The organism is Bacillus thermotolerans (assembly GCF_000812025.2).
Classification (GTDB): domain Bacteria; phylum Bacillota; class Bacilli; order Bacillales; family Domibacillaceae; genus Quasibacillus; species Quasibacillus thermotolerans.
On the sequence record NZ_JWJE02000008.1, the window covers coordinates 1 to 57,436 of the forward strand.

The window sequence follows — 57,436 nt, forward strand, 5'->3', positions numbered from 1 at the left end:
ATGACTGCCATCATACAAAACTTGAAAAAGTGGGCCAAACTCCGCTCTTTACAGAAAATTGGTCTCCACCTCACTTCTCATATTATAGAAGGTTCCGTTTAACAATTCAAAAAAAGTGAAAACCCCGGTGAGAATTCACCAGGGTTTTCTTGACTAAGTTGTTTTTCAACAACGTGAAGCGACCTTTTTTATAAGGTCGCTTCAGCTGTTTTATGGTCTAGATCTTTTCCGATCATTCTATTGATTTATTCTAAACCGACTTTTCACTTTGCCTTATTAACGACAGCTTCAAACGTGATGGTTTGATCTGATTTAGTTGGATATTGGCCATATTGGTAATCGGCAGAGATAACGATCTCTTCAAACCCAACCTGCTCGAGAAGAAGTTTAAACTCCTCCACTCCATACCAGCGAAGCGGAAAACGTTCCAATTCCGCCTGCAGAAGCAGGCCATTTCGCCACTTTTCATAGCGGTTGTGGGAAATGGTGTGCTGGCTGATATAGTCCACTTCGACGATCTTCGTTTCTAACGTGATCATATCCCCATCTTCCGTTTCCCATGTTCTTATAGACCCTTCGCCTATGGTTACATCTGTCTGCAGAAAAATATCTATAATCAGCCTTCCCCCGTTTGATAGATGATTATAGAAATTCTTTAACACCTGGATCGAGCGCTCTCTTTCATGGAGTAATAGGAATGTTCCAGTCGGCACAATAATCGCTTCATACTTTCTATCTGACGAAAAGGACTCCATGCTCTCTTCAAACAATGTCGGGATTACCCCTCTTTTTTCACAGTTACGACGACAGATCTTCAACATTTCTGCCGAAACATCGAACCCTTCCACCTTCAAGCCTTTTTCCAAAAGCGGAATGAGAATGCGGCCTGTCCCTACTCCTGGTTCAAGAATGTGGCCCTCACAAGCTGCCAGTCTATGACTATAAAATTCTATATCTCCGAATGAAAGACCAATATACTTGTCCAAATCATAGACTTCTGAAGAAAGCTTACTGTAATAACCTAACATGCACGCATCCCCTTCTTATTCAGTATGTCTGCCCATTCGTGAAATACCCCTTACTCATCAAGCTCTTCATCCTGGCGTTTTGCCCGCAAATAGTAAATATACATGGCTGGAACGAGAAAACAAATAAATAGAATGCCGCCGATCACAAGTCCATTGACCATCGTATATCCATCCGTCATGGATACAAATATTCCAACAGCCGCAGAAATAAGTAAATTCACACCGAATGATATAGATAAGCTCTTCTTCGGTGAGTTTCTATTGCTTTCATGATCGACACTAATACTCATAGATAAATAAGCAGAAATAACAGTCGTTATAATAAAAACGATCCATAATGGATTCGCCCTCATTCCCTCTAAACCCTTTGTCACAAGGTCATAACCTAATATTCCAAGAATCCCAAAGGTTTGAACGATATAGGCGATACGAATGTTTTGTAAGTTTTGTAATTTTAGACGTTCATCTTCAATTTTCTTCATGATGATCCCTCTCCACCCAAAATAGTTCATCTAATGTTTTATTAACGGCATAGCAAATATCCAGACACAATTTTAAGGTTGGGTTATACTTTCCTTTTTCGATCAAGCTGATTGTTTGCCGGGTAACCCCGATTTTTTCAGCTAATTGCTGCTGGGTTAAATCAGCTTGAATACGGGCTATTTTCACGTTGTTTTTCAACTAATCTACTCCCTCCTCGATAATAAATGTAACATATACATTACATAATGCAAAATATATATTACCCCCATGTTATGAGCCCTCTCGGACATGTGGGAATTTATGTTAAAATGATCTTATAGCAGATTAGCGGAGCAACGCGGAAGCTTTAAAGGAAGGCTGTTCAATATGAAAAGATATTTAAAAGAGCGGTATAAAAATTACGTGTTTGTTAGTTTAGGGGTTCTAATTGGACTTTTCATTAGCGAAGCTTTATTCGATCAGCCAGATTATACAACGGCCATGGTTGCTGTATGATTAGGTTTGACCATAGGAGAATTATTTGTTTTTATGAAATGGCTAAAAGAAACTAAAACTAATGAATAAGCTTCAGCAAAAAAAACGCTCAGAAATCTAAGCGCTTTTGCTTGTCTTTTAGATGGCCTGTTATATTTGCGTCGTATGTTTAACTCTCTTAACTGGCACTCTTGGCCCCACAGAAAAAACACCTCCAAGTTGTGATTGAGGTATTCTATACCCGTTTTTCAACTTAAAGGTGTTTTTTATTTGTCCCACTCCATGGGGGCAGCTCCTCACCAATTAAGGGGCGTTTATTTAATCATTTAAATATCTGCTCTTGGCCGCGCTGATACTTGGCTTTTGGAAGCTTTTTTTAAGTGGTTAAAACCAACAAATTTCTTCCCTTCTTCATCCCACAGACGGAACTTTAACGACTTAAGGCTTGTTGCCAGGGTAATGGTTGGAACGTTTTGCAATGGTTCAGTGTTGTTATGCACTTCTTCAAGCTTATAGTTTGGCACTCTCGGGCTTAGATGATGAACATGATGGAAACCGATATTGCCCGTTAGCCATTGCATGACTTTTGGAAGCTTATAGAAAGAGCTTCCTTCAACTGCTGCTTTTACATATTCCCAGTGTTCATCTTCTTCAAAATAAGAATCCTCAAACGTGTGCTGAATATAAAACAGCCAAATTCCGAGAGTTCCTGATATCATAAAAATTGGCACCTGAACCAGCAAGAAGTTTTGCCAGCCAATCGCCCAACATAGAAGTGCTGCCAAAACGACGATTCCCAGGTTCGTTACATACGTATTCATCCGCTCTTTGCGTTTTGCCCCTTTACGATTAAAACGGTTGGCAATCCCAAAGACGTATATCGGTCCAATAATAAACATAACGAACGGATGTCTATACAAACGGTACATTATTTTTGTCTTAGTTGAGGCTTCCTCATATTCCTTAACGGTCAGTACCCAAATATCACCCGTGCCGCGTTTGTCCAGGTTGCTGCTTGTCGCATGATGGACAGAATGGTCGTGTGCCCACTGGTCAAAAGGATGCAGAGTCAGAATCCCTGTGATCGTTCCAAGGATACGATTCGCCTTTCTGTTCTTAAAAAAAGAATAGTGGCAGCAATCATGAAAGATGATGAAGGTTCTTACTAAAAAACCTGCCGCAACGACAGAAATCGCTAATGTAAGGAAATAGGAAACCGACAAGCTCTTATATGCCACATACCATAACAGGAAAAATGGTACCAATGTGTTAATAATTTGCCAAATACTTTTTTGTAAATCAGACTTCTCATAAGGTGTAACCAGTTTTCTCAAAGCCCTTGGGTTCTGTTCATTCATTTCTTCAAGCTTCTCCTCCCGTGATGTTGCTAACCTAAGTACAGAAAACGTTTTATTGCCTTTGAATCCCCAGCTGCCATACAACCTATATGATCCCATTGTCCATAATTTCTCAATATGTGTTAGAATCTGGTTCGACGCCTTGCCGGCTCAATTGAACCTTTATTAGCAGAGCCAGCCGGGATCCGAAAAGCGTATGAAGATTATACCCGGCTCTTTGCCGAACCAAACTCCCTCCCTGCTCTCCTATGAGGGACCGGCTTATTTAAGCCATAAATGAAGACCATGTTACTGTTGAGCTTGTGTTTCTCAGCTTCTTAATTCAAAAGGCGTTGGAAAGTAGGAATGAAGAAAAGGAAGGTTCTTTGTCATCAAGTATCATTTTTTAACGAATATCTATGAGTGACCGTTTGGAAACACCTGTAGAAACAAAGCTTTACCACTACCCATACGTTTAACAAATAATGCCACAACTAAAACGATCATATTAATTTGCAATTTTTTCCGTTTCCTGTTATGATAAAGAAGAATTATTTTTGTTCGGTGTAAAGGATAGTATGAATATTGACTTTTCGTCTTGATAATACTTTGGGCAGAGATAGTAATACAATGTGCGGTAGCGCACTAGGAGGCAACAAATATGGAACAAGGTACAGTTAAATGGTTTAATGCAGAAAAAGGTTTTGGCTTTATCGAACGTGAAAATGGAGACGACGTATTCGTACACTTCTCTGCAATCCAAAGTGATGGCTTCAAAACTTTAGACGAAGGTCAAAAAGTAACGTTTGACATTGAGCAAGGCAACCGCGGAGCTCAAGCTGTTAACGTTCAAAAAGCTGCTTAATCTTAAATTACTTATACAAACAGGCTCATATAAAGAGCCTGTTTTTTTATATTTTCTTCATAATAATTAATAAAAAACCCTGCTCCACGTTTGGGCAGGAAGATGGTACAAGTAATAGAAAAAGGTTTAAAGCTCCAATAAGTACAAGACTTCACAACCTCAAGCCCTGCAAACCATTTTCGGCCCGCCTCTCAAATAATCACCTAGCTATACCTGAAACGATGAAAGCCCTACCTCTCTTCCATCCTTACGGCTCCTTGTCCGTGCCAGTGTGAATCAGGATGACAAAAACCAAGTGACTGCTTTATCGAGCTTTTTAGTGAAACTTGAAATGTTCGCAGAAGAAATTTAAATAAAAAAGGATTAGATTGTAGAAACAACAAAAGAGGTTAAGGTTCTAAAAATAAGTTGAAGAAGTTGAATGTCTTTGAAATGATTTACTTTTGATCATAATACATCAAAAATCAAGGATCTGTTCCGGAGTGCAATCTATTATCTATAATTAACCTTGAGAGAAACTTTTTATTTCATGTTCAGTGATCCCTTCCATTACTTCCAGTTCACTAATCAAAAATTCATGTGCATGCTCCAGCATTCGTTTTTCACTTGTATTCAGTGCTTTTTCTTTCTTCATACGCATTAAATCACGTACAACTTCAGCACCTTTTTGTATTTCACCCGTTTTCATTTTGTCTGTGTTTATTTTATACCTTTGCTTCCATGGCAGTAACTGATCGGATTCTCCATGATGAAAAATGTGCATAAGGTGCTTTAATGCAAGGATATCGCTAACCGGCCGTATATTTGAACTCAATATTTTGTGCGCCGGAATCATCACTTGCATATTGCTGATGGACATTTTTATAACATAATACTGTTGTTTTTTCCCTGAGAACTCTTTTTCCTCTATGGCTTCAATGATACCTGCTCCGTGCATTGGATAAACGATGTTATCGCCAATTTGAAACATATAATCCACCTCCATATATGGTAACCTTCTTAAGACTACCATGTATGAACTTTTTTATCAAATTTTTAATAATACCATACGTTTATTTTTGTTGTCAATAATTTTTTCTTCAAAAAATCAGATCAGCAGGGAGCATGCACGCTTCCAATAAATGGAACACCCACTCGTTGAAGAAGAAAGATGTTTTTCGTCTTGAATATGGACATCGTTAGCTTACGATTAGTCCGTATTCAAATGATAAATTAATTGAACAACACCGGAAGAAAACCTCTTTGTATCAACCAATTTCAGATTCAGCCTCTCCTTAATGTCAGTAAACAAAGGGGTTCCTTCTCCCAATACAACCGGGTGAACCGATAGCCTGAATTCGTCCACAAGCCCTAACTGAATAAAAGTGGCAATCAGACCTGCCCCGCCATATAGCCAGATGTCTTTGCCCGGCTGATTCTTTAATGTATGTACTTCCTCTACAATATGATCATTGATGAACGTTGCTTGATGATCCGTTCCTTTTTGCGTTCGTGAAAACACGTATTTCTCTTTGCTGTGAACGGCCTTCCACATGTCTTTTTCGGTATCGGAGTCTTCCGCTTTCGGTGTGTATTGCCCCCACAGCTCATAGCTTTTTCTGCCGTACAAGATCGTATCGATCTGATGTAAAAAGTCAATGAACTTCATATCCGGATCCATCACACACCAGTCCACCTCCCCTTTAGGCCCCTCGATTAATCCATCTAACGTCACGGCCAAATCTAAAATGACTTTTCTTAGTTCTGCCTTATTGGACATGGTGCTTCCTCCCTTTTCAACTTCACCATTCTATATAATGCGGTGAGCGGATAACCACTCCTCAAACTTTTTCGACCCAAGCTGGTAATCAAGATCTTTGATGGGGATGGAAAAAATTCTTGTCCCGAACTCTTCGAACGACACTTCGTTCTCTTGCGCAGCCGGCTTTAATCCATATTGCTCAAACGGAAAGAAAATGTCCCACTGATCCTCTGATTGCCTTTTCAAAGCTACAGCCTCTAGGTCATATCCATTTTCATAATAACCTACGTGCAAATGGCGTGTATCATCATATAACATGTTTCATTCACCTCGTTTGCAGCCTTAAAGCACTTTGGTCATGATCAGGTCGGTTTGTTCTTCATCCCCCATATAAAAAGAATGGGCACCCGTTTGTACAAACCCCATTTTCTTATAAAAAGCGATAGCCTTCTCATTTTCTTCCCATACGCCGAGCCAGACTTTCTTTTTGTTGCGTTCCATTGCCACCTCTATCGCTTTATTCAGCAAATACTTGCCAAGCCCGTGTCCTTGAAATGAGCTTTTTATGTAAATCCGCTCGATTTCAAGCGATTCCTCCCCCATTTCTTCCGACTGAGCCTCATCAGTATTGACCTTTAAATATCCGGCCGTTTCATCGTGAACATAAACAAAAAAGAAGCGTGAAAAAGGATGGGATAGTTCTTGTGCTAATTGCTCCAGGTTAAATGCCTTTGTCAAATAGGCATCCATGTTTTCGGGTGAATTCTGATCCTTAAATGTCTCACGAAATGTTTCATAACTAACTTCTTGAAGCTCATGCAAATCTTCAAGAGTGCACTCTTTTATATGTATCGTCATGTATATATGCCGCTCCTTTCTATCATTAATACCTTCTCTTGTTCCCCTTTTTGACAAATTCCCAGTCTTTTTCTACATTTTTTCTTACTCTTTGGAGAAGCTCAAACATAATTTCCACTTCGCTTTCGGAAAAGCCCTCTAACGCAACAGCATTGGAATGATCATTCTCTCTTCTTATGAACGGATAAACATTGTTCCCTTTCTCTGTTGGAAAGAGCTTTTTAATTTTTTTGTTATGTTCGTCATCTCTCTTTTCAATAAAGCCGTTCACTTCCAGTTTTTTTACAGCACGAGCGGCGGTGGTCCGGTCTACTTTAATCATTTCCGCCAGCTTTTCTTGGATGATTCCCGGATTTTCGCATATTCGCACCAGGTACAAATACTGCCCTTTGGTCAGGTCATATTCTTTGAATTCGATATTGCTTATAGAATCTAGCGCCCTTGCGATCATGCCAATTTCACGCAGAATTTCCTTCATTATGAACTCCTTCATATATATTTTTGATGTAATTACAACAAAATCGGTATATGTTAAATTTATCTTATTTTTGTTGCATTTGCAACAAAAACATTGAAGAGGCCATCCAGCAGAAGTATCGATATGTTACCTTTTAGACACATGAGATAGCTACTTTCAAGTCGAACATACCTAAAAACGGGAATTGCAGATATTCGGATTATCCAATTGATGATGCCTAGTAAAAAGCTGAATTGTCAATTTTCATCTAGGTATTGGGCGGATTGCCTATGAAAAAATATCCATTATTTCATTGAAATTACATAAACGTATCATTAGAATGGTAATGTAAACATTTTGTAAAGAGGAGATATGTACAGTGAGAAAGCCACAGGTTATTTTCACTTCAATTTTGCTCGCATTGTCTATGTTTTCTCTAGCAGACAAAACTGAAGCAACGGGAAAATTGAGGATCTTAATGAGTTACAAGTGAAAATCGAAAACAATAAGTTAATTGAGGGAGAAAAATTAAAAGCAGAGAAGGTTGACAAGAAAAAAGTAACCCTAGATGCCATGCTGGAAGAACAAAACCTTAATGAAGAAACACTTCGTGAAGAGGGCGATTTTTATTATGATTCAACAAAAGATCAATTTGTGCTCCAAATTAAGAAAGATATCAAAGATGCATCTAAAAAAGAGAAATTTAACAACCTTAAAAATCACTCCAAGGCTAGAACTATCACAAATGCAATAGCAAACGATGTTGTTATTGAAGAAGTTAAGTATTCAAATGAAGAACTAATCGAAATTCAAGATCAATTTTTTAAAGTAAATAATCCAGAACTGTTCACTCAAAACACAAACTTAAATTTAGATACTATAAATAATAGACTTGAGTTAGTAACAGATTCGATTAGTGATGGTCTGAAAAAATCTTTAGAAGATACATATGGTGATAAATTGTATGTTAAAGTTGATCCAAGCTTTGTAGATAAACACGAACCACTAAAAGCTAGAAAAGATAATTGGAACCAACTTGGTGCTGGTATTGGAATGAAAAGTATAATTGAGAATAAATTAAATTTTTGTACAACAGCTGGTGTCGCCAGAAAGGGAACTCAATATTTTATTGTGACAGCTGGACATTGTGTTGGTGAAGGTGGAACCCCAGCATATCAATGGAGCGTACCAGTTGGAACTCCACATTTAAACGCTATGTCGAGTGGATTTGATTTTGGTTTAGTTAGAATTGATAGAGCTAATGAATTAACTGGTGGAAGGTACGCTACAAATGGTTATTATATTAGTGGAGAATCCTCAAGTGGTTATGATGCAAAAGTTTCTGGTGCCGCTAAACCTTATACTGGAATGCCAGTTTGTAAAAGTGGTATTACCACAGGGTATACTTGTGGAGAAGTTAAGCATGTAAGAGCACTTCATCCAGTAACTCGTTTGGTTGGAATTAAAGTTGAATCATCTAATGCATATTTTGCAAGTAATGGAGACAGTGGGGCTCCACTTACTTATTACAGCAATGGGATCTATAGAACTGTAGGAGTGTTATCAGCTAGCGCAACAACTATCCAATACAGTAGGATTGTTTACTTTACACCTTTAGAAGAGATGTTGGATAAATATGGATTGACATATTATTCAAGTAATACAAAAATAAAACTCTAACTTAAAGGAGTTAATAAAGTGTATAAAAAAATACTTACTATTACTTCATGCATTTTACTCTTTGTCCTTTCAGCCTGTTCATCTGAAGACTCAACTCCAAAAGAATCTACTCCTATTCATAAAAATGGGACTGAAATAAAGGAAAACAAGGATTCTAGCAAATATTATGTTACAACAGGTTATATTGTTAGAAAAGATGAAATTCATATAAGAGTAATGCCAGAAATTACAAAAGAAGAATTAAAAGGTAAAAATGAAAAAGAGTTAGAATCTCTCTTAAGAAAGAAATACGAGGGAAAAGGTGTCAATTTTGATATAGACAAAATCGATCAACAAACTATGTCTTCTCTTCACGTTGGACAAAGGGTAGTTATCAAACACGATATGTTTGGTCTTTCAGCACCAGCTAATGGAGGGAATGCTTTAAAAATAAAGGTAATAGAAGAGTAACATTGATTTCCATATTGAAGGAACCTTTGGAGAGGAGGTTCCTTTTTTGTTTGGGATTAAGAGTGCATAAAGAAAAATGAATTGGTGTCTAGCTTTGTCCAACTGTTTAGAATAAACATCATAACTTATAAAAATGAATAGGCCGTCCCCTTCTCGCACGGCTATTCTCTCTTCATTAATTTGAAAGACGGCCTCCCCTTTCACCACGAGAACAAATTGAATTTCATCGTGCCAATGAAGCGGAATATACCCGTTTATGTGCTCGCTAATCGTTGTGTTGTAACAGGCAAGAGGCAGCACCACTGTCCGGTGCGGAGTCAGTTCTTTTAAGTTTTGATCCACCGCGATATTTTTTACTTGCACATCCTCACCTCAATATCTTTATATTTTTTCATTCAATTTCAGTATAATTAGGTCACTTTTTCACTTATTATAATACTATCATTCTATTTAAAATGGAGAATCATTCATGAATCAATCTGCTAGAAGAAGAGGATTATTACTTGTTATGACGGGAGCCACATTGTGGGGGGTTGGCGGGACAGTTGCCCAGAAGCTCTTCCAGCAATACGCCGTTGATATCGATTGGCTCGTAACGACACGGTTGCTGATCGCCGGCTTTTTACTGTTAACCGTTCAATTTTTCGCAAAGGACCGCTCTCAAGTGTTTGGTGTCTGGAAAACTAGAAGGACCGCTGTTCAGCTGATTACCTTTGGGCTGCTCGGCATGCTGGCGGTTCAGTATACATACATGGCATCCATTAACTATGGCAACGCGGCGGTTGCGACACTGTTACAATACTTGGCCCCGGTGATGATTATCATTTATTTACTTTTACGCAAACAAACGGTGATCACACGACAGGATATGTTATCTGTTCTGCTTGCGCTAAGCGGCTGTTTTTTCCTGCTGACAAACGGCTCCGTTTCTGAGCTGTCTGTACCGGCACCTGCCATCATCTGGGGGGTGTTATCTGGCTTAGCATTAGCCTTCTACACGTTATATGCCGTTCCGCTCCTTGCCCAATACGATTCCCTTGTCATTGTGGGCTGGGCGATGGTGATCGGCGGCCTGGCATTAAGCGTGGTCCACCCGCCCTGGCAAATAGACCTGACAAGCTTGCCAGCAGGAGCGTACCTCAACTTAGTATTCGTCATCCTATTCGGTACGATGATTGCCTTTTGGTTCTATATAGAAAGCTTGCAAAGCCTTTCGCCTCAAGAAACAAGCCTTTTAGGCAGCCTGGAGCCGCTGTCCGCTGTTTTAACGACGGTCTTTTGGCTGAAGGAACCGTTTGGACTTTTCCAATGGGTGGGCACAGCTTGTATTATTGGCATGATTTTATTACTGGCATTGAGTAAAAAGCCTTCCCCAAAACATTAACTGGCCCTATTCGTTTCGGCACAATTAAAGCACTCAGCGGACAACCGAGCCGCTGAATGCTTCACTTTTTATAGGATGTATTTAACGATAAAGTCGGCAATCATATCCGCATATTTATCTGGCACGCCCGCTTTCGTTAAGGCGTTGGCAATGCCCCACCATGAATAAGTTTCAAGCGTGTCCATCGCATTATTGATTTTAGTGCCATATTTCTTCACCGCATCGCGAACAGATTTAATAGGAATCGTGTCTGCATGATCAACCATGAACTTAACAGCTTTTTTCACAGCTGCGAGCTTCCATTCAGGCGTCACTTCTCCTGTTTCTTTTACTTGAGTTTTTACGTAAAGGCTATATTGAGCCAGCTCTTTTTTCGACACTTTTTCTTCTTTAATGGCTTTCGCTAACTCATTATTGGACACGATTAATGTGTTTTGTGCTTGATCCTGTTGAGTAGTTTCAGAAGCAGGAACAGGAGCTGAAGCAGCCGTTTGGGATGCGGCGGCAGGTGAAGCTAAAGCGCCAAGTAAAAGTGATGAGCTTAATGCAACTGTTAGAGCTTTTTTCGCATTCATAAATGAATCGTACCCCTTTTCTCATGTTTTTATTTGTGTGAATGTTTTTCACAAGTCATAATATAGCACACTATTTTTCCTATATGTGCAAAATATTCCAATATTTTCATACATTTTACATTCCTATAACAATATTAACCAATTTAACAAAAGGTCTGTAAAATGGAGGGGTATGTATAAGCGCTAAACCTCATATACACTCTAGTTTCGCTTTAGCCAAGCTTGAGACCATACAGCAGTTATCCAACTGTAAATGCTGAATACTTATTTTTACAATTCCTCCACAAATTTTACATATTTGTATGATACACTAATACATGTTTGGAAAATTTATGTAAAGTGAGGTAGAAAAATGACGTTCAGCAAAAATTATTTGTTTGTTCTTCTAAGTATGGCTTTCCTACTCGTCTCCTTTCCGGTTTATGGCTCCGCCGAATCAAGCAGTACGATGAAGAAAGATGAGTCTCAGGAAAACTATACATATCTATTAAAAAGCTCGGAACAGACGAAAGAAGTAGTAGAAATCATAAAAAGCCAATACCCCTCTCTAAAGGTCACGGCTATCGAAGAAATTGGATTAATATATGTGGAGAATCCTAAAAACGTAGATGTAGCGAAGATGGAAAACGAACTGACAGAATATACGGCTGCACAAGGGGAACTGCCAGATCTTCTTCCTCCTGACGAAGATACGGTTACACCAAACCAAGCTTTAAACGAAGTGAAGCAGTCCATGCTTGAAGAGGCGAAGGAATTGAATCCATTCAACACAAACATCCCCTTTCCATCACTAAGCTCTGAAGCTTTTACGCCTTTTAATTGGTATTTAAAGGATGTAACAAGCGATCATAAGAGCCTATCGATCGATGAAGGAGAACGGTCCACCATTGCGTTAATAGATAGCGGTGTCGATCTAGGCCACCCATTGATCAAGGAAAACATTGATGTCACCCTAGCTAAAAATTACATCACCAATGATGGGGATGTGACGGATGAATTAGGCCATGGCACGACCATCGCCGGGATCCTATCCAATATGGCGCCAGAGACAACGATTGTTCCTTACAAGGTGGTTGGACATGCCGGAGGAGAATCCGTATGGGTCATTGACGCGATGATTGATGCGGCGAATCATGATAGTGATGTGATCAGCGTAAGCGTCGGCACTTATTTAATCAAATCGGAAACAGAAGATAAGCTGCTGATTAAGGCCTATGAAAGAGCTTTAAAATATGCGAAAAAGAAAGGGTCTGTCGTCGTCGCCTCTGCGGGAAATGACGGGTTTGATTTAGATGAATTGAAAAAAATGAAATTTAAACACCTGCCTGGCGGGCTCCATCATGTTATCACCGTTTCAAGTAATACAAAATTTAATACCTTAGCCTACTATTCAAACTTTGGTAAAGAGGTGGATTTCTCTGCACCTGGCGGCTCCCTTTTTGATGAGGAGGGGTTCACGGATACAAACGGGATGATCATCACGACTTTCCCGACTGATCAGCCGAACACCCCGTTAGATCGATTCCTTGGAATTCCTCAAGGATACACGCTAGCTGAAGGAACGAGCTATGCCGTGCCGCAAGTCAGTGCTGCAGCCGCTCTTATTATTTCAGAGTATACAGAGCGGACAGGAAGTAAGCCTTCCGTTCATAAAGTGGTTAAATACTTAGACAGAGGAAGCTTTGATATCGGCAAGCGCGGCAAGGACAGTTACTTCGGAAAAGGAAAAGTAAACGCATACCACTCGTTAATGATGATCAATAAATAAGAAAGGAACCTTTTTAAGTTCCTTGGAAAATAATATAAAGGAGGCATTCCTATCAATAAATTTAAAACTATAGGTATCCCTGTATCGATCGTACTGATTCTATTGCTTTTTATTGCTTTTTTCGAATATATCTTTTTAAAAATCATAGGACTCCAATACAACTCTTTATTAGACTTAGTATTGTTCTTTATTTTGTATCTATTTCTTGAAATCCCTCTGGCGGTCATTGTAAATGCCCTGCCAAAAGCTTTAAAATCCGTTGGCATACTTCGAACAAGCAAAGGATGGCTGCCACTTATTTTAAATGTAGCCCTTACCTTTTTATTAATCGAGGGAATTGATGCCTTTATGGACAATGTCGCTATTAAATGGCAAGGCACACTCATCTTTGCATTGGTTATTGGGCTGATTAGCTGGGCATTAAACAAAGACGAGGAAGAACCGCCAGATATGGATAGTGAGGAATTTAGAGAAATAGAAAAGAGATTTAACTCTAAAAGATAAGCTTGCGCAAAAGAAAGCCGATTTTCTACATCAGAAAATCGGCTTTCTTTATTAGGGGGTGCCAGGGGCGTGCCGTTCATTTGGACCGGTCTTAATGAGTTAGTCATCGATCTTCTTTAAAAAAGCTAAGAGCTTTTCCATCCAGCGAATGTTGTGGTCTGATTGGCTAAATGCATGCTCGCTAATAAACTCCACTGCGTTTTGTTGTTTTTCATCTAACAATCGAAATTGTTTCATGAGCTCCTCATTATTTCTAGCCTCTCTATATGCTGCCCAGCGCCTCTTTTCTTGTTGAATAGCACCTTCTAGGCAAAAAGCGGCTTTCACAGGATCCGCATACTTCAACAAATAAATAGAGATGTATAGATCCTCCACCTTTGACACTCTCTTAAAGCTGTTGTAAATCTCTTGTTCAAGAAATTGCCTTCCATCCTCGGTAATCCTGTATAGGGTTTTGTTCGGGCGCTTTTCTATTTGAATGGTTTCAACCGGCTCAATGAGCCCTTTCTTCTGCAGGGCCTCAAAATTATAATAAAATTTCCCCTCACTCATTTTATCTATAGGGATCGTATCAAGTAAAACCTTCTTTAATTTATAGGGATGACTATTTTCCTCAGCTAAACTTCCTAATATGAATAATGAAAGAGACAAGAGGATTTCTCCTTTCTGGTAATCCGTTCTTTCAACCTTTTTATTTTATCACACTCCCCTTCCCCATACTGCCCCACGTCTTGGAATCATCCCCTCTTTTAAAGCGGCCTATCACTCATTAGCAGGCTCCATGTCCTGCTCTCTGTAAATTTGCCTAAAAAGTAAATAATGACTTCGTTACTATTTGCTCTTTAAAAACTACTCTAATTAGAGTAGTTTGTAATTAAGCAATAGACATGTAAGTATGAAACCTTAAGGAACCCTCTCGCATTTGTGCCGTACGTTTTTTGTCTATTCACTTTGAAGGAGGAAGAAGAATACATGCCTAAAGAAGTCATTCCTATTAATGAAATTCCTAATTTCCAATCACGTGCCGAAGAATTTTTTCCTATTGATTGGTTCAAAGAAATGCTTCACGATCATCCTGTTTATTATCATGAAAAAACCAATACGTGGAATGTATTTAAATACGAAGACGTTAAACAAGTGCTAAGCAACTATGAATACTTCTCAAGCGAAGGACCAAGATCGGCCATTTTTGTGGGGGCTAACAGCAATGACAGCAGTTCTTCCTTAATCAACCTTACCCTTACGGACCCGCCTCAACATAGGAAAGGCCGCTCCTTGTTAGCAGCTGCTTTTACCCCGCGCAGCTTGAAAAACTGGGAGCCCCGCATTCGACAGATTGCCGCCGAACTGGTGAAAGACATCCAAGAAAACGGTGATGTGAATATTGTTGAAGCGCTGGCCGCCCCTCTACCTAGCCTCGTGATCGCTGATTTATTTGGCGTGCCGATCCAAGACCGGAACCAGTTTAAAAAATGGGTGGATATTCTTTTTCAGCCTTACGATCGAGACAAGCTGGAAGACATTGAGCTGCAAAAGCAACAGGCGGCAAAGGAATATTTCCAATATCTTTATCCGATTGTCGTCCAAAAACGGGCCAATCCTTCTGATGATGTGATCTCTGATTTAATCCGAGCGGAAGTAGATGGTGAGAGGTTTACGGATGAGGAGATTGTGATGGCTACGATGATGCTTTTAGGTGCAGGCGTCGAAACAACGAGCCATGCGATCGCCAATACGTTCTATTCCTTGCTTTATGATGATGAGCCCTTATACGGTGAGCTAAGAAGTAATCGAGAATTAGTGCCAAATGCCGTAGAAGAAATGCTTCGGTATCGTTTTCATATGTCTAGAAGGGATCGCACGGTGAAGCAGGACAACTCCTTGCTGGGCGTTGAATTAAAAAAAGGAGATGTCGTCGTTGCATGGATGAGCGCATGCAATATGGACGAGGACATGTTTGACAACCCTTTTTCTTTAGACATTCATCGCGCCAACAATAAAAAGCATTTAACCTTCGGAAATGGCCCTCACTTCTGTCTAGGCGCCCCTCTTGCACGATTAGAGATGAAAATTGCGCTCGAGACATTCCTGCAAAAGTTTTCTCATATTGAACCAGTGGAAGGGTTTGAATTAGAAGAGAACTTAACGGCTTCCGCTACGGGACAGTCCTTAACCTCGCTGCCCATGAGAGTGTATAAATGATCAAGCACGGGAACACCAGATAATGTCTGGTGTTCTTCTTTTATTGTACAAATATAAACTCTCTTCTCTCTGCCATTAGGGTTCACCTTTCACAAGATTTAAAAAGAGTTGTTCTCAGCTAAACTTAATAAAAAAATGCAATATTACTCGTTTTTATAACTAAGTAATATCGCATCTTCATTAAGGACTATTCGCTTAAGAAATGATAATTCATATTCGTTAAAATCTCATTTACTTTATCAAGACGTTCCTTCGTTTTCTCTGGGTAGTTGATAGCAATAGCACTGATTAAATAATCGGCAACAAACATAGCGGATACGGCTGAATTGTGAAAAGCTATACTGCTTGAATTGCAAGGTAAAATTAAGTCAGAATGCTTCATAAGAGGCGACGAGTAGCTATCGGTCATAGAAATAACCTGTACCCCGTTCCCCCTTGCTATTTCCGTAAAGTCAACAATCCTCCTTGCGTACCGTGGAAAACTTATAGCAATAACTAAATCATTTGATGACATATTCACAATAGTATCCACCCAGTCACTTACATCAGCGAGGATTAGCTGCGTATTTCCCAAAAGCCGGTTAAGCCCGTGTGTTAAATACTGTGCTACAGGCAGACCGCTCCTAACACTTGTGCAGATAATACGTTCAGCGGAGACAATTTTATCCATAGTCTGCTCCAGTACTTCAGGCGATATCATATCCATCGTATCCTGAATGCTGCTGATCTGGCTTTCTGCATACCTCCCCCATAAATTATTCTCACCCATCTCTTTTATATTGGCTTCGAGTCTTGTATGCGGGGCAGCACGATTGCGTAATATCTCCTGGAGCCCTTTTTGAAATTCTGTGTACCCTGTGTAACCGAGGCTAAAGGTTAAACGCATAATGGTTGTTGTACTTGTACCCACAATACCCGCCAATTGATCTACTGTCAAAAAAGCAACATCAAGCGGATGTTTAATAATATAATCTGCTACTCTCTTTTGTGTTTCCGTCAATTCTGAAATTTTTTCTTGCAGCTTAATGATTGGATTTTCCATTTTATCTCTCCAACTATTAGACATAGACGTCGTAAATTTTTCACCTTTTACCTTTAAAGAAATAATATCACCTTAGCCTTTATTTGTAAAAATTCCTTCATATAGAGTAATACACGTAAAGAGTATATTCTTTCCTGTATCCTTTCTGCCGTATGAGAAAAAGAAAAAGCAGACTCGTCCAGCTGGACTGTCTGCTTAAAGCTATTTATCAGCGCACATTTTCTATCTTCTCACTAAATTCATCTGAAGAATACAAATCAGCCCCGTTCGCTTTCTCTTTAGGGAAATAGCCTAAAATAAAACCTAGTATCCCAGCCACAGCACTAATAGTAAAAGTTGGATCAGCAAAAATATCCCATGTTTTTACAACCATTTCACCGTTTTGAAGAAGCAAACCGCCCAATTGCCCGAAGACGAGGCATGTACCTCCTAATAAAAACAAGACGAGACACGTTTTAAACAATGCTGCAATTATATTTCTCATCATTTCTACTCCTTTCCTTTTACATTGGAACCGGAAGAATGCCCATGGCAATTAAATAACCGATTAATAGAATTGGAACGACATAATATACGATTAGAGGCATGAATGTTTTTTCAGCTTGAGCTCCCGCTAGAGACGCTGCAATAAAAATGGAGCCGGATGCCGGTGGAGAAGCTCCTTCTGTTGAAGCAAATACAAGAATCGCAACGACTGCAAGCAAAGGATCCACTCCAGCAGACACCATCGCTGTAAAAGCAACCAGACCAATCGCTGTTAAGGTGGCAGTTGAAGACAATGGTCCGGCTACAAGGGCAACAAGCAAGCCTACAAGTATGATCATCAGCCATTTAGAAATCGCTATTGAACCCATAAGAGCTGTTAAGTCTTCTGCAAGTCCTAAATCCGTTAGTACTTGGCTTGACGCATAAGCGAATACAAGCAAGGCACCTATTGTTGAAAAGCGCGGAATAGAATTATTTAAAAACGCAGACCAGTCTGACTTTGTTTTTGGAAGGTGTGCCCAGCCGACCATGATGCTTATAAGAATAATTAAAATCGGAATCCAGGTGATTAATGAAATACTGTCAAGCGCGCTTTCTCCTATAGATGGGTTTGCTGCAAAGGTTTCAGCAAGCGGTCCGATCGTCATGACTATAGGAATCAGGGCACCTAAGAAAATTAACGTTGATGTCCAGCCTGTACGTAAAGATTCTTTCAATGGCTGTATAAAGTCTGGAGAAACGGCTTTTATCTTATCTCTTTTGACAAAATACATAATTAAAAAGATTCTATAAATAATCTGGTAAGCACCGGCTATAAACAATGCGACATATAAATCACCCTCTGACACAACTGCCGCGACTGGCGCGAAACCGAGCATGATAAACATCGATGCACTCGGAGGCAGTGCAGCACCGAGACCGCCATTTCCGGCAACGACTGTAGCAGATAATTCTTTGCTGAAATTAGAACGTACCATCCATGGCGCCGTGATTGATCCTGTCGTTGCGGTGTTTCCTGAGTTAGAACCGGCAAGTGTGCCCATTACACCGGATGCGATCGTGTCAACATATGCTGCTCCACCTGGAAGACGCCCAAGAAGAGAGTTAAGAATCTTTATCAGGCTGGCAATAACCGCTGTCTTATCAATAACATATGCCATAAATACAAAGGCTACTGAAGCATATAACACGTCGTTAGTAGCTGCAAAAACTAATCCATTCCACATTAATTCAGGTGCTCCAGCTCCACCAAATAAAGCGGTTACAATAAAGCCCGCCAGCATGGCTTCAGCAATATTTCTTTTTAAAACAAGATTAAAGAAGACAATGATTCCGATAAATACAAGTAACGCCCAAATTCCAATCCCCATAATGCACCTCTTTTCGAGTAATCTTTATTGCGGTATACGGCACCGGCATCGCCGGCAGCCGTAATTATTCACCTTGTATGCTTAGTTTGTTACCTTAAAAGCTTCAATTACTTGAAGCCAGTGTTCGGGTTTCTCTCCCTTGAATTTATCTTTTAAATTTAAAGAAGCAAGCTTTTCAATTTTTTCTTTCGCTGCTTTTGACATAGAGGAATCAATATTTACGGAAGCAAGCATTTCAATAGAGCCGCCCAGCTCTACAGATCGTCTAACTGCGTGAAGAGCGGTTCCTGTAACAAGCCGGTTCATTGTTTCCTCAAATGTACGGCCATTTATTGTTTCGCTAAGGGAATCAATGACCAGTTTCTCCACATTAAATTCGTATGCCGCTTCCAGCAGTTCGACATAAAGGCCGACCACACCCTTCATATAGATACTCCGAATTAATTTAACAGCTGTTGCTTCTCCTGGCACATCACTCACTTTACTGATGTTCATACCAAATGGCTGCATGATGTCTATAAAGGTATCCGCTCCGTCACCACTTGCTAAAATAGGGACTTCATGTTTATATACCGGAAGCGGCCCCATCATAGCTGCATCAACAAACTTTCCACCTTTTTCGTGAATGCTGGCGGCAGCCTTTTTCTTTACCTCCGGGGTTGAGGCGGATACATCAATATATACACTGCCCTTTTGTAAGCAGGGTTTTAACCGGCTGCTTACTTCAAGTGCCTTGTCTGCAGGCACGGCAACGATCACCGCATCTACCCCCTGTAAAGCCTCTTCCTGTGTTTGAACGAGCTTCACACCCGCTGTTGTGGAGCGATTTAGTAATAATTCGCTGTAGGCAGGTACATTCCATAGCGGATCGTACGCTGTCATTTTTTTAAGCCCTTGTGAGTTTAATCCTGATGCCAATTCAAATGCGGCTTCCCCGAATCCAATAAACCCTAAATGCATAGTTTCTTCTCCTTCCCTCTTAAAACCCGAATTCCTTTATTTTCTCTTCCAGCCATGGCGGGGCAATGTCGATTCCATTTGCACTTCCCTGCTTACGTTTTTCTTCGTAATTTGCAATTGTCTGGAGACGCTTTTCTTCATATTCAAATTTGTTTTCTGCTTTATCCAGCACTTCCTCAACTTTATCTCTAGGAACGACAACGACACCATCTTCATCCCCAATGATTAGATCTCCCGGGTGAACGGTTACTCCCGCACAGGAAATAGGTATATTAATAGCCCCGGGGCCGTCTTTAAATGGTCCATTCGGAATAAATCCTTTTGCAAAAATCGGTAAGCCAATTTCACCAAGCATTTCTTTATCCCGAACAAAGCCGTCAATTACAATTCCTTCAAGTCCCATTGCTTTGGCCGCTCCAGCCATTAATTCTCCAAGGTATGCATTTTCCGTGTGCCCCTTTCCATCTGCTACAAGAACGTATCCTTCACTGCCACAATAAATACCCTGATGCAAGAAAAGGTTGTCCCCGGCCCTTAAGTCCACCGTTAAAGCGGTTCCAACGACCTTCATGCTAGGAGCTACTGGTTTTACCGTATAATGCATGGATCCGGTGCATCCCAATGCGTCTGAAATCAGTGTAGTATTCAAATTTCTCGCCCGTTCAATTGTTTTCTCTGATAAAAGCGGTGCTGTATAGTTCAACAACAAGCACTCCTTCCAATGAATTCATTTTAAATTGTGATAGCGGTTTCAAGAAGAGTAAAAAAGTAAAATTATTTTTGTAATAAAAATAACTTCTTTATTTAAATTAGTAATAATTATTACTACATCTGAAAACATCGTAACATCTGTTTCAGATAAAGTAAATAATTTTTTCTAATTTTTCTATCATTTTAGAACGAAACACCCTATTGGCGCTGTTGAACTAACCCCCTCCCTTGAAAACCCCGGCCTTTTGCGAAAGTGAATCTGATAACTCCACGCTGAATGTTGAATGCTGTCTCTGTTTCTTGCTTCAACGTTACCTCTATTAAGAAGCAGCAATTTATTAATGCTATGTAATAAAAATAACGGAAGAAAAAATCTTTAACGATTTTGGCCTCTCTCTTAACCTCTTAACAAGAGACCTTTTATACACCCCTACACCCTGGAAATGCTCGAATCATTCCTAAATAAAAAGCGGCTATCCACCGAAGCGTAGCCACTTTTATCAGCTTTATTTATTTGTCTCTCCCTCTAAAACACGATGTAACTCTGATTTAAATAGCAATTGATTGTTCTCGTGGAACTTCTTCATGTTTCTTGGAAACCTGCAGCCGTCAATCAGCTGGTTGATCGCCTCTTGGTTGTCTTCTTGAATGAACGTTCGCATCTTATGAATATAATCCAGTGAAGCCTGCTGCCTTTTCTTCATTTCCGCATAGTCCCGGGTTGGAATCCCATGACCTGTTACCAATAATTGAATAGGGTATTGCTGTAAAATATCATCCAGTTTTAAGAGCGTTTTTTCATATTCATAGCTGCTGAAATAAATATACGGAAATTCAATATCAGAGAAATAATCTCCAGCTATCAGAATGCCCAGAGGCTCAATAACTGTCAGGATTCCGTCATCATTATGCCCGGGTGCTTGAAAGAACGTTAAGGTTGTATGCCCGATTGAAAAACGGACTTCTTCTCCTTCTATGGAATGATCAACTTCCGGATACACAATATCATAGTTTCTTGTGACATAATAGCCGTCATCGAACGCCTTAATTTGTTCGATAATGTCCGCCTTATCTTTGGGAGACTTTTTATCAAAAGCATGGCTTGCGATCACCCTCGCTTCTGGAAAGGCTCGATAGCCGATAATATGGTCATAATCTGAATGTGTAAATAGCAAGTAAAGCGGCCGGCTCCCTTTTACCTCTTCCACATACCGCTTGATTTCTTCCACTTCATGCGGGAGCCAGCAAGGGTCCACCACAATGACACAGTCTGTCGTGACAATGACCGAAGAAATGGTCTCATATAGCGCACTGCGAAAAAGGGTGAGATGTTCATCCTTCCAAACAATCATCCTTTTCCCTCCCTTTCACTTACTTCTATGGTCGTTACCATCACTTCATTTAGAAATGAAGTGGTATATTCATATACCGGTGGTTAATCTTTCTTTTTTTCCTCCCAAAGCTGTATACGTTCTTCATGGCTAACCACTTTATGTACTTGATGCAGCATCCATATATACCCGAATGGATCCATGAATATGGCGTTCGATACTCCGTAATCAGGAAGCTCCGTCACCGGCTGCACCTCCGTACAGCCTAAATCCATCGCCTTTGTGTACGTCTCCTTAATATCCGGAACAGTCACATTCACCCAGATCGTTTTAGGATCGTCAGGATTCGGGGCTATCAGGTGGAACTCCGGGTTTTCATCTAACATATGAAAACGAACGCCGTACAGGGTAAAAACCGCCTCATTTTCACCGCGGGGCAAGTTTGAAACCTCCACACGCTCAATATCAAATAGTTTTTCGTACATGTCTAATGCTTTTAAACTATCTTTCACAACCATATCAATTTCTACTCCAACCATCATGAACACACTCCTTTTATTAAAATACATATTCTTGGCCTTATCATTTAAAGTATACCAACTTTAAGCTGAATCACACGATAAATATGGAATGTATTAGTTGTATAGGCATTCACATAGTCATATAGGTGTTCACCTACATATTGTACATAGAGTAGCTTTAGTGGAGGCAGGTCAGTCACCTTTCCTAAAGCATTGGAGGGATCAAGCATGGTAACCTTTCGTTCTTTTCAGGGAACAGTCACAATGATTAGTGATGTTTATATCGGCCCAAATGGTGAAGGAGAAGGCTGCTATAAATTGATGACCGTTGAGAACGGGTCAGGCGGGATCGTCAATTTCGTCATTTCACCTACAACCTACTTTGTAGACCATACTGCGGTGTCTATAGGAGATCGTGTAATAGGCTATTATGATGGGGATGCTCCTGCTATTCTTATATACCCGCCACAATATCCTGCGCTTGTCGTGGTAAAGGATTATCCTCCTCGGAATGTCAAAGCAGATTATTTTGACAGTCAGCTGGTCAGCAGTGATGGACAATTGCGATTAAATATATCTCCATATACTCCAATTTTATTACGAAATGAACAGCCCTTTTCAAGAAGCCCGGCCAACAAAAATCTGATTGTTCTTTATGGACCCGCCACGAAAAGTATCCCAGCCCAAACGACACCTTATAGAATCATCGTTTGGTGTTAGAGGTATTTCAGGGATATATGTTATGAAAATAGCAGAAAGACCAAGTCCAGTGACAGCCCCAGCTTTCATGTCACCCGCTAAGCGGCCGTTTACCTAATACCCCCCCTTTGTTACCTGGACTTTTCGAGATTCTTTTTCATGAGAGAGGCGATTTGTAAATCATTTTGTTCAGAAGAGCTTTCAAGCTGCTGAATTACCAGCTCTTGCCGTTCGACTGGGTGGTTCTGGCTTAACTTGGCTTTCGCCTCGATTTTTGTAATGTTTATTTTAAATGCGACGATCGCTTTCGTCATTCCTTCCATAAATTTAGCATCTACCTCATTTAACTGATATGAGCTATCTGCCTTTTCATATTTATTGACCATCTCATGTAAAGAATCCGCTATGACTTCCTGGTCTTCGATCCTCTCCAGTCTTCCATACACATGAATGGAAACATAATTCCATGTAGGGACCGCCATCGACGTTTCATACCAGGACGGAGATATATAACAGTGAGGACCGTGGAAAACGGCAAGAACCTGCTGGTTTCCTGTATCCCTCCACTGCTCATTCGGACGAGCAAAATGACCATATAACGCATGCTCATCTTTATTGAATGTGAGCGGAAGATGGGTAGCATACGGTTCTCCATTGTGCTGAGAAAATAAAGTAGCAAAGCTGTACTGCTCAATAAATTCATTAATCATTTCTTCATCATTCAGTTGAAAGTGCTTAGGGATATACATATTTTAGCTCCTCCTTTATTTAAGCCATTGCCACTAGCTTCTGTTCGAAAATTCTAAAAATAACCTTCGTTAAGCACTATTGTATGATGCTAACTGACATTTAAAAAGGTACAATAATAAAAAAACAAACATGTCAGTGGTGATGAAATGAAGAATACTATTTTTGCCTTTAAGGAAGGTGCCCCTAAATACAAACAGATTTATGAGCAGTTTAAATTATTTATCGAGCGCGGTGACATACCAGCTGGGGATCCGTTGCCCTCCATTCGTCAGCTGGCAGACTCCCTGCAGGTAAGCCGAAACACGACATTAACGGCGTACGAGCAGCTCGCAGCAGAAGGCTATATACGCGGAGAAGGCCGAAAAGGGTTTTTCGTCAATGAATTGGAGCCGCTTTTACTTGAAGATAAGCTAGCTCCTTTCAAGGAAACGACAGCAAAGCCGGTGACACAAGACTTCATTGATTTCCGGGCAGGAGCCGTGGATCAAAGGAATTTTCCCTTGAAAGTCTGGAGGAGGATAGCCAATCAAGTATTAACATTGCAGGACAGCTTTCGGTACGGGGATCCCTTTGGTGAACGGTGCTTGCGTGAACAAATCGCTGCCTATTTACTCCAATCCCGAGGAGTGAAAACAGATCCCCATGCGGTGATCATCGGCAGCAGCACCCAGCAGATGCTGGTTCATCTCGGACAGATTTTGAAGGATGATTTCACCAGCATCATTGTAGAGGATCCAGGTTATGACGGGGCGAGAGAGGCTTTTCAGTTTCATCGTTTCACGCTCGACACTTTACCTGTCTATGAATCAGGTGCTGACTTTTCGAAATTAAACCAACTGACTTCAAGGCTCATTTATGTAACCCCCTCCCATCAAAGTCCAATAGGCGTCAGCATGTCTATTCAGCAAAGGCAAATGCTGATTCATTGGGCTAACAAGAGGCTTGGATATATTATCGAAGACGACTATGATAGTGAATTCCGCTATACGCAGCAGCCGTTTCCAGCACTTGCTTCCATTGATGCGACAAGGGTTATTTACTTGGGGAATTTCTCAAAGTCCTTTCTTCCGGGGATCCGTCTCAGCTATATGGTTCTGCCGCCAACACTGTTAGACCGTTATAAACATCAATTCCTTCCTTTCGAAAGTACTGCTTCCCTTCCCAGCCAGCTGACAATGGCTAAATTTATGGAAGAGGGAGAATGGAATCGCCATATAAAACGGATGCGTCTTATTTATAAGCGAAAAATGCAATGCTTGGTTTCAGAATTAAAAGAACACTTCAATCAACATATCTCCATTATTGGGGAGCAGTCTGGCTTGTACGTATTAGTGAAGGTCCATCTCAATCGTTCAGAAGAATGGTTGATGAAGCGTGCCTCCATGTATGGGGTGAAAGTGTACCCTACCTCCCTCTATGTCATAAAAAATCATCCTGACGAGGCAATGATTAAACTCGGATTCAGCAATCTAACCTGCGAGGACATTCAGTTAGGTGTGAAGCTTTTAAAAAAGGCTTGGGCATAAAAAAACACCCCCGACGTCATTCGTTCAACCTAACGATGTCGGGGTGTTCCATTTATAAGGCGTCACCTTGTAGCTCCCTCTGATTTTATGTCTATGTCTAGAGAAACATCAATGCTTGATTCTGCAAGGGCTTCCCCCCAATGCTCTTCGACTTTTTTATATTGTTCATATTGATAAGCTCTCGCATATATGCCGAGCCCGATTGGATCAATTTTATGTTTCTGGATGTTCTTAATGAGGTTCTCAAGCCGGGATGTTAACTCCTGCTCAATCATCTTCTCCAATTCACCTTTGTTCGCAAGACCTTCGGGAAATAATCGTTCTACCACCGTAACGGTCATTTGAATATCGTAGTTGAAATGAAATTGACCCTGGCCGTATGTCGTCTTCACTTTAGATTTCACCCGGCTCACATCAATGCTTAACTCGTTCTTATTGAAGATTCCTTCCTCGATATCTAACGATGTCATCGGAATGGAAAAGGTTAATTCTTGCTTTTTTTCATCCCTTAAAACAATTAAAAGTGACGAGTCTTGAATACTGAGCGTGTCCACATACTTTCCCTTCTCCTCTAACAATGCTGTCCCAACTAATTCAATATCGTTCTCTTTCTTTATTTCGGGTATCGAAGGGGTCATGCCTTTCTCGTACATTTGCCTATGAAGCATTTGAAGAGTGTCAACGACGGTTCTTGATCTCATAATGTTTTTATCGATCACTTCCTTCAAATACAGAGATAACTGCGGTTTATCATCTGGTTCATAAAAAATAACGTCGGATACAGGCCCATCAACTACTATGACTCTTGTATTTATGGAAAACGCAGGGTTGCGATACACCGTATCCAGGATCGAAAACCAGCCTTCATGTTCGAGCACTCGTTTTCCTATCAACAGCACTTGAATCTTCGCGGCAGTGACCTCTCCCGTTGCCAAAGCATCGAAATGCTTCCTGGAATCCCGTATTGATTTTGCCTTTACTTGATACGTTTCCACATTTTTCTTTGTTTCTTGACTAAATACTGGGCTTGATTGAGAAATGATTAAATGATCCTCATCATCGAGATCCACACCAAGTATCAAGGAAATCGTTAAATCCTCCAGCGGGACGCTTCGTCCACAGCTTGCCAGGAAGGCAGCAAGAAAAACGCAAAGAATGGAAAGAGTCCAACGCTTCATTTGATAGCCCTCCTTTTAAAAAGCCCACGCAGCGAGACATATGCCCATAAACATAGAGGAAAGGCAAACGCCACGATCAACCCCGCCTGTTCGATTGTTTGCTGCAAAAGGGTATTTCTATCGAAGGATGGAGGAAATAGCGCCACAACGGCACATTCAATGAGCAAAAACCAGATTAAATGCCTGCGGTGATCTTGTTTTCCAGCCAGCCAGCTTGTGCAAAACACGGTGATAAACATAAATGGCAGGACGGTGGTAGATATCACAAATAAATAAAAGGAAAAAACCACAATTTCCAGTCGTTCGATAAATTGAAACTCAATTACCTTCAGCATCTCAATGGTCGGTTCATTATATAAGGTAATTTCGTCAGGACTATAAAAGGCAAAGGCTCCTATAGTTATAATCAAAAACATGATCAGCGAAAGTGTATTAGCCACCACAATTCCGATAGAGGCCTTCTCTTTCTTTTGCAAAAAAGGATAAAGGAAAAAGGCGATTTCAAAACCGATAAAAGAAAAAATGGCCGCTCTTACAGAGGTAAGAATAAGCATCCATCCCTCCTTAAGAACAGGAAGTAAATGAAGCCACTCGGCATATTCCAAAGGAAGTAAATAAGTGATCAGCGTCCATAAGGTCATGAAAAAAATGAATTCAGCATACCTGCCCAGGATCTTGATGTTTTCTCGAACAATGAGATAGCTAGGAATCGATAGCAGTAAAATTAATACGTATACCTCGATGTAAGGTAAAATCCACGCTTGGATAAAGAGAGCTTCTCTAGCAAAAATAACATGGGCCAATACAGCAAAATACAAGACAAATATGATGGCAGCGGCCTTTCCTACCCATTTTCCAAAATAATGGGTTAACAGGTCAAGGATCGTTCCATCCGGATGCTTCTTCATGACTTGTATGATGATTAAACTGGCCGTTGTCGAAAGAAACCAGGAAAGGATGAGCACCATCCAGCCATCTGTCCCTGCTTTTTCAGCTAATTCACGAGGCAATGTTAATACGCCAACCCCCATTTGCACACCGTGAATCAAAAGAATATATTGCATCAGCGTAATTTCACTCTTTATATTTTTCATCGCCGTTTGTCCCCTTCTGGACGGTTGGGATTAGCCTTTTTCATTTGCATGGCACTCGTGCTGAAAGGACGATTTCTGATCGACCACTGGGGAAGGCGAATAAATAAGTCCTTCCAATCTGGAAACCGTAAAGGAGCGATCGGACTGCCATACGGCGTTCCTAATGATTTAAGCGAAATGAATTGTGCCAGCAAGATCATAAATCCAACGATAATTCCTACAAATCCGAACATCGAAGCAAGGATCATCATCGGAAAGCGGATGATTCGAACGGCTGACCCCATTTCATAATTAGGAATAATAAAAGAGGCGACGGCTGTCAACGCTACAACAATGACCATGATATTACTGACAATCCCCGCCTCCACCGCTGCCTGGCCGATAATAATACCACCTACAATGCCAACGGTTTGTCCAATTTTCGCAGGGAGCCGGACCCCCGCTTCTCTCAGCATTTCTATCGTCAGCTCCATAATAAAGGCCTCAATATAAGGGGGAAAAGGAATACGTTCCCTTGATGCGCCTAAGGATAATAACAGGTTTAAAGGAATGACATCCACATGAAAGGAAATGGTTGCGATGTAGATGTCTGGTAAAAAGATGGCGATCAAAAAACCGAAATACCTCATGAGACGAAGGAAAGAAGCGACCATCCAGCGCGAGCTGTAATCATCTGTCGTTTTGAAAAAAGAATCAAACGTGGCAGGGCCGACGATGACATTAGGTGATCGGTCGACCACGGTGACGATCCTTCCTTGTAAAATCTCCGAAGCCGCAAAGTCAGGACGTTCTGTCAATAATAGCTGCGGAAAAGGAGAGTATGGGTGATCCTCAATGTATTCTGCAAGTTCACCCGCACCCAAAACGCTATCAACATCCACTTTCTGGATTCTTTCCTCGAGCTCCTTCAGCACCTCTTGGTTCGCCACATCTGATAGATACAAGATAGAAACCTTCGCTTTTCCTCTTTTACCAACCGTCATTTCCTTTATTTTCAGTTCCCGATTGTGGATTTGCTTGCGGATTAACGCTACGTTCTCACTTCCGGTCTCTGTAAACCCGACATGGGCCCCTTTTAAGGAAGATTCAACTGGTGATTCTTCAATAGATCTTTTAGGAAAAGGAAGTATCATAAATGAATGCTTCTGTACGTCCATCTACAAACAAGACAGATTCGCCATTTAAAATGGCACTTTCAATTTGCGGCCACGTACTCGCTTCCTTTATGTGACCCAGTGATACCCTTATATCCTCAAATATAAGCGGGCTCAATACATGATTAAAAATAGTTTTACTATCCGTGATGCCGCTCAAATAAATGAGCGCTGCTTGGCTCTTTGTTTGTTGAATGACTAAATGCCTCACGACAAGATCCGGCGTATCATAAAAAAGGGAACGGGCTTCTTCTACATTATCCATGAAATTGGAGCTTATCGAACCTTGATGGGGGAGTTGATTAGGTGGTCGGGAAGAACCTGATTCCTTATTGTTTTTCCGAAAAAACAGCATGAAAGGATCCCCACCTTCTATTATGATATTCTAGTCTGTACCTTAGATTGGAAAATCATGCGTTTATTTCCCTCTTACCATTCAGTATTTTTTATAACTGATCATGCTTAGTGACGAAGGAGTCGGCTTTTATACATGTGTCGTTTTGGGCAATGTGCGGCCCAGGCAAAAAGAAACCCAGCTGTCTCCACGTGAGGAGATGAGCTGGGTTTCTTCGTTATATTCATCCAATGATTTATAGGACCATCCGGCGCTGCCTATTGAGGATCTCCTATCTAAGTAAGGCTCATTATTCCTGAACCATCTTGAGTTCCTTTTGGCCAGCAGGTTTTTTGGACGACCCGATTAATATTCCGATCCCCAGCATTAAGAGAAAAATGCCTAGCCAGGAAGTGAAGCCCAAGGATTCCCCTAATACGAAAACCCCTAATAGGGCTGCGGTTAATGGCTCTGCCAGCGCAAGTGTCACGGCAGTGGAGGAAGAAACATGGGTAAGGCCCTTTGAAAAAAGAAAATAGGCGATCCCGGTTGCTATGACCCCAAGGTGAAGGCTTACGCCCATCCCCTGAAGACTCGTGATCCAAGACATATCAAACACAAACAAAAATGGGGATAACCAGATGGCGCTAAGAGTGAAAACAACGGCAACTACTGATAAAGAGGAGTATGTCTCAACCAGCCCTCTGCTTACAAGGGTATAACTCGCAAACGATAACCCCGCTCCCAATGCCATGACAATTCCGACAGGATCTACATAGGCCGATTCTTTGTTCATAAATAGCATGAGACAGCCTGCGATGGATAGAAAAGTAGAACACCACCAAACGACACTCGGGCGTTTTTTTACATACACCCATTCCATGAAACCAGATAAAATAGGGGCACTGCCGATGGCTACGACTGTTCCAATGGCCACCCCTGTTATGGTGACCGCGGAGAAAAATAATGGCTGGTACAATGCCATACTTAAGGAAGCCAATACGGTTGTCTTGAGCGGCCAATTTCTAAAATCCACTTTTCCAACTAGAAGAAGAAGACACAATAAAAACAGACCACCTACCGCCAAGCGGGTAGCACCAATAGCAATCGGGTGCGCGGCTTCGGGTGCGAGCGCCTGAGTGGTACCCGTCGTCCCCCAAAGCACGGCTGCCAGCAGGATGAGAAAAGGAGCCCATGTTCCCTTCATTTTGTTCACCTCAATAAAAAAGATAAAAGAAACCTTCAAACTGATCATAGAAAACTTCTTAAAAATTTTCTTTGCCCAGTTTAAGATCTCTTTTATCCATTATTAAGGATTCTATATTTTTGTGGAGACGTCCCTTCCCATCTAACAAACCATCTCGTAAATGAAGACGAATTCTCAAAGCCTAATTCCTCACTAATTCTCGACATGGACCACCCTGTTGAAAGCAATAGATGTTTAGCTTCCTTTAAACGAAGCTCCGATATATACACCTTTGGGCTTTTTCCGGTTTTTTTCTTAAACCATGCTGAATAATATGCCGGATGGTAATGCTCTAAGCTTGCCAACGTCTCTAATCTGATCGGCTCCCTAAAGTGTTTATGGATGTAGTCAATAGAAGGGGCGATAGAATGTTGAAGCTTGTTCGTTATGTATCTAGTCAAATCTACTAAGGCAGCTGCGCCTTCCTGGCTTTTCGCCTCTTCCAACAACAAATACCGGATGGAAGCCCACTGTTGATCCAGCTGTGTGTACATGCTGCTTGTATCCTCCGGTAAATAGTGCATCGGAATATCTAAGATCAAAAATTCATTTCTGTCAATGGACCGGTAATGATGAACTAATTTAGGAGGAAGATAGAAACAATGATCGGGGTCCAGCTTGATCTCTTGCCGCTCCGTCTGTATATCTAAGGAGCCCTGTAATGGAAAAAGAAATTGCCCAAAATCATGTTCGTGAGAGATAAACTCTCTAGAATAAGTCCTCTTCTCACAAGTGATGTCGTTTACTCGTTCCATTTTGCTCCCCCCTTTCAGCTTACTTTAGATACAGTCTAACCTTAAATTAGACTGCTTGTTAGACAAGAATTCAATGTTTTGTTTTTATAAATCCTGAGATAGACGAATCATATCCCTGCACTGTATGCCATTCTCAAAAATTTCTTCTTGGTAATGCCTAATGAAAAAGTCGATATCCACACCAGTTATTCTAAACCCGCATTTCTGATAGAGCGCAAGCTGTCCTATACTTGAATTGCCAGTCCCCACTTCAATGGTTCTGTACCCTTTTCCTTTGGCTGTTTGAACCGCATGTATCACTAACTGCTTCCCTATCCCCCTGCCTTGATAGTGTTCTGCAACGGCTACGTTCACCAACTCCACCGTTTCAGGCCTCGTCGGAAGCAATACATACACGCCAATCACCTGGTTATCACTCTCCGCCGTATAGCATTCTCCTCTTTTCACATACTCTTCAACCATATTTCGAGAAGGGTCGGCTAATAACAGCAAATCCATAGGCGGGTTTTCGTCTTTATTTAGTAACCTAATATTCATCATGCTCTCCTCTGCAGTAAAGTCATAGCTTCATTTTGCCACCTGCACGTTAGTGAAACAAGAAATTCTTCCACAATTCGTTTGCCAAAGCAGAATAAGATTACCTCACGCCTAACATCGCTAGGCGTGAGGCAAGTTTTTTAAATCATTTTCAGTAATGCGTCTCTACCTGTTATTCCTTTGTTTATCCCTAATTTTTCTGCTTCGTATGTTACGGATTCTAACGGCGCGTTTAAGAGTTGATCAATGGTTCTAACCCCTACTGCCCGTGCTGCAATTACTTTTCGATCGGCTAGTTCTTTATTAAAAAAGGCAATATCTAAAGCCCCGCACATAATATAACCCTTGTCGTTGGATACAGACAGCAAAGTCGTTTTAGGAAGTTTAACAGTAACCGCCAAAAAGGTGTGCCCGCCTATTTCAATCGGAGATAGCTCAATCAAATTTCCACACCCCTTACCTGTATTGAATATTTTCCTTACATTTATAGGATATGATCACTTTTCAGTTTCTTTAAGAGGACAATGAAAATTGATGCAGTACATTTTTGCACTAAACAGTAGAAGGCAGGTAAAAAGGTGTCTAGAGTATATAAGAGTGGATGTAACAAAGAATGTGTAGCGGATCAGAGAGAGGCAGTTGTACTTTATATGAACTTCATGCAACCTTTAGTTCAACAAACACTTTCTCATAGGCACAAACCTTAATCCTTGAACGACTTGTTCTTCGTCGATTCTCTGAAACCCTAGTTTTTCATAAGCCTTTATAGCGTAAGGAGAGGAATTAACGGTTATAACATCCAGCTTCGGATGCTGCTTTCGTATTTTATCGAGAGCGCTAGTTAATAAGGATTTGGCAATGCCGCGATTTTGATACTTGCCATCGACATAAAGCATTGAAATGTGCCTGGAATCGCGAATTTCAATGACCCCGGCCATCACATTATCCAGCATCGCTATTAAAACAAAATGATTTTCTCTATTTCGCTTTTCGATAGCACCCGGTTCGTTTATTTTCTTAAAGGTACATATCCCTTCATCAGAGTAATCAGGAGCTATAAACTTATCGAACACTCCGTAAACAAATTGAGAAACTTCCTGTGCCTCTTCTAGATTCATTGGACGAATCGATATTTTAGTCATTCCATCACCTGGTTTTTGAAGGAAGAAAATGTTTTACAGCAGCTAGGAAGGCTGGCAGATTGTCATCATGCACAAAGTGCCCCGCATTCTCTACCGTCACCAACTCGCAATTCGGAATCAACTTTGAGACTTCCTGCAGTTTGTTTTGGGGAATATGACTCGACCCGCCGCCTATAATCAGAGTCGGCACGGTAATGTCAGAAAGGCGCGCCCACCATTTGGAATCAGGTTCATTCAGCTGCCGCAAAATCGAAGGCACCACCTGCCAATCAAACAGCAGCGGACCAGAAGGTGGAGGAGGAATGTCGAGCGGCTTATCCGAAAAAGGAGGCGGTGTGTCCTCCACAATCAGCCGCTCTACCCTTGAAGGAAAAGTTTCCGAGAAAAGATAGGCTACTGTTCCTCCCATAGAATGACCCATGAGCGTAAACCGGTCCAGCTTCATCGCATCCGCAAAATGAAGCACATCCTCGCACATCAGCTCAAAGGTGTATGTACCCGTTCTCGCACTCCCACCGTGACCTCGTTGGTCCAAAGCCAATACGTGGTATTCTCCCCCTAACACAGCAGCTGCCTGATCCCATGACGCTGCATTTTTCCCCAGCGCGTGAAGAGTCACAATCGGCGGTGCCGCGGGCTCCCCAGTCTCTCGATACCGAAACGTGAGTCCATTTAACTTAATTTGCTTTTCCCGTGTTTTCATCTCCGATCCTCTCCTAAGGCGGGATTCATCACTCGAAGCCCGATTGATTGATTAACCACACTCAATATATTTCAGCAAACTGATGGATATGACCTTCTTACACTCTGCCAAACAAACACGGCTGTCCATAGAGGACATGAAAAACGGGCAGCCCAATTTTGTACGGGCTGCCCGTTACTGAACACGCTATAAAGTCCCTGTTTCTTATTTAAAGCTCTCAATCATTATATGAAGTGGTGAAACTCGACCTCTCCCTATCGCTTCCGCTCTCTTATTCAACTACTGTGTAACTGCCATGCTCCATAGCAATCACATATTCAGGCTGTGGCGGTTTGCCGCCGTGCTCTTTAATTTTGCGTTTATGTCCTGCGATATGCTCCGGGCTCTTCTCCCATGCTTTCCAAGCCTCTTCCGACTCCCAGCGAACCATCATCAGCACTTCTTCTTCCCCGCGGCGAACATTTTTCACCATTAATTCACGGCCTATAAAGCCTTCTCTCTGCTCAACTAACGAAGGTCCTTGGCCTGGCTTCTTCTTAAAACGCTCAATAATCTTATCAGCATTTCCTTCTGTCACTGTCCATTTACGAATTTGTACGAACATGTCTATCCCTCCGCTTAATGATTTCTATGGTTGATCCTCTTCTTCTAGTAGTTTTCGCTATTTCACTTTTGAAACGGTCATTCCATCACCAATTGGAATAAGGATAGATTCTAATTGAGGATGTTCAGCCACTGTTTCATTAAATTTTTTCATAAACTCAGTATGCTGCGCAGGCTCAGCACTCTCGCCCGCTACAGTGCCTCTCGCCAGTACGTTATCACAAACAATTAAAGCTCCGCTTTCCGCTAGTTTTATGCAATAGTCTAAGTAGTTTTCATAGTTCTCTTTGTCTGCATCGATAAAGAAAAAGTCAAATTGCTTGTTGTCGTTAACCAGTTGTTCAAGGCTTTCTAAAGCGGGCCCAGTCATATAGGATACTTGATTGCCAAAACCAGCTTTAGATAGATTGCTATATGCTAATTCTGCATAGCTTTCCATTAATTCAAGTGACGTCAGTTTTCCGTCTTCACCGAACCCTCTAGCCAGGCAAATGCCGCTATAGCCGCCAAGCGCCCCAATTTCGAGGACATGTTTAGCCCCTGAAATGGATACAAGCATGGTAAGAAGCTTTCCAGAGGAGGGAGATACCGAGATCGATCGCATGCCGTTCTCTCTTATAGAAGTAAGCACTTCCTCTAAAATGTGGTCTTGGCTAGAAAAAACGGAATCAATATAATGGTTCATCTGTTTCATGAGGCTTGCTCCTTCATTCGGATTAGTTGTGGTCATCTTCAGAATCTAACAAGGAAGCTTCCTTTTCTTCATTTTCCTTGCCTTTTGCCTCTTCCTCAAACTCATGAAGTTCAAATAATTGGACAAATTCACTGATGACCATGTCGATGGCTTTTAATTCCCCGACTAAAACGGGATGAATGGATTGCAGCTCCGGCGTTTCTAATTGCTTCTTTAGTGTAGAGCGTTTAAGATTCATCCTCTCTAAAAATGCGATGGCTCTTCCCCGTCGGAATGTTTTGGCCCCGCGCCGACGAGAATGATGATCTCTTTGTTGATGAACATCTCCTTCTTCGTCCCTGTTTTCCCTGTGCCCTCTATGCCTTTCGCTTCTCATAGTTGAGCTCCTTTCCTTTGCATACAATTGTATACCGGCCATCTTTCTTAAAATAGTATACAATCGTATACAACAAGTCAATGAAAAAGAGTTTCATTATCACTTACTATTTACTTAGTAGACTATTGGTCTCTATAAATCCACACAATACACGGTGTTTTTTTGTACTTTTACGGGTGATCACACTGGTTTTTAACCACATTAAAAAAGCCGGCACAGACTGACCGGCTTTTCATATCTTTTTATTGAACTAAGAAACTTAAAAGGATTCATTATTTGGCAATCTCTTCATTTATTCGCAGCTCACCCGCTAGCTTATCACTTCGATTTTTTAAGATAAATGCTCCAGCGGCCACTACGACTAATGCAACAAGCAGCCCAATCATGGAATTATTCGTAAACCCTAAAACAAGGAAGCCGATGATAGAAGCGAGACTGCACAACACAGCATATGGAAGCTGTGTCATCATGTGATCGATGGGGTGCACGGAGCTTCCAATCGAAGCCAGAATCGTTGTGTCTGATAACGGTGAAGTATGTTCACCAAATACCGTTCCAGCAAGTACTGCGCCAATTACCGGAACTAGCATGCTAATGTCAAGAGCAGCAACAATTTCTGCACCGAAAGGATTGTATGATGATTAAGTCAAACATAATTCATCATGATAAAATTGCGAACCCCGTACGTACCCATGTTTTTCATATAGCTGCTGGGCAGAATCATTATCCGGCGCTGTGCTTAAGTTGATGCTTTTAGCACCTGTTTCGATTGCATACTCTTTGGCTTTATGTAGAGGTACTTCCCCTGTCCCTTGTCTTCTAGTTTCCTCGTCTATATACAATTCGTTTAATATCCACACTTTCTTCATAGATTCTGAATAATTTACCCAAGCAGATGAGCAGCAACCGAAAAACTCATGCTCCTGCTTGTTTTTCCAATAAAAATCCGCTTAAAAAGCAAATGAATACTCGTATTATCCAATTGTTAAGAAGTGCAGCCGCCTCTCAAGCTCCCCATTACACCTCCTCAATCACACATCCCAATAAGCAGTTCCCTGTATTTAATTAAGAGTCTGGAATAATAAACGCGAATAAGGATGGCGCAGCTGATCAGGGTCCCAGCGGCTGAAAGTTTCCACTAGTTCCCCTTGATACATGACCGCGACCCGATCACACAGCTGCTGGACCGATTTAAGGTCATGGGTAATGAATAAGTAAGATAGCTGCTGCTGTTTTTGAATGTGCTTCAACATATGTAGGATCTCCATTTGAGATGGATGATCCAAGCTGGCAATTGATTCATCAAATAGGATGATGTCCGGCTGGACTGCTAACGCTTTTGCGATACATACACGCTGCTTCTGTCCCCCGCTCAATTGATGCGGATACCGGGATAAAAACGGAGGGGAGAGTCCCACCAGCTTAAGCAGCTTTCGGATGGTTGCTTCCCGCATTGTTTTTTCTTGACGAAGATAATTGCGAAGCGGCTCTTCTAACAGTTCCTTCACTCGCATGTTTGGATGCAAGGAGGACGAGGAATCCTGGAGCACTAATTGCATTTGCTTATACAATGTCAAATCACTCATCCTTTTTCCATGAACCGGCTGGCCATTCAACAAAATTTTCCCGGACGTTACCGGCTCAATATTCATGATTAATTTCGCCAAGGTGCTTTTTCCACTGCCGCTTTCACCAACTAACCCGACTATTTCTCCTTTTTTGATCGTCAAGTCTACCTGATTAACCGCTTTAAAACGCGGCGTTTTTTTGAATAATGATGTTCTCCTAGGTCTTAACGGGTAATCTTTGGTCACATTTCGTAATTCAAGTAACATGCGGGAACGATGCCTCCTTGATCCATCTGAATGATGCGGTCGGCACATTTATTTACACTTTCATGATCGTGGGAAATAAGCAAAACCGTCAGCCCGAAGTCGCGTTGCAGTTTCTTCAGCAAGGTTAATACCTTTTCCCTATTTAGGGCATCAAGAGCGGTCGTCGGCTCATCTGCAATCAACAGCTTGGGGTTCAGGCTGATCATCATCGCTAACAAAACCCGCTGGCGCATGCCTCCGCTTAATTCAAATGGATAAGAGGATAGGATATGCCCCGGATCGTCAAAGCCGACTTCATGCAAAAGAGAATATAGAATGTCCTTAACCTCTTTTCTCGGCAGCTTCTTCTTTTGATTCAACGTTTCAATCATCTGCTTCTTCACAGTCCGAATCGGGTCCAAACCATTTAATGAGTGTTGGATGAGTAAGGCAATTTCCTCCCGGCGCAGGGTTTGCCAGCCCTTTTCATCGTAATTCAAGACATTCTCCTTCCTGTAAAAAATGTGTCCATTCGTTACTCTGCATCCATGTTCCAATAATCCGACAATGGCATGGGCAGTTAAGCTTTTTCCACACCCGCTTGCTCCTGTTAGAGTCACTATCTCACCGGGATACAATTGAAAGGTTACATCGTGAACAATCGGTCTTAGCTTTCCGTCTCTCTCAAGAGAAATCTCTACATGCTCCATGCTTAATAAAGGTTTTACCATCTTACACCTCTTTTAGATCAGCCGCATTCAGCTTTTTAAACCGATCACTGATTAATTGACAAGCCAGAACGAAAAGCAAGATAGCCACCCCCGGAAATACCATCATGTGAGGCGCAATTTGAAAATAGGCTGTAGCATCACGCAGCATAGCTCCCCATTCTGGCGTTGGAGGCTGAGCACCCAACCCCAAAAAAGAAAGCCCCGCCATGAGAAGGACGATTTTCCCCATATCAAGCGCTCCAAAAATAACAAGGGGTGAAAATGTGACAGGAAGGATATAACGCCTCATAATACGCGCATGCGTATTCCCAGACATTCGTGCTGATAGTATATAATCTTCCTCACAAATTTTCAAAACAAGACTGCGAATGAACCGAACGTAGCTTGCCCAGCGAACGAGGATAATGGCGATCATCATATTAAGAAAACCAGGTCCCAGCATCCCGACAATAGCGATGGTAAGCACAATATCTGGTATGGCCAGCGTACCATCAATCAAACGCATAAAAAAGTGGTTCGCACGGGCCCGCCAATAACCGGTTATGAGTCCGATGGGAAGGCTGATAATGAACGTAACTATCATAATAAGAAAGGCAAAAGCCACACTTATTCTGATACCGTAAATAATTCGCGATAAAATGCATCGCCCTAAATGATCCGTTCCAAATGGATAAGTCCAGCTTGGAAATACGAACCGGTTCGACAAATTCACTTTTAAAGGGTCGTGGGGAGAAATCCAAGGGGCTAACAGACCAATAAGAACGATTATGATTAGTAAATTAATCCCCACAATCAGGCTTGCATCCCATGAATACGGAGTTTTCTTCATTCAATCATCCTCTCTAGTGAACTCTTAACCTCGGATCTAACAGTGCATAAATCATATCAACGACGATATGGATAGATACAAATAAGAAAGAGGTAAAAATGACGTAACCTTGGATGACTGGATAGTCTCTCATGTTGATGGACTCAACGATGTATTTTCCTAAACCCGGCCAAGAAAAAATGGACTCTACAATAATACTTCCCCCAAGCATCGACGCAAAGCTTGTCCCTAACAAAGTCATCACAGGCAAAAAGGCATGTTTAAAAACGTGAAATACCAATATACGCCTATTAGATAACCCCCTCGCCTTGGCAGCTTTAATAAAAGGCTGGTTTAGCATTTCCAGCATGCTGGTACGTAAGAGGCGTGCATAGATCGTGCCCATTCCCAACCCAAGAGTGGTGGCCGGCAAAATTAAATGTTGCAGCGTGCCGCGTCCCATAGAAGGCAGCCATCCATTTTGAACGGAGAAAAAGTAAATAAGCAAGAAGCCAAGCCAAAAGGAAGGGATTGAAGATCCCAGCAGAGCCATCAATCTTCCGGTCATATCAAGCCAGCCATTCGCATAAATAGCCGTCGAAATTCCTATAATAAGAGTGATAATGACCGCCACCGCTAAGCCGGACATTGCCAGCTCCAAGGTAGCAGGCACCCTTCTGAGCAGTTCTTCGATCACAGGCTCTTTCGATACATAGGATGCTCCAAATTGCCAAGTGACCACTCCTTTTATCCACTGTATATATTGACTCCCTAATGATTCTGACAATCCAAGTTCTTTTTGCAAAGCAGTCAATGCATCTTCGGAAACAGGCACGTCATGAGCTGTAAGCAATATATAGGCTGGATCCCCTGGAGCCAGCCTTAAAAGCAAAAAAGTAAGTGTTGAAACTAAAAAGATTACTAATATTAATTGAACCATACGCTTTAAACAAAAAAGAATCATTTCCTCCCTCACTTTGTTACATCAATTTGAGAATGAATATAGTAATATTCAATCGGATGAGGCGTAAATTCTTTCACGTTATTCCTAACACCAAATACTGTTTTTGGATGGACGATGAACGACTGCGGCAAATCTTGATTGATCACTTCTTGGATTTGTAATGCCAATTGGTTGCGTTTAGTTGAGTCAACGGTACGATTCAATTCATCAATCATGTCATCAAGATGGGATGAAGCATAGTGGCTGATATTTGCTTCACTATCGGACCGATAGAAGATATTTAAAAAATATTGAGGGTCGCCTGTATGTGCCGTTAACATGCTGTACATAGACAAATCCCACTCATCATTTATGAGTGCCTCGTCAATATTCTCCACCTGACGAATGTTGACCTTCATTCCTTTAGCCAATAGCTCACTTTGTATAGCTTCTGCCATTACGGTTAGTTCTGGTCGCTGCGGAAAAGTTAACAGTGTAATTTCAAATGCTTTCCCTTCCTTTTCCCATATAGCATCGGGGTTTTTCTTCCACCCGCTCTGTTCCATTAATTGTTCAACCGATCCCTTCGTCTCTTCCCTCTCTCCTTTGCCGAATGGCAATATTTCCGGGAATGGGCTCTTTGCTTCTGTACCTTGCCCCATCATAATTGACAGAATAATATCCTCCCGCGGAATGGATCGATCAATGACTTGCCGCAAGTTCAATTCCTTAAATAGAGGGGAATTCATATTAAAAAGCAATAGGTGGGTCCGGAGCGAAGGAGCTGTCAATACATCAAACGTCTCGTTCTTTTTCAATAAAGAGATATTATCAATTGGGATATCCGTTGCTGCATCGACATCTCCCGACTGCAGTGCCATCAAACGCGTGTTTCCGTCCGGAATAAATTTAATGGTGACTTCTGAAAGCAGCGCTTGTGTTCCCCAGTAATCTTCATATCTCTCTACAATTAAGTCTTCATCCTTTGTAAACTGTTTAAATTTAAACACCCCCGTAAGCGCGGGGTAACTATTCTTCTCTTCTATGGTCGCCACATCAGCAATGATGGTTGACGGATCAGCTAAATGAGCGGCCAAAGCGGCATTAGGTTGTTTCGTAACAATTTTTAATTCGTTTTCTGAAAGTACTTCCATGGATTCTACCTGCAGCAAGTCCTTTACTTTAGTATCTTTCTCTAGAGAGCGCATTAATGATTCTTTCACGCTAGCTGCGTCCATTGTTTTTCCATTATGGAAACGTACATTTTCCTCCAGCTTGAATACCCATGTCTTGTCATTTTCCTGTGTCCATTCCTTCGCCAGCCAAGGAGTAACTTCGAGCTCTTCATTTAGCTTCACTAAAGTCTCCGCTGTACCTGAACGCATGACTTCCCAGCTGTCATTGCCGTGTGGATCAAGGCTTGTCGGACTCCATGGAAAGGCCAAAGTTGCTTTCTTTTCGGACACTGCAGCTGCAGTGTCCGCTTCTTCATCCTTGGCACATCCAGATAAAGAAAGGATGAGACTGCAGAAAACCACCAAGAAACCTAGCATCTTTCTTTGAACACTGTTTTTCACCGTAATGAACCCCCAATTAATATGTAATAAAATAAAAAAGCATTTCCGACCGGCTTAAGAGGTCAGAAATGCTTTTTAATAAATGAAAGAACGACTGAATAGTCCAATATCACTAGATAGATAGAGAAATAGATTCAGACGAATGATTATCAACATTCTAACCACCTTCCCATGATCCCGTAGGTCTGACGGTGTTGTTAAAACAGGCAGGTCTCCTGACTTAGGGCATAACATTCAAACCTTCCCAGGTATAAACCCAGTGGTTTTTCTGAACGTATTCAGCATTGAATGCTGTAACCCATCACAGTGGCGGGTCCGTGCCGGAGTTTAACCGGCTTCCCTTTTAAGCGGTTAGAGCCTTATAATGCTCTAACTTGCACCTATTTCCGATCAATATAAAATTTTGAGGGTTAATCGACTAAAATAAAAAATCAAGCAGCCTTTGGCCATGTAAAACTGATCTATTTTAACCAAAATCAGATTTATTATAATTTTAATACACATTATTGTCAATAAACGGATCATAATGTATGGAAAGTATTCGCCCTTCCAAGGTAAACCCTATAATATGTAAAGAATAATAAGACCAACTGTATATCGCTAATCTTCATCTGCCAGCAAGCATAAGCATCCAATTGAATTGGATGCTTACAGTTCCATTCGATTCATTATTTATTTGTCAGCCTAAATAGCCAATCGATAAAGACAAACATGCTTACGATTATTCACGTACTTCTCTGTCTCTTCTTCTAAGCCCAAGTAAGCCGGCTAACCCTAATAAACCGAGCCATTCCCAATTAGTATCGTCGTCAGCAGCAGCGGCAGTATTATTATCAGTAGCTGTATTGACGTTTCTAGTCGTCACACCATTATTGTTATCGTTATCCGCATGCATATTGTTGTCTTCCGCATGAACAGATACACCAAGTGTCATTGTCGTTAAAAGCAAAGCACATAACATAGAAGATAATTTTTTCTTCATGATGATTTCCCTCCTTTCACAGTAAATAATGTTTCCAACTGCATGGCCATTATGCGTAATATACATAAATTCCTTCCCGTTCACTCATATTAAAGAAAAGGCGAACCATTAGGTAATTGCCTGACGCAAACAAAAAAAGTGAGCGGATAGCGGCTCACTGTTCGTTTCACTTAAAAAAAGTCATGCTGTCCTTTATACCGTCCGCCCGATTTTGTCGAGTAGTTCATCCAGCTGCGGATCCTCTTTAAGCGGTTCTTTTCGGGCGATCATTAACACGGCATCGACCTTTTCTCCGGTGGCTTTATCCGTATAGTTGATGAGGCCCAACCAGCTCGAGGTTTGATGCTCGTACATTCGCATATAGCACCTGGCCAGCCAGTTCTCATGGTTTAATGCGGAGGCCTCACAGGCAATGATGCTAACCCCTAAATCGGCCTCCTCCATTTTCATGACGGCTTCTGTGATCTTTCCTTTATGTTTGCGGGAGGTGTCCAGCACAGCATCGATCGTACGCTCCATGTGCTTTCTGGCATTCGCATTCATCTCCAACAGCTGCATAATGATATAAGAATGCCCGAATTGGCGGCTTTGCTCTAGTCTGCGGATGATGGCTTTCATTCCTGCCGAGATGGCTTGCCGGGGCTTTTCCTTGTGGCCCTGCCGGCTGAGATAATGGTTCAGCAAATTCTCTCCGCCGCTCTCCAATATAATAAGATCGTTGCTTGTAATGTCATCAAAGTATAAGTTTTGTACGAGATAGTTGTAAAATAAGTCGAGCTCACGCGAGGACCTGATCACAGACTTCATGTCTAAGCGGTTGCTCACCTTCAAGCGCCTGTGAACATAATGCAGAAATTGGCTTGGAAATTCAATAAACTCAGCTATTTTCTTTAAATCATTTAAATGGACGGACCAAGGATACTCCTTGTACCGGTACACTCCGATATCACGAAGCTTGTGTAAGTTGGTCGCCGCCTGCCCGAAATTATCGAGCGTAATATTCAGGAGGAACAAGTTAAAGTACTTTTCTTTATTATCTAGTGTCAGGATTTTCTTGCCGCTCTTATTTTTGAAAACGGGGCGCTCGTTGTCATTAATATACTTTCTCGCCCGGCGTGCCTGTACAAAGGCTTTCTCGATGTTATCCACAATGCTCGACTGAAAGGAGAGAAACGCGCCTCTTCTTGCCGTTTTTGTAAACCGGCCGCTCTTGGATTCTACCAAAAAAAGATTGGAATCATACATGATCAGGTGGTCCAGCTCGCACCTTTTCTTTTCGCCATTTTCCTCAATATAATAATGCACAGGACTATACACCTGGCAGCCAGGAAGAATCTTCTTAAATACTTGATTCACCTCATCCTCTAAAAAACGCCCCTTTTTCTCTGTGTAGGTCTCCCGATACTCTTCATCCATTAAGATATCGCTCTCTATTTCCTTCTGCACCGCCCACACAAGACTCAGTATACTTGGCACAATGAACGTATCGCCGAAGCTTACAATAGGCCGTTCCCTAAATGGATTATCATCGGTCGGGTATTTAAAATCGGGATGCGGCTTATCGATATAAGAAGAAAACCGTTGGATAAAATGATGGAGTGCCTTTTTATCCAAATTCGGCTCATAGCCCATCAAATCTTCTTCTGTGATCAATAGAATATCTTTCTTCACCTGTTCGTAACGATTGCTTACATAGCGAGCCAACAGCTCTTTCCTGTTCTCCTTATACAGTCTTTGAGATTCCCGCTCTTCCTCACTGGCAGAAGCCTTCCCGGCCATCAGGCAGTACTGCCGGTCCATGAGATCCTGGCTGGCAATCACGATGTCCTCCTTAAAGGCGGATAACCGCTGTTCATACAAGCCGGTGATCGCTTCAATGATGTGAAACACTTGGGTGATCGTGAACCCTTCGTTTTTCTTCATCCATTTCCTGGACGATTGAAATACGTTCATGACTTGGCTTTTTAAAAGCTCGTAGTTCGTTTCGCCGCCATTCAGCACGTAGTCCGTTGAAAGCGAGGCCGCAAGAAACTGCTTCTCCTTCTCCCTCTGGTCCTTCAAGTCCTTCACCTTTCGCGAAAGATTGGAGTACACCCAATTCTCAAAGAAGCTCTCCAAGCTTTGCATGACCCCTTCTATGGCAGCCCAGGAGAAGCGCCCTTTATATTCCTTTTGTCTTCCTTCCGAAATGATTAACCCGTATAAGTATTCTAAGTACCCTGGCTCGACTACCCTCTTGTTTAAGAAAAGATAACAAAAAAGAGTCAGTTCAGGAATCAAGTATTTGGGATCATGATGAATGATGACCGTTCGAATGATGTTCAATTCATCCTCCAGTGCCTCCGTTGACTTGTCATGTATTTTGGTCCAGTCCACTTTACGTGTCACATTACCTTCTCCCTCTTTTATTTTCCTTTATATCTTCGAGTCATGAAACCTTCCTCTTATAAAAGGTATGATGCATGTCTGTATAATTGACCAAAGGAAAAGGAGAAGAGCTCATCATTCATTGCTTTTACGCCAAGAAATAGCTTCTTCCGCTGACGGAGCGGTTTCATTCAACAAGAAAAGAGCAGCTTTGGGCTGCTCTTTACAGGCACTCACTGTTATTTTTGGCTAAAGGCAATTTTTAACCCTATAAGCGTAAATAAAGTCCCTTGAATCATATTGATCCTTTTAGATAACGTCGGACTCTGGCGCAGGAAAGAGCCTACCTTTCCAGCAAATATGCTGATTAGGGTGAAAATCACCAAAGTTTGGACTAAAAATAAGACTCCATAAATCAGCATTTGAGCGGAAACATGGCCGTTGTCATAATTAATGAACTGTGGGAAAAATGCCAAGAAAAACAAGGACACCTTTGGATTTAACAGATTCATAATGATTCCTTTTTTATATAAAGACTTGTAGTCTAAAGAATCCCCGGCTTCTAGGTTGAAGCTTGAACCTTTTTCTGTAAATGACTTATACGCTAAGAACAGCAAATAAGCGGCGCCCGCATATTTGACTATGTTGAATGCTAAAGCTGAATGATAAACGACGGCTGATATGCCGATTGTCGCAGCCGTAATATGAACTAATAACCCTGTACAAAGCCCAAGTGTCGTAAAAATCCCTGCATTTCTTCCTTTTCCTATGCTCTGAGCCAAGGTGAACAGATTATCCGGCCCAGGCATAACGGTAAGGACGACCGCTGCACCCAAAAAGGATAGAATCGATAGAAACTCCACACACATCCCCCTCACCTTTATTTGACCTTCATTTTAACATAAACGAAAGAAGGCAGAGTATCATGATATTCTTGTACGACGGTGAGAGTGGTATATTGAATCAACGTATTTGAATACCTATATGGCAAAAAAGATGTGTAAGAGAAGAAACCTTCTCTCACCCATCATCAAAAGCAAAGAACATAAGCGACATTCACTTTTATCTTTACCCTTTTCCAATCAGCTTGTTTAACTCTAGATCCTGGCGCACTGTATATTCCTTTAGAAATTGTTCTCTAAATTCCTGGTAACCTTCTTCTCCCAGCAGATGTGTGAAATACTTTTTTACCGTATTATGCTCTCCTGCATTTATTCCCCTCACAGCAAATTTCTGAATAGGATAATGATGCAGCCTTCCGTCCTCTTTTGCCACAACCTGCTTTCTAAATGTGGCGTGCGTGCTTGTATCCTCATGTTTCATTTCCACTTCTATATTAACTTGGCTTTCGCTCACCTTTTGGAATGTCGTTGTGATCTCTCCTACGTCGTTTTTTAATACAGATTTCTCGCCATTAAATAAGTAATAAATCACCTTTCTCAACCTCCATTTTTTGTTGTTAGTCCCTATGTAAGCCACTTCGTGCTTCTATGTATGATTCGTTAGAATATATTCTTGGGCTGCCCTTTCTAGAAACTGCTTATACTTCACGAAAGTACCGGTGTAAATCCTAATACGTTCTTCAAGAGACTGATCTTCGTCGAATATTATTCTTACGACTAACTTATAGAGATCCTTGTTTTTTACACCTCGAATAAGCTCTACTTCATATCCGAGCGTCTCTCTCAATACTCCAATCTGGCTGCCGGCGATTTCTTTCATTAACTCCACCGCTTGCGGCTTTTCTGATTCGATGAACATGACAGCTGTATCATTTTTAGCTTTGTAAGCGAAAACGAACTTCCAAGGAAGGTTCAAGAACTGACGACCGAGGAAATAATCGCGTTTCCCGCCGTAATGAGCTGTGTAATTCGTTTGAGTGTTGATAAAGCCAGACACCTCTTGCAGGAAGGCAGATACTTTATTATCTATATTAACCTTGCGTTCCTTAACAGCCGCTTTCCTATTAACATAATAATCTTCCAGTTTATCAGGCGGAAGAATTTGATTCGTATCGATAATAATCTGGTTCTCCAGCTTATAAGGCTTTAACGTGATGCACTTAATATCAATATTATTTTCATAAAGCCATGTACAAACAGAAAGAATCCGTTTATCAATTTCCTTCCCGACGATGATGATCCGCTGATTTGTATTTAACATTGTCCTTACCTCTTCTTCGCTTTCCACTTCCAGGAACTCCATAAGCTCATTCTCCGGATCGACCTGCCGCAGCGCATGCTTTCTCGTATACTCCGAATATAGATCAAGGATATCCTGCGGGCTTAGCCTTGCACAATAAGAAGCGTATTTCAACGCCTGAAAGTCAACATTACTTCCGGTCGTATCCCTTTTCACTTCAATAATGACCAGGGTGCCCTCTTTATCTAACGCAAGCAGATCAAGCCGCTCGTTCACTTCGAATTGATCGTACTCATGGCCGATAATTAATAAATCCTCCCCTAATACCTCAGGGTTCTTTCGAATCCACTCTTCAATGTGCTGCCGCTCTTTTAAGTCATTTTCAAAGAACGTCGTTTCCGGTATTTCTTCTAGCTGATTATTTTCCAAGTTTAGCGTATACAAACGAATCTCTCCCAAATGTTATGTATGAACAATAACTCCTCTTTCAAATCCATATTAATTATAATAGTCTGTCTTTTTAGAGCACACAACCGCAACTCGGGAGTATGTTTTTCATTAATTGGAGTATTTTAACACTGGTGTTTGTTGCGGGCTGTAGAAAAGCATTACTAGTGGGGATGCTAAAAGCAGACTGTACAAGGTAAATGCAGGAGAAAGCTAAAGTTATTTGGAAATGTAAAAAAGGTGCAGATTCCTTCTCTGCACCTCTTCCATTATTGCTTTTTATAAACATAATAGGTTCCCGTAGCTGTATCTCTTGCTCCGCAGAACCCTGGCAGGCCAACGAGAATGCCTAGTACGTATCTTTCCGCACCGCCGCCAAGGATGTCTCTCTGTCTTACTCTTGAGTGCTCACTTAGTATTGATAGAGCCTTTCCAAAATACTTCTTTTCTGCTTTGATCGTTTTATTATCCTTCCTAATCCTTAAATAGACAGCTGTATCATCAATGTTCAGTACTTCCGCCTCAGCACGTCCTTTTAGTGTTTGTATATATTTTTTCGTTGATAAATAATCTTTTATCTCTTTCCAAAAACCGTCTATCACAACCTATTTCTCCCTTGATTTCTTAGATAAGTATTTATATCTCCATATTTGTATCTCAATTTTTTGAAAGATAGTGCTTCACAGAGTAAGCGATCATACTATTGCCCCTCGGACTCCAGTGAATGCCTATTAGGTCATCCACCAGGCCGCTCTTAGCAATGTGCGCATCTGTGTCTCCGCCTGCCTTTGCGATGGCGTTTGCATAATTATCGACAAGCACCACTTCTTGTTCTTTAGCGACCTTGCGAATGATATCGTTATAGCTGTTGATCCAATTCCGAATGCCGCCTTTGTCCGCATACAGCTGTTCTGCATTCTGCTCCCTATGAAACTCATAATAAAGCTCTTCATGTACAGGCGGGTTGGTCATAAGCATAACCTTGACGTTTCTTTCCTTTAGTTGAGTCACCATGCTGGTGATGTTCTGTTCAAACTGCTCTTTGCTTACTTGCGGCTGGCCATTAGGCAGCAGCAAAGCATCATTCATTCCAAACATAATGGCTGCCGAGTCAGGATATAAGGCCAGCACCTCTTCCCTGAACCTTTTCATCCCCTCATTGGTGTCATCGCCGCTCACTCCTGCATTATACATATTTCGTGCGAGCTCCCTGCTGTAGACGGCAGCTACCTGATCTGTCCATTTGTTGCTTTGATACTCTGGATACTGGTCTTCAAAATAAGACCCTGATGTATTGTTGTCCCCAAAGGCAATAAACCTTGTTTTGTGCCTAATTGAATGATCCAGCCCTCCGCGCTCATAGAGATAACTTCCGTACATCAACAGAGCCAGCTGCCCCCTTGTCAAAGGATCATGTGTGCCGAATTGCCTTTCGGTCTTGCCTTGTATAATGCCGGCTGCGGCGAGCGCTCGAACCGGCTCTTCGTATCGGCCAGTTACATCCGTGAACGTGAGCGGCTGGTCAGACTCTTTTAGTTCCGGCTTAAACGCATTGTACAGCATAATAGCGGCTTCGCCTCGCGTAATTTGAAGGTCCGACCCGAAGTAAGTATCCGTCTTTCCATTCACAATGCCTGCTTCCTTAAGAGCGGAGACAATTTTTACAGCCCGGGTGGGAAGATCTCTGAATGCAGCTCTCGGCGCGTCAGGAAATATGTAGTCAATCGCCATGTAGGTACCGATGATCATAGCCGCATCCACTCGCTTGATCGGCTCGTCTACCCCAAACCGAGTTTCACTTATGCCTCTTGCAATACCATTATTGTAAAGAAACTGCACAGCGACTGCGTATCTCGTTCCTTTCGCATCGGTAAATGGCGTAATTCCAACCCCTAGGTCCAGCGGCGGCAGCTCTTCCGCTGGTTCTATTACTTCTTCTGCCGATACGGGCGGGACGGAGGATAAGAACATCGCCCCTGCCAGCAGCGCAGCCGTCAACACACTGTAAGGCTTCCTCATGGATATAGTCTCCTGTCATGTTATTTATTAACACCCATTATAGCAAACCTCCATTTTCCCTTTCTACTAACTTTGAATAGAAAAAGAGCCTGCTGGAATGATAAATGGCTGAACCTCACACCCTGAAAGCCCTTATTGAACATCGAACTGCCATGATTTGATGAACCTTCATCCGTGTTAGTATCAGTATCAAAAATTCGTATCAAAAATATTTATTTTTCTGATATTTTAAACAAACCCCTGTAGTATAATGTTTTTAAAGGATCAAAAAGTAGGATCAATTAATATCAAAAAGGAGATCAACGCCATGATTTATGGTTATGCGCGGGTGAATACAAATGAGCAGGAATTAGACGCTCAGGCTACGACCTTGAAAGAAGCAGGTGCGGCGAAAGTCTATAAAGAAATAACGAGCGGGGCTCACGCGGAGAAAAAGGAATTTAATCAGCTGTTGGAAGAGCTTCGTTCCGGTGACATGCTGTTAGTCACAAAGCCGGAGTCCATCGCCAAAAGCCTTTCCCACTTAGAACAAGTCGTCACGGAGTTAACGGCGAAAGGAATGACCGTGAATATTTTAAACCTCGGCCTCTTCACAGCGGCATCGATGGAAAACCCTATGACTAAGCTGTTGTTCCATGTTTTAGAGACATTTGTGGAATTTGAACGTTCCATGGCCATCGAACGAACACAGGAAGGCCGGAAGAACGCCAGGGAAAAAGGAGTGAAATTCGGACGAAAATCGAAAAAGTATAAAATCGAAGGCCCTTTGCTGGAGGCGATCCAGCAAGTGGAAGAAGGAAAGTTATCCCAGCCTGAGGGCGCAGAACTCGCAGGCTGCAGCGTTGCCACCTTTAAAAGACGGCTGAAGGAATACAGGGAACAAATAGAGAACAATTCATTTAGATGATCCTCTTGTGCCTTGCATACACTCTACTAGGAGGTGTACAAATTGGTCAGAACCCTTATGCATGGTGCCAGGCTATTTTTAGGCCTCGTTTTTCTGCTTGCCGGCATAAACGGTTTCTTTGTGGTGTTTGGTCTTGAACCGTTCATCGCCACTAGCCCGGAAGCAATGGCATTGTTCGAATTTGATTATTTGTTAATCGTCGAGAAAACACTAGAGGTGATATGCGGCCTATTGCTTTTAACGAACCGCTTCATGCCATTAGCCCTTGCCGTGTTGTCCCCGATCGTCGTCAATATTCTCTTGCTTCACCTGTTTCTAGACCAGTCACTGCTTCTTCTAGCCGTCATCCTTTTCATCGCGCATGCTTACCTGCTGTTCATTTACCGGGATCACTTTAAGCGGATATTCGAGACAAAGCCAAGGCCGCTCGGGTGACGAATCCATTCCTTTCAAAAACAGCTAACCCATGGACTGTGTCCTTATTTCTGCAGTAAACCATCTACCGTCGCTTTCAATTCCTCATATGTACATGGGTTAGTGATTCTCGCCACGGAAGATAAGGAGATTGTTTTTTGATAAGGGAAATGAAGATCTAATTCTTTGGTTAAGACGACATAGAATTTCCACTGGGTTGTTTGTAAAGGATCAATGCGCTCTAAATTTTTCTCCTCTAGCAGACAGAAGACATACATATCGGCGTGTCGCTTGACCTCTTCGCCATATCTATTTGTTGTATAATCATATTCTCGCTTGGCTCCGATGTTAAAGCTGATATTAGAGTATTTATCCTTATGCCACGCTTGAATGTAGGCAGAAGACTTCACCTCAATCTTCATACCGTTATAGACTAAATCAAATGTGTCCCACTCTACACGTGACTGCTGCAGACAGCCAAGGGCCGTTCCAACTAAAAACTCGGCAAACACGCCCCTTAAGTTGTTCATGAGAATATTTGAAAATCCCCATTGCCAGAAATCCAAAATCGTTTGATCTGTCCCTGTTATTGGAGCGCTCGGGTCAAGATGCCAATCCTTACTCAATAGAACCCCTCCCTGCCACTGTCTTAGTAAACGACTATATTTTTATATCTTCTAGTTTACCTATTTGCTTGTTTCCTAAACTTAAAGGCTTCGGTTTTATATAGGGGGCAGTTTGCATATCAAATTTGTTAACATAATAATATTATTAGTTCTGTCTAGAAACCGTTAGAGAAATAAAGAGCTAGAATTCCTATCCAATTCAACGAGCAGGCTGGTTAGTTTTATAAAAGTATGGATTTTCGCAAAAAACCCTACATACAAATAAGGGAAGGAGTATGTAATTAGGAGGGGACAGATGAATAAGCTGAATATGGCTAATCCGATTGTTATAAGGTCGTTGGACGAGATTCAATTTTGGTCCAGGATTATGAAAGAACATGCTCTTTTTTTAAGCTTGGGATTTACCCATGACCAGAAACAATTAATCGCAGAAGCCCATTATTTTATTAACCTCTTTGAACAAATAGAGGAAAAGTTAACAAGATTTAACGCAAACACGGATATACACCATATTCAAGCCTTCAACAATGAAGTGTACCAAGCGGCCGTTGCCATTTGGGGCTACAAGAGAAAAGTACTAGGTTTAATTTTGCGCTGTGAAATCCAAACACAAAACAACTATCCGTTATTAGTTGACCATGTCAGCAGAGAAGCAGCTTATTTTGCTAAACGTTTAAAAGACCTAAACAAAGGAAAGCTTGCTCCTGAACCTGACACCATCATTAAAGAAAATTTATTTTTCCTTAAGATTATGGCCGATCACGCTAAGTTTATCGGGCACCTTTTAGATCCATCCGAAAGAAAGCTAGTGGAACAGGCGAGAGAATTTAGTCATGATTTTGATCAATTGGTTTTTCAGGCAATTGATTTGGATTCTATGCGTCCACAGTCTGAAACGGTACCCATCCTGGATCAGTTCTTGGATCAAAATAGGGTTTCCGTGGCTTCCTTACGGGATTTTAAGAAAACAGCAAGAGAATTAATCGAGGCTTGTCGTATTAAGAGCAACATTCACCCGCTCTTGGCAGACCACACATTTAGAGAAGCAGAAAGATTTTTGGAAATTATTGATTTGTTTGACTCTCATCTTTCTAAAACCGCCAAGAAAAAATAGTCAAACCCTGCTGCCTGAACGGGCGGCTTTTTTGAATCCGGAGATACAGTAGGATGATTGTTAGATTAGTTGGTGAAAAGTGGATGGTTTCTGTTCATGAATATAGAATAATCATAAATCACAATTAAAAGGAGCTCACTGTATGGCTGATCATATAAGAAAAATAAAAGAGGTTGATCAATTTATTTCGGACTTACCAGAGGATCTTCAAAACATTACAACGGCTTTGAGGAACCTCATTCTTACCTCCTCGCCAGAGCTGAAAGAAGAGTTTAAATGGTCTATGCCTAATTACTCTTATAAGGGATTCGTTTGTTATCTTCAAACGGCCAAAACACATGTGAACCTTGGTTTTCATAAAGGAAATGCACTCCAAGATAAGGACAGCAATCATTTACTGCAAGGTACAGGAAAAACAATGAGGTATATTAGAATAAAACAGATGGAAGACATTCAGCCAGAAGTCTTCACCTCACTTATTCAAGAAGCAATGAGATTGAATGAGAATGAATGGCTTTGAAGATGTATCGTTATCTTCAGTCTGCATGGACTCCCCAGCCAAAGGATATCTTTTTTCAAATAAAAAGACCCATAAAGGGCCTTTTCATTGGTTTACTTTTCCTCTCCAATTAAAATGTGTATGCTTCGCCGTCATCCGGCACGAACACATGAGAGGAGATTCCTTTTTCATTGGCAAAGCTCTTTAATTCTTCTCTAGACAACGCCCAGTGATTGACTGCTTCCATATGAACGGCAATAATTTTCGCCTCAGGGGCAGCCTTGTACACTTCATAGACATCCTCTTTCCCCATGACGAGAGAGCCGCCTTCATAGAATTGGTTATCCCCGGCATTTACCACGATGATGTCCGGTTTGTGTGTGTCGATAACTTCTTGAACAGCTTCATACCACACCGTGTCTCCGGCTACATATAATGTTTGCTCATCAGGGTGCCTGAAGACCACGCCGCACACGAGACCGGCAAGCTTCAAGATGTCGCCCCGTCCATGCTCCCCTTTTGTTTTCATTAATTGGATACCTTCAAAGACTGTATCCTCCTGCAGAACTTCTACGTTTTGGAAACCGGCATTGCGAATTTCTGCGGCATCCTCTTCATTTTGGGCAAACAGTTTGATCTCTTTCGGCAGTGCTTCTTTAGCAGCCTCATCCCAGTGATCGTAATGCAGATGAGTCACGATGACCGCATCAATATCTTTAATGATTTGGTCAATGGAAGTCGGCAGCTCGACTAATGGATTATTTTGATCTTGTCTTGGGGCATTTGGGAATGGCGGATACGCCCCCTTTTCTGCCAGCATTGGGTCTATTAAAAACTTCTTTCCTGCATAGTCAACAACGATGGTTGCATTGCGGATTTGTTGTATATTCATCTTTACGAACTCCCCTTCTTTGAAATTCTGTATCAACCATGTATATTTTAGTCTATAACCATTCATGGAATACACGGAATAAATAAAGTCTTTCGGGCGTTTGACTTTATTAATGAAAGGAGTTCACTGCATGTTAGATCATACGGATAGGCAGATCTTAGAGGAGCTATCCAAGAACAGCCGGATGACTATGAAAGAATTAGGCGAGAAGGTTCACTTGACTGGGCCGGCTGCTTCGGCGCGAGTGGCAAAATTAGAGGACAGCGGAGTGATTGAAGGGTATACCATTAACGTGAACCAGGTCAAACTAGGGTATATCGTGCATGCTTTTATTACGGTCATGACCGAAAGCATTTTTCATCAGCCCTATCTATCATTCGTAGACACACAAGAACAGCACGTTATCCATAACTATAAAATTAGCGGAGACGGCTGTTATCTTCTCGAATGCCGCTTCCCCTCTAACGAAGTCATGAATCAATTTCTAGAAGAATTAAACAAGCATGCCAATTATAAATTATCTATTGTGATTGATAAATAGAGACTAATACAACACGGAAGGCTGCAGACTACATGTCTGCAGCTTTTTTATGTTAGAAATAACTTCCCTCGGGCGTTGTTTTCATCATTTCATATCCCCGCTCTTAAGTTGCTGCATAAGCCATACAACGCTCCGCAAAGTCCAGTATATCCTCTGAAATCGGATAGAGCCCTGTTTCCTCGGCGGGCAGCTTTCTTACCTCCCAGAATTTCTCCATCAGCTGTGTCTCTCCTTGAAAATGTTCATTTGACAACTCTATTAACTGAGACCCGATTTGAGAGCCCTCGTCTGATTCGGGCTGAATATTATGCTTGAGACACCATTCCATTCGCCGCAGCAGCAAAATATATTGCCGTGTTGTCTCGTCATTGCTGCTGAGGTTTGGAATGGTCTTTTCTAACAAGGCTTTTTCCTCTTCCTGAAAATAGTCCGTCCATTTTTTAGAGCGATTTTGTGAATGGCGGACAAGTTCGGAAACCCGCTCCCAAGATAGAGCTTCTTCCAAATCAATCATATTAATTAATGAGGCCGTATGAGAAAGACTTGTTTGCCATTTCGAGAGTTGTTCCTGCAGATAATTGTAGTGGGAAATGAGGATTTGTTTGTAGGATAGTTTATCTAATAGACTGCGGATGTCCTCTAATGGAAGTGAAAGAGATTTTAGAATAAGTATTTTTTCCAGTTTAAATAAGTCCTCTTCTGAATAGTACCGCTTCCCATTATCCTCCCTAAAGCTTGGTGTAAGGAGATGAATCTGATCATAGTAACGAAGCGTGCGAATGGATATGTTTCGCTGTTTAGCTACCTCCCCAGTCGTCCATCGTTTCATTTCATGACCTCCTAAAAAAATAGCTTGCAGGTGACGTAACGTCATCTCATATAGTTGAAGTATACCATATATAGGAAGAGGGATGACCGATGGAAATAAACCAGGCGAACTGGAAAAGCCAAGACCCCTGGGGGATGAAAGAGTTCATATTATTAATGCTGCTTGAATTTGCGTTTGTCATTGGATGTGTGAAATTCGTTGTCCGCCCCATTTATTCCCGCTGGTTTGATGATGAGCTATATGCTGGCACATTCATGGGGTTAACCATCGCGGTGATTCTCCTTCTAGGTGTTTATTTTATCGCTCTTCGTCCCAAAAAACTGTCTTGGCGCGAAGTAGGGGTAAAAGCGTTCGCGGTGAAGGATTGGAAAATCATTGTTATATATTCTATGATCTTACTGGCTGGTGCCGTGATCATTATGGTGCTCACTAGCTTAATGGGGAATTCGTGGGAGAACAGCAAAACAGAGGCTATGCAGCAAAACGTCACCTTCCTGACGATTCTCATTGCCTTTGTCTCTGCGGCTGTTATCTCTCCTATCTATGAAGAAATTTTTTATCGCGGCTTTTTATACCGCTGGTTACGTACGCGTGTTGGATTTGTGGGAGCTCTTTTACTTAGCTCGCTCACCTTTACGATCATTCACATTCCAACGTATAATGTCATGCCGGTCAATTTCTTCAGCGGGATGATTTTTGCTTTAGCGTATGAGCGTACCCACTCGATCTGGCCATCCGTTATGATTCACGGGTTAACTAATGGAATAATGGTTTTATTGACAAGTTTGGGATAAAAGCAGCTGGAACACACTATGCCAGAGGTTTGTCCACAAGCTAAAGGCTGCAGACATAAGGTCTGCAGCCCTTTTCTACTATATAATTAAACCAGCACTTCTTTCGCCGCCGGTGCACTCAGCTGATCCACTGCCAGGATGGCGTTCGCTACGTCTTCGGCTGTAATGTCCGGAGACAGGTTCTTCATCGTTTCTCCCTCTTGCGTGGCGGCTTTTCCGACCTTCAACAGCTCTTCGTACGTGACATTTTCTAAGTGCAGTTCTTTTAATGTCGTCGGCAGTCCGAGCTTTTGGTAGAACGCGATGTATTTGCGCAGCTCTTCTTCCGGATGGAATTCCAGCATGAGGTGGACAAGGGTGCCGTATGCGACCTTTTCGCCGTGGGTTAAGTGATGGATGTCTCCCGCAAGCTCGGTGAATCCGTTATGAACGGCATGAGCACCGGCGAGTCCTCCGCTTTCAAAGCCTAAGCCTGACAGCAATGTATTCGCTTCCACCACTGCTTCTACATGTTTCGTAACCACACCTTTTTGCACGGCTTTATAGGCTGGAATCGCATGATTGAACAGCGTCTCTTCACACTTCTGCGCAATCGCTACGGCGGCGATGCTTGTCCGTCCGCCGGCCATCGCAGTGCCGTTGCCGTTGAATGTCGCTCTCGCCTCCACCCATGTGGCCATCGCATCCGCGATCCCCGAAGCAAACAGTCTGGCCGGGGCTTTCGCAATAATCGCCGTATCGACAAGGACAAGGTCAGGGTTCTTATTGTAGAATTTATACGCTTCAAAGACACCTTCATCTGTGTAAATAACCGATAAAGCGCTCGTTGGTGCGTCAGTAGAGGCGATACTCGGTACGATGACCACGCCGACATTCAGTTCATCTGCCACGGCTTTGGCGGTATCGAGCGCTTTTCCTCCGCCGACGCCGATTACGATGTCCGCTCCGTGCGCCTCGCCTTCTCTTTTGATCCGGTTCACTTCATTAATTGAAGATTCGCCGTTAAATTGAACGAAGCGGAAATCAATGCTTTCTGCCTGCAGGCTGTTTCGGATCGTTTCCCCTGTGACGCCCCATGCTGTTCTTCCAGACAAAATCAACGGCTTTCGGCCAAGCTGCTTCACATGCTCTCCAATACTTGTTAAAGCCCCTTTACCTTGTACATATTTACCCGGCGATACGAAAATGATATTTGTCATAAGAGCCTCCCATTGAATGGTTATTTTTTACCGTTGGCGTACGGCGTACGTTTTTTGTACGAATGTCTCGCATACATCATAGCGTATGAAGAGGTCAGCCTGTGTATGCCCATTTTAATAGATAAATAATGTCCATTTCCTTGACCTGCTTCGGGTTTCCAGCTGTGCAGACGTCCTGCATCGCTTCCTTGGCGATGAGCGGAATGCTTTCTTCAAATAGATCCTTGTCAATATGAGCATCTTGAAAGGTAAGCGGAATGTTGAACTTTTTATTGAGAAGCTTAACGGCTGTCGACAGGCTCCTGACGCCTTCTTCTAATGTGGCACAAGGAAGACCTAGCAGACTGGCAATCTCGCCATACTTTTTTGCCGCCTCCGACGTGTCAATCGTTCCGTCACATAGCCCGCCGTTATACTCAATCATGTACGGAAGCAGCATCGCATTGCTTCTGCCGTGGGACAGCGGAAGTCTCATTTCCATGGCGTGAGCGATCCCGTGATTAATCCCTAAGGAGGAATTCGCATACGCCATCCCTGCCATGCAAGACGCCAGCTGCACATTCTCCCTTGCGGTCAGATCCTCTCCAAACCGGTAAGCCCTCAATAAATACGTAAAAACTAGCTGAATAGCTTTCTCTGAAAATAGGCTGGTGAACGTGGTCGCTTTTGGTGAAACATAGGACTCGATCGCATGAGTCAGCAGGTCCATCCCCATATCCGCCGTCACCTCAGGCGGAACAGAAGCGCTCAGCTCGGCATCTAAAACCACCGCA

At 41.9% G+C, this 57,436-nt stretch carries 63 protein-coding genes, 4 pseudogenes and 1 riboswitch (1 of these 68 cut by a window edge); of the genes and pseudogenes, 16 read left to right on the forward strand and 51 right to left on the reverse strand.

Annotated features, from left to right (window positions below):
• Positions 1–263: 263 nt before the first annotated feature.
• The 3 genes from QY97_RS04860 to QY97_RS04870 are packed head-to-tail and all read right to left on the reverse strand — an operon-like array spanning position 264 to position 1,709.
• Positions 264–1,028 (reverse strand): class I SAM-dependent methyltransferase, encoded by a 765-nt coding sequence (locus QY97_RS04860; RefSeq protein ID WP_039235191.1) that lies wholly within the window; start codon positions 1,026–1,028, stop codon positions 264–266.
• 50 nt (positions 1,029–1,078) lie between these two features.
• Positions 1,079–1,510, reverse strand: coding sequence for a DUF1761 domain-containing protein (locus tag QY97_RS04865; RefSeq protein ID WP_039235193.1), 432 nt, complete (start codon positions 1,508–1,510; stop codon positions 1,079–1,081).
• Positions 1,497–1,709, reverse strand: coding sequence for a helix-turn-helix transcriptional regulator (locus tag QY97_RS04870; RefSeq protein WP_039235195.1), 213 nt, complete (start codon positions 1,707–1,709; stop codon positions 1,497–1,499). Before QY97_RS04870 ends, QY97_RS04865 begins: the two co-directional genes overlap by 14 nt.
• Positions 1,710–1,877: 168 nt before the next feature.
• On the opposite strand from QY97_RS04870, the gene QY97_RS20945 reads away from it, so the two are divergent.
• Positions 1,878–2,006 (forward strand): hypothetical protein, encoded by a 129-nt coding sequence (locus QY97_RS20945; protein WP_269764097.1) that lies wholly within the window; start codon positions 1,878–1,880, stop codon positions 2,004–2,006.
• Between the two features lie 305 nt (positions 2,007–2,311).
• Here the strand turns inward: QY97_RS20945 and QY97_RS04875 are convergent, their stop codons facing one another.
• Entirely contained in the window at positions 2,312–3,343 is a 1,032-nt protein-coding gene (locus tag QY97_RS04875; protein ID WP_039235513.1) for a fatty acid desaturase, read from the reverse strand.
• Positions 3,344–3,983: 640 nt separating this feature from the next.
• Between QY97_RS04875 and QY97_RS04880 the strand changes: the two genes are divergently transcribed.
• Entirely contained in the window at positions 3,984–4,187 is a 204-nt protein-coding gene (locus tag QY97_RS04880) for a cold-shock protein (protein WP_039235197.1), read from the forward strand.
• Between the two features lie 502 nt (positions 4,188–4,689).
• On the opposite strand, the gene QY97_RS04885 is transcribed toward QY97_RS04880, so the two are convergent.
• From QY97_RS04885 to QY97_RS04905, 5 genes are all read right to left on the reverse strand, one after another.
• Positions 4,690–5,157: a CarD family transcriptional regulator gene (locus QY97_RS04885; RefSeq protein ID WP_039235199.1), complete on the reverse strand. Its 468-nt coding sequence runs from the start codon at positions 5,155–5,157 to the stop codon at positions 4,690–4,692.
• A 219-nt stretch (positions 5,158–5,376) separates the two neighbouring features.
• Positions 5,377–5,946, reverse strand: a complete 570-nt coding sequence (locus tag QY97_RS04890; protein ID WP_039235200.1) for a dihydrofolate reductase family protein — start codon at positions 5,944–5,946, stop codon at positions 5,377–5,379.
• 30 nt (positions 5,947–5,976) lie between these two features.
• A complete protein-coding gene (locus tag QY97_RS04895) occupies positions 5,977–6,246 on the reverse strand; it encodes a DUF3986 family protein (protein ID WP_039235206.1) in 270 nt (89 codons plus the stop codon).
• Positions 6,247–6,270: 24 nt separating this feature from the next.
• Positions 6,271–6,786, reverse strand: coding sequence for a GNAT family N-acetyltransferase (locus QY97_RS04900; RefSeq protein WP_039235208.1), 516 nt, complete (start codon positions 6,784–6,786; stop codon positions 6,271–6,273).
• A gap of 25 nt (positions 6,787–6,811) precedes the next feature.
• Positions 6,812–7,264: a MarR family winged helix-turn-helix transcriptional regulator gene (locus tag QY97_RS04905; protein WP_039235209.1), complete on the reverse strand. Its 453-nt coding sequence runs from the start codon at positions 7,262–7,264 to the stop codon at positions 6,812–6,814.
• A gap of 468 nt (positions 7,265–7,732) precedes the next feature.
• Between QY97_RS04905 and QY97_RS04910 the strand changes: the two genes are divergently transcribed.
• Together QY97_RS04910 and QY97_RS04915 are read left to right on the forward strand one after the other, a co-directional pair.
• Complete coding sequence (locus tag QY97_RS04910; RefSeq protein WP_039235211.1) at positions 7,733–8,923, forward strand: S1 family peptidase; 1,191 nt, start codon at positions 7,733–7,735, stop codon at positions 8,921–8,923.
• An 18-nt stretch (positions 8,924–8,941) separates the two neighbouring features.
• Positions 8,942–9,373: a DUF3221 domain-containing protein gene (locus tag QY97_RS04915; protein ID WP_039235214.1), complete on the forward strand. Its 432-nt coding sequence runs from the start codon at positions 8,942–8,944 to the stop codon at positions 9,371–9,373.
• A gap of 120 nt (positions 9,374–9,493) precedes the next feature.
• On the opposite strand, the pseudogene QY97_RS20785 reads toward QY97_RS04915, so the two are convergent.
• Positions 9,494–9,736 (reverse strand): annotated as a pseudogene (locus tag QY97_RS20785) (cupin domain-containing protein); the annotation flags it as partial.
• A 106-nt stretch (positions 9,737–9,842) separates the two neighbouring features.
• Between QY97_RS20785 and QY97_RS04925 the strand changes: the two are divergent.
• Positions 9,843–10,757, forward strand: a complete 915-nt coding sequence (locus QY97_RS04925; RefSeq protein ID WP_039235219.1) for a DMT family transporter — start codon at positions 9,843–9,845, stop codon at positions 10,755–10,757.
• 68 nt (positions 10,758–10,825) lie between these two features.
• On the opposite strand, the gene QY97_RS04930 is transcribed toward QY97_RS04925, so the two are convergent.
• Positions 10,826–11,332: a hypothetical protein gene (locus tag QY97_RS04930; protein WP_039235222.1), complete on the reverse strand. Its 507-nt coding sequence runs from the start codon at positions 11,330–11,332 to the stop codon at positions 10,826–10,828.
• Between the two features lie 352 nt (positions 11,333–11,684).
• Between QY97_RS04930 and QY97_RS04935 the strand changes: the two genes are divergently transcribed.
• Together QY97_RS04935 and QY97_RS04940 are read left to right on the forward strand one after the other, a co-directional pair.
• On the forward strand, positions 11,685–13,100 hold the full coding sequence (locus QY97_RS04935; RefSeq protein WP_052728922.1) for a S8 family serine peptidase: 1,416 nt from the start codon (positions 11,685–11,687) through the stop codon (positions 13,098–13,100).
• A gap of 69 nt (positions 13,101–13,169) precedes the next feature.
• Positions 13,170–13,604: a YrvL family regulatory protein gene (locus QY97_RS04940; RefSeq protein WP_269764101.1), complete on the forward strand. Its 435-nt coding sequence runs from the start codon at positions 13,170–13,172 to the stop codon at positions 13,602–13,604.
• 99 nt (positions 13,605–13,703) lie between these two features.
• Here the strand turns inward: QY97_RS04940 and QY97_RS04945 are convergent, their stop codons facing one another.
• Positions 13,704–14,255 (reverse strand): PadR family transcriptional regulator, encoded by a 552-nt coding sequence (locus tag QY97_RS04945; protein WP_039235225.1) that lies wholly within the window; start codon positions 14,253–14,255, stop codon positions 13,704–13,706.
• 321 nt (positions 14,256–14,576) lie between these two features.
• Here QY97_RS04945 and QY97_RS04950 point away from each other — a divergent pair, with 321 nt between their 5' ends.
• The gene (locus QY97_RS04950; protein WP_039235229.1) at positions 14,577–15,806 is read left to right on the forward strand and encodes a cytochrome P450; all 1,230 of its coding nucleotides are present in this window, start codon (positions 14,577–14,579) and stop codon (positions 15,804–15,806) included.
• Positions 15,807–15,993: 187 nt separating this feature from the next.
• Here QY97_RS04950 and QY97_RS04955 read toward each other — a convergent pair whose 3' ends face one another.
• The 7 genes from QY97_RS04955 to QY97_RS04985 all read right to left on the reverse strand — a co-directional run bounded on the left by QY97_RS04955 (position 15,994) and on the right by QY97_RS04985 (position 22,245).
• The gene (locus tag QY97_RS04955; RefSeq protein WP_039235232.1) at positions 15,994–16,848 is read right to left on the reverse strand and encodes a MurR/RpiR family transcriptional regulator; all 855 of its coding nucleotides are present in this window, start codon (positions 16,846–16,848) and stop codon (positions 15,994–15,996) included.
• 208 nt (positions 16,849–17,056) lie between these two features.
• Positions 17,057–17,332, reverse strand: coding sequence for a hypothetical protein (locus QY97_RS04960; RefSeq protein ID WP_046128677.1), 276 nt, complete (start codon positions 17,330–17,332; stop codon positions 17,057–17,059).
• A gap of 19 nt (positions 17,333–17,351) precedes the next feature.
• A complete protein-coding gene (locus QY97_RS04965; RefSeq protein ID WP_039235233.1) occupies positions 17,352–18,704 on the reverse strand; it encodes a TRAP transporter large permease subunit in 1,353 nt (450 codons plus the stop codon).
• A gap of 81 nt (positions 18,705–18,785) precedes the next feature.
• Complete coding sequence (locus QY97_RS04970; protein WP_039235235.1) at positions 18,786–19,664, reverse strand: DUF1932 domain-containing protein; 879 nt, start codon at positions 19,662–19,664, stop codon at positions 18,786–18,788.
• Positions 19,665–19,683: 19 nt separating this feature from the next.
• Positions 19,684–20,367, reverse strand: a complete 684-nt coding sequence (locus tag QY97_RS04975; protein WP_039235238.1) for an S-adenosylmethionine--2-demethylmenaquinone methyltransferase — start codon at positions 20,365–20,367, stop codon at positions 19,684–19,686.
• Between the two features lie 514 nt (positions 20,368–20,881).
• A complete protein-coding gene (locus tag QY97_RS04980) occupies positions 20,882–21,727 on the reverse strand; it encodes an MBL fold metallo-hydrolase (RefSeq protein ID WP_039235242.1) in 846 nt (281 codons plus the stop codon).
• Positions 21,728–21,810: 83 nt separating this feature from the next.
• Positions 21,811–22,245 carry a VOC family protein gene (locus QY97_RS04985; protein ID WP_039235521.1) on the reverse strand — a complete coding sequence of 145 codons (435 nt, stop codon included), beginning with the start codon at positions 22,243–22,245 and terminating at the stop codon, positions 21,811–21,813.
• A gap of 210 nt (positions 22,246–22,455) precedes the next feature.
• Between QY97_RS04985 and QY97_RS04990 the strand changes: the two genes are divergently transcribed.
• Entirely contained in the window at positions 22,456–22,947 is a 492-nt protein-coding gene (locus QY97_RS04990; protein WP_039235251.1) for a hypothetical protein, read from the forward strand.
• 110 nt (positions 22,948–23,057) lie between these two features.
• On the opposite strand, the gene QY97_RS04995 is transcribed toward QY97_RS04990, so the two are convergent.
• Positions 23,058–23,675 (reverse strand): FMN-binding negative transcriptional regulator, encoded by a 618-nt coding sequence (locus QY97_RS04995; RefSeq protein ID WP_039235254.1) that lies wholly within the window; start codon positions 23,673–23,675, stop codon positions 23,058–23,060.
• 147 nt (positions 23,676–23,822) lie between these two features.
• Between QY97_RS04995 and pdxR the strand changes: the two genes are divergently transcribed.
• Positions 23,823–25,202, forward strand: a complete 1,380-nt coding sequence (pdxR, locus tag QY97_RS05000) for a MocR-like pyridoxine biosynthesis transcription factor PdxR (protein ID WP_039235257.1) — start codon at positions 23,823–23,825, stop codon at positions 25,200–25,202.
• Positions 25,203–25,264: 62 nt separating this feature from the next.
• Here the strand turns inward: pdxR and QY97_RS05005 are convergent, their stop codons facing one another.
• The 26 genes and pseudogenes from QY97_RS05005 to QY97_RS05125 all read right to left on the reverse strand — a co-directional run bounded on the left by QY97_RS05005 (position 25,265) and on the right by QY97_RS05125 (position 48,848).
• Positions 25,265–26,380, reverse strand: coding sequence for a Ger(x)C family spore germination protein (locus QY97_RS05005; RefSeq protein ID WP_039235260.1), 1,116 nt, complete (start codon positions 26,378–26,380; stop codon positions 25,265–25,267).
• Positions 26,377–27,474: a GerAB/ArcD/ProY family transporter gene (locus tag QY97_RS05010; protein ID WP_039235271.1), complete on the reverse strand. Its 1,098-nt coding sequence runs from the start codon at positions 27,472–27,474 to the stop codon at positions 26,377–26,379. Before QY97_RS05010 ends, QY97_RS05005 begins: the two co-directional genes overlap by 4 nt.
• A pseudogene (locus tag QY97_RS05015) lies at positions 27,471–28,983 on the reverse strand (spore germination protein). Before QY97_RS05015 ends, QY97_RS05010 begins: the two are co-directional and overlap by 4 nt.
• A gap of 289 nt (positions 28,984–29,272) precedes the next feature.
• Positions 29,273–30,169 (reverse strand): EamA family transporter, encoded by an 897-nt coding sequence (locus QY97_RS05020; RefSeq protein ID WP_039235523.1) that lies wholly within the window; start codon positions 30,167–30,169, stop codon positions 29,273–29,275.
• A 92-nt stretch (positions 30,170–30,261) separates the two neighbouring features.
• Positions 30,262–30,963 (reverse strand): helix-turn-helix transcriptional regulator, encoded by a 702-nt coding sequence (locus QY97_RS05025; RefSeq protein WP_039235274.1) that lies wholly within the window; start codon positions 30,961–30,963, stop codon positions 30,262–30,264.
• An 84-nt stretch (positions 30,964–31,047) separates the two neighbouring features.
• Complete coding sequence (locus QY97_RS05030; protein WP_039235277.1) at positions 31,048–31,500, reverse strand: GNAT family N-acetyltransferase; 453 nt, start codon at positions 31,498–31,500, stop codon at positions 31,048–31,050.
• Between the two features lie 140 nt (positions 31,501–31,640).
• Positions 31,641–31,943 carry a YunC family protein gene (locus tag QY97_RS05035; protein WP_039235280.1) on the reverse strand — a complete coding sequence of 101 codons (303 nt, stop codon included), beginning with the start codon at positions 31,941–31,943 and terminating at the stop codon, positions 31,641–31,643.
• Between the two features lie 225 nt (positions 31,944–32,168).
• Positions 32,169–32,642 carry a GNAT family N-acetyltransferase gene (locus tag QY97_RS05040; RefSeq protein WP_052728924.1) on the reverse strand — a complete coding sequence of 158 codons (474 nt, stop codon included), beginning with the start codon at positions 32,640–32,642 and terminating at the stop codon, positions 32,169–32,171.
• A gap of 4 nt (positions 32,643–32,646) precedes the next feature.
• The gene (locus QY97_RS05045) at positions 32,647–33,345 is read right to left on the reverse strand and encodes an alpha/beta fold hydrolase (RefSeq protein WP_039235283.1); all 699 of its coding nucleotides are present in this window, start codon (positions 33,343–33,345) and stop codon (positions 32,647–32,649) included.
• A gap of 271 nt (positions 33,346–33,616) precedes the next feature.
• A complete protein-coding gene (locus QY97_RS05050; protein WP_039235287.1) occupies positions 33,617–33,949 on the reverse strand; it encodes an antibiotic biosynthesis monooxygenase family protein in 333 nt (110 codons plus the stop codon).
• A 57-nt stretch (positions 33,950–34,006) separates the two neighbouring features.
• The gene (locus QY97_RS05055; protein ID WP_039235290.1) at positions 34,007–34,642 is read right to left on the reverse strand and encodes an O-methyltransferase; all 636 of its coding nucleotides are present in this window, start codon (positions 34,640–34,642) and stop codon (positions 34,007–34,009) included.
• Positions 34,643–34,664: 22 nt separating this feature from the next.
• On the reverse strand, positions 34,665–35,018 hold the full coding sequence (locus QY97_RS05060) for a hypothetical protein (RefSeq protein WP_039235292.1): 354 nt from the start codon (positions 35,016–35,018) through the stop codon (positions 34,665–34,667).
• A gap of 272 nt (positions 35,019–35,290) precedes the next feature.
• A pseudogene (locus QY97_RS05065) lies at positions 35,291–35,635 on the reverse strand (Na+/H+ antiporter NhaC family protein); the annotation flags it as partial.
• 24 nt (positions 35,636–35,659) lie between these two features.
• Positions 35,660–35,935: pseudogene (locus QY97_RS19805) on the reverse strand (GNAT family N-acetyltransferase); the annotation flags it as partial.
• A 144-nt stretch (positions 35,936–36,079) separates the two neighbouring features.
• Positions 36,080–36,853: an ABC transporter ATP-binding protein gene (locus QY97_RS05070; protein WP_039235296.1), complete on the reverse strand. Its 774-nt coding sequence runs from the start codon at positions 36,851–36,853 to the stop codon at positions 36,080–36,082.
• Complete coding sequence (locus QY97_RS05075; protein ID WP_039235298.1) at positions 36,829–37,563, reverse strand: ATP-binding cassette domain-containing protein; 735 nt, start codon at positions 37,561–37,563, stop codon at positions 36,829–36,831. The genes QY97_RS05070 and QY97_RS05075 overlap by 25 nt, the downstream gene beginning before the upstream one ends.
• A gap of 1 nt (position 37,564) precedes the next feature.
• A complete protein-coding gene (locus QY97_RS05080) occupies positions 37,565–38,392 on the reverse strand; it encodes an ABC transporter permease (RefSeq protein WP_039235300.1) in 828 nt (275 codons plus the stop codon).
• A 13-nt stretch (positions 38,393–38,405) separates the two neighbouring features.
• Entirely contained in the window at positions 38,406–39,335 is a 930-nt protein-coding gene (gene nikB / locus QY97_RS05085; RefSeq protein ID WP_039235302.1) for a nickel ABC transporter permease, read from the reverse strand.
• A gap of 8 nt (positions 39,336–39,343) precedes the next feature.
• Positions 39,344–40,891: an ABC transporter substrate-binding protein gene (locus QY97_RS05090; RefSeq protein ID WP_232506245.1), complete on the reverse strand. Its 1,548-nt coding sequence runs from the start codon at positions 40,889–40,891 to the stop codon at positions 39,344–39,346.
• A 188-nt stretch (positions 40,892–41,079) separates the two neighbouring features.
• Positions 41,080–41,290: riboswitch (cobalamin riboswitch) on the reverse strand.
• 322 nt (positions 41,291–41,612) lie between these two features.
• Complete coding sequence (locus QY97_RS05095; protein WP_039235307.1) at positions 41,613–41,873, reverse strand: WGxxGxxG family protein; 261 nt, start codon at positions 41,871–41,873, stop codon at positions 41,613–41,615.
• Positions 41,874–42,065: 192 nt separating this feature from the next.
• Positions 42,066–44,261 (reverse strand): NERD domain-containing protein, encoded by a 2,196-nt coding sequence (locus QY97_RS05100; RefSeq protein ID WP_039235309.1) that lies wholly within the window; start codon positions 44,259–44,261, stop codon positions 42,066–42,068.
• Positions 44,262–44,479: 218 nt separating this feature from the next.
• Positions 44,480–45,103, reverse strand: coding sequence for a LysE family translocator (locus QY97_RS05105; protein ID WP_039235312.1), 624 nt, complete (start codon positions 45,101–45,103; stop codon positions 44,480–44,482).
• A gap of 205 nt (positions 45,104–45,308) precedes the next feature.
• Positions 45,309–45,674: a hypothetical protein gene (locus QY97_RS05110; protein ID WP_039235314.1), complete on the reverse strand. Its 366-nt coding sequence runs from the start codon at positions 45,672–45,674 to the stop codon at positions 45,309–45,311.
• Between the two features lie 54 nt (positions 45,675–45,728).
• The gene (locus tag QY97_RS19480) at positions 45,729–46,826 is read right to left on the reverse strand and encodes a PDDEXK family nuclease (protein WP_052728925.1); all 1,098 of its coding nucleotides are present in this window, start codon (positions 46,824–46,826) and stop codon (positions 45,729–45,731) included.
• Between the two features lie 272 nt (positions 46,827–47,098).
• The gene (locus QY97_RS05120; RefSeq protein WP_039235317.1) at positions 47,099–47,431 is read right to left on the reverse strand and encodes a hypothetical protein; all 333 of its coding nucleotides are present in this window, start codon (positions 47,429–47,431) and stop codon (positions 47,099–47,101) included.
• A 55-nt stretch (positions 47,432–47,486) separates the two neighbouring features.
• A complete protein-coding gene (locus QY97_RS05125) occupies positions 47,487–48,848 on the reverse strand; it encodes an S-layer homology domain-containing protein (RefSeq protein ID WP_039235319.1) in 1,362 nt (453 codons plus the stop codon).
• A 307-nt stretch (positions 48,849–49,155) separates the two neighbouring features.
• Between QY97_RS05125 and QY97_RS05130 the strand changes: the two genes are divergently transcribed.
• A complete protein-coding gene (locus QY97_RS05130) occupies positions 49,156–49,755 on the forward strand; it encodes a recombinase family protein (RefSeq protein WP_039235321.1) in 600 nt (199 codons plus the stop codon).
• 42 nt (positions 49,756–49,797) lie between these two features.
• Positions 49,798–50,190, forward strand: coding sequence for a hypothetical protein (locus QY97_RS05135; protein WP_039235324.1), 393 nt, complete (start codon positions 49,798–49,800; stop codon positions 50,188–50,190).
• A gap of 44 nt (positions 50,191–50,234) precedes the next feature.
• On the opposite strand, the gene QY97_RS05140 is transcribed toward QY97_RS05135, so the two are convergent.
• Positions 50,235–50,795 (reverse strand): hypothetical protein, encoded by a 561-nt coding sequence (locus tag QY97_RS05140; RefSeq protein ID WP_039235326.1) that lies wholly within the window; start codon positions 50,793–50,795, stop codon positions 50,235–50,237.
• Positions 50,796–51,105: 310 nt separating this feature from the next.
• On the opposite strand from QY97_RS05140, the gene QY97_RS05145 reads away from it, so the two are divergent.
• Complete coding sequence (locus tag QY97_RS05145) at positions 51,106–51,909, forward strand: DUF2935 domain-containing protein (RefSeq protein ID WP_099098537.1); 804 nt, start codon at positions 51,106–51,108, stop codon at positions 51,907–51,909.
• A gap of 142 nt (positions 51,910–52,051) precedes the next feature.
• Complete coding sequence (locus QY97_RS05150) at positions 52,052–52,429, forward strand: DUF1801 domain-containing protein (RefSeq protein ID WP_039235329.1); 378 nt, start codon at positions 52,052–52,054, stop codon at positions 52,427–52,429.
• 109 nt (positions 52,430–52,538) lie between these two features.
• Here the strand turns inward: QY97_RS05150 and QY97_RS05155 are convergent, their stop codons facing one another.
• Entirely contained in the window at positions 52,539–53,300 is a 762-nt protein-coding gene (locus QY97_RS05155; protein WP_039235330.1) for an MBL fold metallo-hydrolase, read from the reverse strand.
• A 130-nt stretch (positions 53,301–53,430) separates the two neighbouring features.
• On the opposite strand from QY97_RS05155, the gene QY97_RS05160 reads away from it, so the two are divergent.
• The gene (locus QY97_RS05160) at positions 53,431–53,841 is read left to right on the forward strand and encodes an Lrp/AsnC family transcriptional regulator (protein ID WP_039235333.1); all 411 of its coding nucleotides are present in this window, start codon (positions 53,431–53,433) and stop codon (positions 53,839–53,841) included.
• A 103-nt stretch (positions 53,842–53,944) separates the two neighbouring features.
• Here QY97_RS05160 and QY97_RS05165 read toward each other — a convergent pair whose 3' ends face one another.
• Positions 53,945–54,670, reverse strand: coding sequence for a MerR family transcriptional regulator (locus tag QY97_RS05165; protein ID WP_039235337.1), 726 nt, complete (start codon positions 54,668–54,670; stop codon positions 53,945–53,947).
• 89 nt (positions 54,671–54,759) lie between these two features.
• On the opposite strand from QY97_RS05165, the gene QY97_RS05170 reads away from it, so the two are divergent.
• On the forward strand, positions 54,760–55,464 hold the full coding sequence (locus QY97_RS05170; RefSeq protein WP_039235339.1) for a CPBP family intramembrane glutamic endopeptidase: 705 nt from the start codon (positions 54,760–54,762) through the stop codon (positions 55,462–55,464).
• 86 nt (positions 55,465–55,550) lie between these two features.
• Here QY97_RS05170 and QY97_RS05175 read toward each other — a convergent pair whose 3' ends face one another.
• A complete protein-coding gene (locus QY97_RS05175) occupies positions 55,551–56,663 on the reverse strand; it encodes a glycerol dehydrogenase (RefSeq protein ID WP_039235342.1) in 1,113 nt (370 codons plus the stop codon).
• Between the two features lie 94 nt (positions 56,664–56,757).
• A protein-coding gene (locus QY97_RS05180; RefSeq protein ID WP_039235345.1) for a 1-propanol dehydrogenase PduQ crosses the window boundary here: on the reverse strand, positions 56,758–57,436 show its 3' portion. 455 nt of this gene lie beyond the right edge of the window; the window shows 679 of its 1,134 coding nt (coding positions 456–1,134); the start codon falls outside the window, past its right edge — the gene reads right to left on this strand; its stop codon occupies positions 56,758–56,760.

Bases quoted from the DNA above. Each gene is read 5' to 3' on its own strand.
- QY97_RS04860 (WP_039235191.1), bottom strand. From the start codon at position 1,028: ATGTTAGGTTATTACAGTAAGCTTTCTTCAGAAGTCTATGATTTGGAC.
- QY97_RS04865 (WP_039235193.1), bottom strand. From the start codon at position 1,510: ATGAAGAAAATTGAAGATGAACGTCTAAAATTACAAAACTTACAAAAC.
- QY97_RS20945 (WP_269764097.1), top strand. From the start codon at position 1,878: ATGAAAAGATATTTAAAAGAGCGGTATAAAAATTACGTGTTTGTTAGT.
- QY97_RS04875 (WP_039235513.1), bottom strand. From the start codon at position 3,343: ATGAATGAACAGAACCCAAGGGCTTTGAGAAAACTGGTTACACCTTAT.
- QY97_RS04880 (WP_039235197.1), top strand. From the start codon at position 3,984: ATGGAACAAGGTACAGTTAAATGGTTTAATGCAGAAAAAGGTTTTGGC.
- QY97_RS04885 (WP_039235199.1), bottom strand. From the start codon at position 5,157: ATGTTTCAAATTGGCGATAACATCGTTTATCCAATGCACGGAGCAGGT.
- QY97_RS04890 (WP_039235200.1), bottom strand. From the start codon at position 5,946: ATGTCCAATAAGGCAGAACTAAGAAAAGTCATTTTAGATTTGGCCGTG.
- QY97_RS04895 (WP_039235206.1), bottom strand. From the start codon at position 6,246: ATGTTATATGATGATACACGCCATTTGCACGTAGGTTATTATGAAAAT.
- QY97_RS04900 (WP_039235208.1), bottom strand. From the start codon at position 6,786: ATGACGATACATATAAAAGAGTGCACTCTTGAAGATTTGCATGAGCTT.
- QY97_RS04905 (WP_039235209.1), bottom strand. From the start codon at position 7,264: ATGAAGGAAATTCTGCGTGAAATTGGCATGATCGCAAGGGCGCTAGAT.
- QY97_RS04925 (WP_039235219.1), top strand. From the start codon at position 9,843: ATGAATCAATCTGCTAGAAGAAGAGGATTATTACTTGTTATGACGGGA.
- QY97_RS04930 (WP_039235222.1), bottom strand. From the start codon at position 11,332: ATGAATGCGAAAAAAGCTCTAACAGTTGCATTAAGCTCATCACTTTTA.
- QY97_RS04935 (WP_052728922.1), top strand. From the start codon at position 11,685: ATGACGTTCAGCAAAAATTATTTGTTTGTTCTTCTAAGTATGGCTTTC.
- QY97_RS04950 (WP_039235229.1), top strand. From the start codon at position 14,577: ATGCCTAAAGAAGTCATTCCTATTAATGAAATTCCTAATTTCCAATCA.
- QY97_RS04955 (WP_039235232.1), bottom strand. From the start codon at position 16,848: ATGGAAAATCCAATCATTAAGCTGCAAGAAAAAATTTCAGAATTGACG.
- QY97_RS04960 (WP_046128677.1), bottom strand. From the start codon at position 17,332: ATGAGAAATATAATTGCAGCATTGTTTAAAACGTGTCTCGTCTTGTTT.
- QY97_RS04965 (WP_039235233.1), bottom strand. From the start codon at position 18,704: ATGGGGATTGGAATTTGGGCGTTACTTGTATTTATCGGAATCATTGTC.
- QY97_RS04970 (WP_039235235.1), bottom strand. From the start codon at position 19,664: ATGCATTTAGGGTTTATTGGATTCGGGGAAGCCGCATTTGAATTGGCA.
- QY97_RS04980 (WP_039235242.1), bottom strand. From the start codon at position 21,727: ATGATTGTTTGGAAGGATGAACATCTCACCCTTTTTCGCAGTGCGCTA.
- QY97_RS04985 (WP_039235521.1), bottom strand. From the start codon at position 22,245: ATGGTTGGAGTAGAAATTGATATGGTTGTGAAAGATAGTTTAAAAGCA.
- QY97_RS04990 (WP_039235251.1), top strand. From the start codon at position 22,456: ATGGTAACCTTTCGTTCTTTTCAGGGAACAGTCACAATGATTAGTGAT.
- QY97_RS04995 (WP_039235254.1), bottom strand. From the start codon at position 23,675: ATGTATATCCCTAAGCACTTTCAACTGAATGATGAAGAAATGATTAAT.
- pdxR (WP_039235257.1), top strand. From the start codon at position 23,823: ATGAAGAATACTATTTTTGCCTTTAAGGAAGGTGCCCCTAAATACAAA.
- QY97_RS05005 (WP_039235260.1), bottom strand. From the start codon at position 26,380: ATGAAGCGTTGGACTCTTTCCATTCTTTGCGTTTTTCTTGCTGCCTTC.
- QY97_RS05010 (WP_039235271.1), bottom strand. From the start codon at position 27,474: ATGAAAAATATAAAGAGTGAAATTACGCTGATGCAATATATTCTTTTG.
- QY97_RS05020 (WP_039235523.1), bottom strand. From the start codon at position 30,169: ATGAAGGGAACATGGGCTCCTTTTCTCATCCTGCTGGCAGCCGTGCTT.
- QY97_RS05025 (WP_039235274.1), bottom strand. From the start codon at position 30,963: ATGGAACGAGTAAACGACATCACTTGTGAGAAGAGGACTTATTCTAGA.
- QY97_RS05030 (WP_039235277.1), bottom strand. From the start codon at position 31,500: ATGAATATTAGGTTACTAAATAAAGACGAAAACCCGCCTATGGATTTG.
- QY97_RS05040 (WP_052728924.1), bottom strand. From the start codon at position 32,642: ATGACTAAAATATCGATTCGTCCAATGAATCTAGAAGAGGCACAGGAA.
- QY97_RS05045 (WP_039235283.1), bottom strand. From the start codon at position 33,345: ATGAAAACACGGGAAAAGCAAATTAAGTTAAATGGACTCACGTTTCGG.
- QY97_RS05050 (WP_039235287.1), bottom strand. From the start codon at position 33,949: ATGTTCGTACAAATTCGTAAATGGACAGTGACAGAAGGAAATGCTGAT.
- QY97_RS05055 (WP_039235290.1), bottom strand. From the start codon at position 34,642: ATGAAACAGATGAACCATTATATTGATTCCGTTTTTTCTAGCCAAGAC.
- QY97_RS05060 (WP_039235292.1), bottom strand. From the start codon at position 35,018: ATGAGAAGCGAAAGGCATAGAGGGCACAGGGAAAACAGGGACGAAGAA.
- QY97_RS05070 (WP_039235296.1), bottom strand. From the start codon at position 36,853: ATGTTACTTGAATTACGAAATGTGACCAAAGATTACCCGTTAAGACCT.
- QY97_RS05075 (WP_039235298.1), bottom strand. From the start codon at position 37,563: ATGGTAAAACCTTTATTAAGCATGGAGCATGTAGAGATTTCTCTTGAG.
- QY97_RS05080 (WP_039235300.1), bottom strand. From the start codon at position 38,392: ATGAAGAAAACTCCGTATTCATGGGATGCAAGCCTGATTGTGGGGATT.
- nikB (WP_039235302.1), bottom strand. From the start codon at position 39,335: ATGATTCTTTTTTGTTTAAAGCGTATGGTTCAATTAATATTAGTAATC.
- QY97_RS05095 (WP_039235307.1), bottom strand. From the start codon at position 41,873: ATGAAGAAAAAATTATCTTCTATGTTATGTGCTTTGCTTTTAACGACA.
- QY97_RS05125 (WP_039235319.1), bottom strand. From the start codon at position 48,848: ATGAGGAAGCCTTACAGTGTGTTGACGGCTGCGCTGCTGGCAGGGGCG.
- QY97_RS05130 (WP_039235321.1), top strand. From the start codon at position 49,156: ATGATTTATGGTTATGCGCGGGTGAATACAAATGAGCAGGAATTAGAC.
- QY97_RS05145 (WP_099098537.1), top strand. From the start codon at position 51,106: ATGGCTAATCCGATTGTTATAAGGTCGTTGGACGAGATTCAATTTTGG.
- QY97_RS05150 (WP_039235329.1), top strand. From the start codon at position 52,052: ATGGCTGATCATATAAGAAAAATAAAAGAGGTTGATCAATTTATTTCG.
- QY97_RS05155 (WP_039235330.1), bottom strand. From the start codon at position 53,300: ATGAATATACAACAAATCCGCAATGCAACCATCGTTGTTGACTATGCA.
- QY97_RS05160 (WP_039235333.1), top strand. From the start codon at position 53,431: ATGTTAGATCATACGGATAGGCAGATCTTAGAGGAGCTATCCAAGAAC.
- QY97_RS05165 (WP_039235337.1), bottom strand. From the start codon at position 54,670: ATGAAACGATGGACGACTGGGGAGGTAGCTAAACAGCGAAACATATCC.
- QY97_RS05170 (WP_039235339.1), top strand. From the start codon at position 54,760: ATGGAAATAAACCAGGCGAACTGGAAAAGCCAAGACCCCTGGGGGATG.
- QY97_RS05175 (WP_039235342.1), bottom strand. From the start codon at position 56,663: ATGACAAATATCATTTTCGTATCGCCGGGTAAATATGTACAAGGTAAA.